The organism is Calothrix sp. NIES-2098 (genome assembly GCF_963875125.1).
In the GTDB taxonomy this organism is placed as follows: Bacteria; Cyanobacteriota; Cyanobacteriia; order Cyanobacteriales; family Nostocaceae; genus Aulosira.
The window spans coordinates 7980628-8038298 of the sequence record NZ_CAWNKJ010000001.1 but is presented as its reverse complement, the minus strand read 5'-3'; the positions used below and the strand labels follow the sequence as shown (position 1 = coordinate 8038298).

Genomic DNA, 57671 nt, shown 5'->3' with positions numbered 1-57671 from the left:
AACTTCAGCAGTTTCTCGGGTGCTAAAATTATCCATAACTATTAATTCAAATTCTTTATATGTCTGACTAATTACGCTCTGAATCGTATATTTCAGTGTATCGTGTCTTTGCCGAGTAGGGATTATGATCGAAAACAGATTATCTGACATTGTTTAATTATCCTGATTAACTATATTTTCGTAAGTCAGCAAGTATTTACATAGAAAAATACTTTATGATTAGCATATACTTGCTATTATATTTAGAAATAAAAATACTAATTCCTAGTAATTTTACAGTATTGAAATTTTTGTAAGAATTTATATGCTTTTACATAATTTATATTCATCAGCTTAATATTTAGTACAAAACTATTAAATCATTATCAAGTTTAAGTATTTCTCTAATTTGAATTTTTATACTCTCTTGAAACACACGAGATGAGATGAGGATGGGTTCGTGTTGATTTTTTATATCATAAGGAGAAATGATAGGAATATTAAATAATTTTTTGGCTTGATAACGATGATTAGAATCAATAAAAGCTGAAATTTTTGCCTGAGATAATCTACTAGTCTCCATCAATCTCAATGTATGAGTGCCAGTTCCCCAAACAAGAATAGGAGAGTTTTTATCAACAAGATCATTAATAATTTTATGAATAGAATACTCAATTTGTTGGGATTGTTTAATATAAGTACTTAAGTCAATTTCCGTAACTTGATCTCTAAGCAAAAAAACCGGATATGAATTTTCTATTTTCTTATAAATACCCATTACTGATGTTGAGGTTGTATTGTCACTTTGAGGATAAGTTTCTTGCAAAGAAAGTAGCTCAACAAAATTAAAATTTCTCATCAAACGAGATAAAGAAACAGGAGAAAAAAAGTTAATATGTTCCATGCTAAATTGCTGGAATGGAGCATCAGTATACACAGAAAATCGGCTAGCATCGGGAACATCTATGAAAAGTATTCCCTCAACAGCTAACATATTACTTAGTCTAGATAATGCCTTATCTAAATCTCGAATATGTTCAAGTACACCGCTTAATATAATGCAATCAAAAGGCTTTTCGGGAATTTCAATATCCCAAAGATTACCTATTTGCACAAAAATTCCATACAACTTTGCTGCTACTTCAGAACATACAGGAGAAGGATCTAATCCTTGGACATTTTCATATCCACTTTCTTTAAGCAAGGATAGGAGACGACCAGTGGCACAACCTACGTCAAGTATTGAAGATTTTGTTGAGTTAAGATATGGTTTAATAGTCTTTACATACATCTCAAAACGTATCAGATCGAATTGTGATTCTTTCCCTCCACTATTTTGATATTCATACTTTGACATTTCCTGATAATAAATATCAAATTGAGTTTGTTCGGGAATATTATCAGCATAACCAAATCCACAATTTTCACAGACAACGACATCATAGCTTGTTAACAAGCTACCATTAGATAAGGCAGAGAATTTTTGTCCAAACAATAAATTTTTAGCTTTGCTATTACAGATGGGACAGTTGCGTTTTGTGTTTTGAAGCATATTAATGTATATAAATTAGTTAAAACTATAGTTTTAAACGACTCATAGGAACGGCATAAAAAACTAAGTCCCAACATTCTTCACCATGAGGGCTTAAAAAGAAGCGATATTGATTAGAAAGGGACTGGATTAATAAAGGAATTTGCCATAAATGATTTTGGCAATGATAAACAGAAATCGCTAGAATAGGAGAATATTTTTGAATTAATATTTTAGCTCCTAAAATAGCATCTATTTCTGCGCCTTCAATATCCATTTTGATAATGGAAGGAATACAATTACTTAATAATTCATCCAAAGTAACACAATCTACCTCGATGGTACCAAGTTCTGTGATTACTGATGAAGCTGTACCTGTAGCAGCAAAGCGTAATCTTTCTTTTTGCTTACCTACTGCTAGAGGAAATAACGTTATTTTTTCTCTGATAATACTAGTTAAGCTGTAAACATATTCTTCCAGCTTAGTAAAATTTTTTTGATCGGGTTCTAACGCAATAATTTTTCCAGTAAATGAGTTTTGATATTTTAAGAATTGTTTAATAGTATCTCCATCATAAGATCCACAATCCACAAATACATCATCTGGAGACAAGTTAAAAATATCTTGCCGAAAATATTGTTCTTGAGGGATAGGGGAAGGCAAATTGTCAAAATCTAGCAATATTCGCCATCGTAGTTGTGCTAAATATTCGGATTGCGATCGCTCATCAGCTAAAAGATAAAAGGCTTTTTTAATATTTTCAGTTTCTAAAAAAACTTTATGAGGTAAATCTAAGCAGTAATGGGGTAAAAATATTTGAGAATATTTCCAAAATAAAAATGCACAAGAAACTACTTTTTGACAATTTAGCCGTTGCAACTGTTCTCTTGTGTGAGCTAATCTATGTGTACTACAAGCTCTCCAAATTGTAACTATAAACACGGCTTTATCACCAAATTTGTCAGCAGCTTCTTCTGGAGAAAGTACAATTAAATTATCAATATATTGATGCCATAGATTAGAGTTATTATCAGCAAATGCTAAGGGTTCTATTCCTAATGTTCTTAATCCCGCTAGAGTTTTTCTTCCTAATTGTCCAGAACCAAATAAAACAATGGATTTTTCAAACGGTTCTGCTAATCGATCAAAAGACTCTTTTTCACGTTTGATGACAGAATCAAATTCTTCACTAAGTAAAATTTCCAGTTCTTTATTTAATGCAATTTTAATGTTTTCTTTTTTAGGATAAAAAATCATTTCATATTCCTATTTTTAGGATGTTTAATTAGTAATAAAAATAAGCATTTTGGTATTTTCTAAACAATGGCAAACTTTATATTGAGCAAGATTATACAAATTATTCCTCAATAGGAGTAACAATCATATTAGCCAAAAACTCTTCTCTCTCTAAAAAAGGCCACATATCTTCAAGCGGTTTAGAAACCATAGTACCATCTGGTTTGCTTGTGGAAGTAATACGAGGAGCGGTAAATTGATTAGGTGATATTAGAACTTCACAAATACAGGCTGAAGGTGAATTTAATACCTCTCTCACCTTTTCTCTAATTTCTCGATGATTAGCTATTTGGCTATAATGAATATCAAAAGCTGCACTAATTTTACTAAGCTCAGGTAAAGTTAGACCGCTAATATGATTACTAGCGACATATCTGCCTTGAAAATAATTTCTTTGTGTATTTTGAATAGAAACATAACCGTCGTTGTTTAGAATAAAAAATTTAATAGGTAGTTTTAATCTCTTAACAGTTTCTAGTTCTTGAACATTCATAATAAACCCGCCATCTCCATCAATACAGATGGTATGCTCTCCTCCACTTGCTAAACAGCCGCCAATAGCAGATGCAATACCAAAACCCATAGCTCCAAGCCCTTCGGTATTAAAAATCCGCATTCCAGGCTTAACTTTAAACCCTTGCATGGTAATTTCACTACAAGCTCCTGAACTACCAGGAATTAATAAATCATCTTCAGACATTTCTTCAGATAAAACATCAATAAGAACGTAGTTATTAACTCTATCTGACTCGTGCCAATATTCAGAGAGGATTACAGGATATTTAGCTTGCCAATCTTTGCAACGATTGAGCCAACTACTACGGTTTTGAGAGATAATTTTGTCTTTTTGCAGCAAAAAATATTCGATAAAATTACCTGCATCGGCATAGACAGGGACATCAATAGGCATCATCATTTTGCTAATTTCATTATGGTCGATATCAACAATAATTTTTTTAGCTCCACGCGCAAAATTTTGATGATTGTATCCAGTTTGTCCGAAATCTAGCCTAGCTCCAATACTTATTAATAAGTCAGAGTTTTGTTGAGTAAAGTTAGCTCCTCGCTGTCCGATCGCTCCAGGTCTACCGGCAAATAACCAGTGAGATTCCGGCAAAAAGTCAATAGCTTTCCATGTGGTGAGAACTGGAATTTGGAGGATTTCGATTAACTGTAAGAAATCTTCTATCGCTCCGGCTAGTCTAACTCCGTTACCAACTAAGATACAGGGTCTTTCTGACTGGTTTAATAGCCTAATAGTTTCATCGATCTGTTGTTGTAGTAAATTTGTATCAATTGGTTTTTCTAATTCCTGTTTATCAAAGCCAACTAACTCAGATTCTTCTATTTGAGCAGCTTGAATATCCAAGGGAATATCAATCCACACTGGCCCAGGTCTACCATTTTTGGCTAGGTAAACAGCTTTTTCGAGGTGATAACGGATGGTTTTGGGGTCTGTCACTACTACGGCATATTTAGTAATTGGTTTCACCATCTCTACAATATTTATTTCCTGAAACCCCATCTGTCTTACACCGCGCCTACCTACCAAATCAGCAGTTTTAACTTGACCTGAGATAAATAAACAAGGTGTAGAATCTAACCAAGCTCCAGCAACTCCAGTAAGAGTATTTGTTCCCCCTGGCCCTGTGGTGACTAAAGCTACTCCTAAGTTGTTGGTGTATTGTCCATACGCTTCAGCTGCGATCGCGCAAGCTTGTTCGTGAAGATTGCAAATATATTTTAATTGCTGACATCTACCCACAGAGTCTAGTAGATGCATACAGCCTCCTCCTGGAAGTAAAAAAATATGTTCTACTCCCAAATTGGCAATGAACTGAATTACATAATCAGAGAGTTTGATCATATTTAGTAACCTCTACCTAATTTTGTTAATGAATCTAATATCTCTGTTCGTGTCATGGTAGAGTTATTCCAAGGTTGAGGCATTAAAAATGTCTTCATTCCTAATTTTTGGGCTGCTTGAATATGATTAGGATTGTCATCAATCATAATTTGCCCCTGTTTCCACCAAGCTAAAAATGATTCTTTATCGCGATCGTAATCAGGAATAAATTTGCCTAATCGGTAAGAGGGAACGAAGGCAAAACACCGAATCCATTCACCAAAATGTTTAATTACCCAATCCGCCATCACAGGTGCTGCTTTTATTGGTGTTGCTGTTAAAGCAATATGACGAAAATAACTGCCCCATCTTTGAAACCACTCTAATACTTCTGGTTCTGGTTCTAAGCGAGATATACCTCCCGACAATCGATAATTATCAAGGCTATTTAAGTACTCTTCTTTCTCAAGCCCTAGTATTAAGTGAGGAGGATTTTCATTAAATTCTGTATATTTAATATTGCAATTAGGATGAGAAACTAACCAAGATTTCCACCACATAAGCATTAAATCATTTAATACATCATCCACATCCCAAACTATTGTTAACATTATTAATATTTCCTTTGATCGGCTAATTAATCCAGTAAGTTAGTTGGGTTTTTCTATCTTTTTTATCTGCAATATTTGGATCTGTATAGTAGGAATCTTCTTGGTAATGAGTTGAAGAAATTTCTTCTAATACTGTTCCATTTTCGCTACTGAAAGTATGTTTAGCACCTCTCTCTATAGTTACAATATCGCCTGCTTTACATCTCCTTTCTTCGCCATTAATAGTTATTTTGACATCACCATACTGCACAATAAATGTTTCTTCTTTGATTTTGTGATATTGTTCTGGGTGGCTTTGTCCAGGTAAAACCACAATTAATTTTTTACAGTATTCACGATTTATATAATTAATAAGAGTACAACCAAATTGATGAAATTTTTCAATTCCATAATGGTGAGATATTTCAAATTCTAATTGTTGAGGTACAACTACTCTGCTTTTTTTGAGCAATTTTTTAACTTTTTGAATAATTTCATATATTTGCTCTCTAATCTCTACTCTCTTGGTATTTACTGATAGAATAGCTTGATTTATCGGCAAATCTTCTTCAGCATAAAAATATGTATATTTAGACATATCATTAGCTGTAATTTGATTCTCTGTAGTAGGAATTGCCAAAAAAGTATTGCTTAAATCAACCTTTTCACCTTTTTTAATAGGATATTTGGCAAACACTCCTCTCCTCAAAGAGAACAAACTATTCTTTTCGATTTCACTAAAGTTTTGCCTTTGTCCTATTACTCCACACATATTTAAGGCTACTTGTGCTGATTCTAACCACTTTTTGACTTGGGTAGCGTTGGCTGAATAATTATTTAAAGATAAGGTCTGTGTTACTATACCAACATGCTTTTCAAAAATAGTAGCTCCTTTAGCTACAGCGATTTTAACAGCTTCAGTATTATCAGGATTTTCATGAGTAGAATACCCTATTCTAATTTGTGGATACCGTTGTTTTAGTAATTCAATTTGATTCAATTGTAGATTTTCTTCTCTTGTGGGATATTCACCTACACAATGCATCAAAGATATATTTTTTTCTCGATGTAAAAAGAAACTTACAACCTTATCAATTTCTTCTAGTTCTACTCCGGCTGTGGAAGCAATAATAGGTTTATTAGTTTGAGCTATTCTCTCCAATAAAGGCCAGTCTGTTAAAGAACAACTAGCTATTTTAATTATGTCAAAATTATGAGCTTCTATTTTTTTAACAGAATTTTCATCAAAGGGAGTACAAATTTTGATAAATCCTAATTTTTCTATTTCTTCTACTAACAATATAAATTCTGCTTCTGTTAGTCTTGTTTCAGAAAAACGCTTAATATATTTTAAATCAAATCTGTTTTGAAAATTTGGATGAATAAATGTATCTAAATCTCGGTATTGAAGTTTAAATCCAAATTGGAATCTGTCGGTAAAATTTTCTTTGATTTTGGCAAATTGGCGGATAATTTCTAAGCCATGCTCTAAAGAACCACTATGATTATTAGCCATTTCTAATATAAATAGCAGTCTATTATCGATATCACTCATAATTTATCTCCGGACGTGAATTAACAAATTTTGCTATCGACATTTTCAAGTCAATTTTCTGCTGTAGTTCAAGGTCTACATAAGCTCTTTTAACACAAGGTATATATCTTTCAGGAATTTGACCTTCTAACGGAGATTTATTTATATGAATCTCTGTTACTGGCGAGCATATTTCCGCTACTGTTTTAGCTAATTCTTTAATAGATATTGCCCGATCTGAACCAACATTATAAGGAAAACAACTTTTTCCTTTAAATAAAATCGTCCATAACCAAATCATCAAATCTGAAGCATATAAATACGATCTTAAAGGTGTTCCATCTCCTTTAATTTCGATAGTTTTTCCTTCTATAGCATCTCGAACAAAATTGCCAATAGCAAAATGAAGATTAAGAGGTAAATATGACCCAACAAATGCAAAACATCGGGCGATTTTAGTTTCTAGACCATATTGTTGACGATACAATGCGCAAAGTAATTCAGAAGCTCTTTTTCCTTCTCCATAACTAGATGATATACTACAAGTATCGGGAGCACCTTGATAAGTTTCAGGGATATGAGACATTGTCTGAGGTTGTTTACCATAGACTGCTCCAGAACTAGTAAATAAATATTTTTTTACTCCTGATATTTTCGCAAATTCTAATGTTCTTATTGTCCCTGCTATCATATCATTGAACATTCCTAACTGATTATCGTGATATAAACTAGCGTTATTGGAAGTTCCTGCATGAATTAAGTGAGAAAATTCTCCTTTTGGGAAGGTAAAGTTGCAAATATGACCCTGATGAAATTTTAAAGCTGGGTGATTAAACAAATGAGGACATTTTTGTTTAAATTTATCGGGATTCCGTGTTAAAACTACTGCTTGAGCAGACAATTTTAATTGCTCAACTATATAAGTAAAACTCTCTAGTAACCAACATCCAAAAAAACCTGTCCCTCCTGTAATAAATATCCTCTTCTCATTTATTTCCTCCCATAATGATTCTGTATGGATAAGAATATGTTGTAAGTCCTCTACTAATATTTTTGCCATATTCTTTATCGACTACAGAATTTATATAAATGTTTTATCATATATAATAATATGTTTTCATTTAAAGCAGGATAAACTCCAAGCCAAAAACTGTTATTCATTACATAATCAGTATTTGTTAAATCTTCAGCTACTCGATATCTTAAACCTTTATAGGCAGGTTGCCTAATTAAACTACCTCCAAACAATAATCTAGTTGCTATTTTCTGTTGTTCTAAATATTTCACTAACTCATAGCGATTAAAAGCAGCATTTTCTTTAACTGAAATCAAAAAACCAAACCAACTTGGTTCAGATTCATCGGTTGGCTTTGGCAAAATTAATACATCTTGTAAATCAACTAATTTTTGATATATAAAATCAAAATTATTTCTTCTTGCTTGTACAAATTGTGGTAATTTTTCCAACTGTGCCAAGCCCACTGCTGCTTGCATATCGGTCATTTTTAAGTTATAGCCAATATGAGAATAAGTATATTTATGATCGTATCCAAAAGGTAATTCCCCTAATTGCCAAGCAAATCTTTTATTACAAGTATTATCTACTCCAGGAGAACACCAACAACTCCTTCCCCAATCCCTAAAAGATTCTATGATTTTTTTTAATTTAGAATCATTTGTTAATACTGCTCCACCCTCTCCCATCGTAATATGATGAGCAGGATAAAAACTTACTGTAGCTATATGTCCAAATGTCCCTGTCTTTTGCCCTTTATATAGGCTACCTAAGGCATCACAATTATCTTCTATCAACCATAAGTTGTGTTTGTTAGTAAATTCAATTACTGCGTTTATGTTAAATGGATTACCTAATGCATGAGCAATCATTATCCCACGAGTGCGCTCTGACAATGCTGCTTCTAATTGGGTAATATCTATGTTATAAGAAGGAATTTCTATATCTAAAAATACTGGGACTAATTGATTTTGAAAAATTGGATTCACTGTAGTAGGGAATCCAGCCGCTACTGTTATTATTTCATCTCCAGGTTTTAATCTTTTCTCTCCTAATTCTGGGGAAGTTAGCGCAGTTAATGCTAATAAGTTAGCAGATGAGCCTGAATTTACTAATAGACAATGTTTAATCCCTAACCATTGGGCAAATTTCTCCTCAAATTCCGCAGCGAAACGTCCGGTTGTTAACCAAAAATCTAGAGATGAATCTACTAAATACTGTAGTTCTTGTTGATCGAATACTTTCCCGGAAACTGCTACAGGCGTTTCTCCTGGTATAAATTCTCTTTGTGGAAATGCTTCGGAGTAGTATTCAGCTACTAATTGGAGAATTTGCGATCGCAATAGTTGTTTTTTCTCATTCATTATTACTTTAAAATCTCCTGATACCAATTAATAGTTTTTTCTAATCCTGTATCTAGATCGAATAATGGATACCAACTTAATACTTTTCTCGATTTTTGGCTGGATAAGTATTGATCTTTAATTTCATTGCTTGCTTGATTTAAAATTTCAGGTTTCAAATCTGAATGCATTAATGCTAATATTTTTTCTACTAAATCTAAAACTGTTAATTTTACTTCTAGAGAAAAGTTAAATGCTTCGCCTTTCAATTCAGGATGCTGTGATAACTTTTCAGCTAATAACATATAAGCTGTTGCACCATCTTCTACATATAAATAATCTCTGATAAATGAACCATTAGATCTAATGAGTGGTGGTTTTCCTTTTAAGATAGATTTAATTGTTCCTGGCACAATTCGACTCCAGTTTAAATCTCCTCCACCATAGAAGTTGCCACATCGGGCGATCGCTACTGGTAAATTATAAGTATGGGCGTAAGTTTGAGTAATTAAATCAGCACAAGATTTACTTACATCATAGGGATGTGTACCTTTTAAAGGAGCATTTTCATCATAAGGTAACTGTATCTGTTCCCCATAAGCTTTATCTGAAGATGCTACAATAATTTGTTTGACTGTAGAACTATAACGGCAAGCTTCAAGTAAACGCCAAGTACCAGCAATATTAGTTTCAAAAGTGGAAATCGGGTTACGATTAGCAACTCCTACAACAGTTTGTGCTGCTAAATGAATAACAGTATTAATTTCATATTCTACTAAAATTCTTTCTAATAGAGCTTGATCGATAATATCGCCTCTAACAACTTTAACTTTTTCCAAGGCTCCACTTTGTATCAAAAAACTTTGAGGAATCCAGTCTCTAACTAAACAAACAATATCCGCACCAACGGTCAATAAATGTTTAACTAACCAACTACCAACTAATCCCGTTGCACCTGTAATAAAAATTGGTCTATCTTGCCAGAAATTAGAGCTATTTATCATAGTTAATTCCATACTTTCCAAGGAGGTTTACCACTATCCCATAAATCTTTTAATCTGTACTTATCTCTCAAAGTATCCATACACTGCCAGAAATCATAATGACGATAGGCAGCTAATTGCCCTTCACTAGCAAGTTTTTCTAATAATGCAACTTCTAAAACATCATCATCTCCATTTAAATATTTAAAAATTTCAGGTTGAAAAATTAAAAATCCTCCATTAATCCAACCTGCTCCCGCTTGAGGCTTTTCCATAAATTCATCTACCAAATCACCATGAAAAGTTAAACTACCAAAACGAGCTGGAGGACGTACTGCGGTTACGGTTGCTAAACATTTATGAGATTTGTGAAATTCTAATAATTCCTTAATATTTAAATTAGCAACTCCATCACCATAGGTAACCATAAATGTTTCATTCTCTAACCAAGGCTGTAATCTTTTAACTCTACCTGCTGTCATGGTGTCTAACCCTGTGTCCATGAGATGCAGAATCCAATCCTCGGCGGCGTTATTATGAATATCTACATGACCATCTTTTAAATTAATAGTCATACTAGAATTTAGATTGTAATACTCTAAAAAATAGCGTTTAATATAATCGCCTTTATAGCCCAAAGCAATATAAAAATCTTTAAACCCATAATGGGCATAGATTTTCATAATGTGCCAAAGCATAGGGCGACCACCAATTTCTACCATTGGTTTTGGTATGATTTCTGTTTCTTCTGCCAGACGAGTTCCTAATCCTCCAGCTAAAATTACAACTTTCATTCTGTTTTCTCTTTAGCTAATGGACTTCATAGTATCTATGCAAATAACAATTGACATCAGTATAAATATTGAGACACAAAAACTATAAGATAGGAGCAAAAAGGAATAGACACTCGAAAATGCCAGCACCATTAAGAATTCGGTTGACTTGAGAAAAAAACAAAGTATTGCAGGAGTTAAACTTTGCAAATAATGTACTTCAAAGCATTTGTGAAAGCTTAAGGGTACTGAGCATTTGTCAATCAGTAATCGTACTTAAATATTGGCGAAAATTAAATTAGGGTCGGAAACAGAATTTTTAGCTAAGGCGATCGCTTAGTTCATGTTTTCAAACCCCAAAAGTCGGTGAAAGTCGGCTCAAAATATTGATTTTTACGTCACTATAGTGAAACTTCTTTGTTGTACGCCATGCGTGGGTAGCGGCTAGTTTGAAAACACACCCTAAGCTTGACAGATACTATGTTAAGAAATTTCAGTGTAGGCTGTGTTGTTGCACTAGGCAACAACGCAGCATCAAAAATTTAAGGTGCGTTAGCCTACGGCGTAACACACCTTACTGAATATTTACTTTTTTAAACTTTAACTAAGATAATTTTGGACTCTGACCGATGCCAGCATACCTGCCTCAGTGGAGTCGGCTTTCTCAAGCTCTTACTACAAGCTGATTAAATATCAAGATACCTCTGCCACATCTGTTCATAAGCCTTTTCCATTTCCCGGGTAAATTTTTCTGCATCCCATAAAGGTGCATTTTTTCTTCCCTGTCTTAATTTCCAAGAAACCTCTTGTCTGAGTTTTTCATCCTTACCTAAACGCACTCCCCATTCTACATATTCCTCATCAGTCCAAGCTATGCCCTCTGTAATTCCTGCATTAATCATCATGGTATAACTATTGCGAGCAGCAAATTGTTGCCCTACCCTTGTTACTAAGGGAATACCAAGCCATAAGGTCTCTAAAGTAGTAGTTGCACCATTATAAGGATAGGTATCTAAAACTATATCCGCGATCGCTAAATTGGCTCTATGAATTGCCTCAGTTAGATCTTGAGAGATAAAGCGCAAATATTTAGGATCTAATCCTTCTTCTAGCGCTAAGTTTTCATAAAATCTTTGGCAAGCTTCCAAGTCACTAAAACCTTTTATTAATAAGTAACTATTAGGAACTTGCTTAATGATTCTCAATTGTAATCTAGTATTATCTAAATGACGCTTATAGTCTTTTTGTCCAACAAAATATACAACTGCATCTTTGGGAATATTAATTTGTTCCCTTCTTAATGTGGAAGTGTCTACTTCAAAACCCCCAACAGCAACATAAGTTTCTGGTAAGCGCCAAATTTTTTCACTGTAATAACTTTGACTTTCTTCTGGTAATACATAAGGATCTGCAATAAAGTAATCAATAGTAGGTAAACCAGATGCATCCCATCCTAACCAAGTGACTTGAATGGGAGCAGGTTTGACTGCAAGAACTTCTGCAACTAAATCAATTGTCATACTATCTAAATCTACTAAAATATCAATTTCATCTTGCCGTATTTGTTCGGCAAGTTCTAATACACTATCTGTTGTTTCGATACTATGAACTTGATGAGAAGCTTCAATAAAAAACTGCTGTAGATTGTCGTTTATACGAGGATTTATTATGTATGAATAAATTTTAAAATTATCAGCGTTATGGTATTTAAACAACCAGCGAGCAATCCAACCTACAGAATGCTGTCCTAAATAATGAGATAAATAGCCTATTTTTAAAATTTTCTTGTTTGTTTTTGAGGAAGTTGGTAGATAACGATATTGGTTAATTTTGTCTCCCAGATTAAGTTCAAAGTTCTTTAAACATAAATCCATTAATTGATTTTGTATCGGTCTAACGACTTCAGGAGTGTCTACTATATAAGGGAAAAAGTACATAGATGTGTATAGCCGCAAAATTCTAGCATTTTCTGTCATTCTTAAGGATTGTTGAATTAGCGATAATGCGAAAACTTTTTGTTGTTCTATTGCTAAACAAGCTTCTTCCCAAGCTCCTGCTGATACTAATAATCCTCTAATTAGCAAATGATTATAAAAAATTTTGTCAATTAAATTTGGAGAAATAGATAAGAGTTTTTTAGCCGTGTTAATTCCTTTAACATGCTGACCTGTTATTTGATAACAAAAAGCTAAACGAATTAGAACTTCTCGATCGTCAGGATCTAAGGCTATATAAGTTTCTAATAACTGAGCAGCGAATGCAGAATTTCTTAAGGCTGATTCTAATTTAACAGATGCAGACGCTATTATATAGTTATATTCATAAACGTTGTTTGCAGCTTTTAATACATGTTGTACTAATTCTAAAGTTAATCTGTGGAAGGCATGATATTCTACAAGTTGATAAAGAACTTTGGCAAACAAGTCTTGATCTAAAGAAATATTTGGCTCTTGCAGTACGTTAGCAATACTAATTTGCTCAAAATATTCATCATCTAATATTTCTAATTGCGTAGCTAAATATATGTTAAATAGTAAGTTATTAACATGATAAGAATCGATTTCTCTTAAATGTTGACTGGTAATCCAGGCTAATTTATAGTTTTCTAATTTTGCCTGCTGTTGAATTTCTTGATACAAAAGCTCGGTTAACTCATGTGTCCATAACTGAATCTCTTCTTCAGTTCCCTCTGTAATAGCCATTAACCAAGTTAATTGTGCTTCTTGCTCTTTACCTTGTAATAATAAATATAATCCCAAATGCCAGTAATGGGATTTGATCTCAGGTTCTACTTCAATAGCATTTTCGTAATATTGAATAGCCTGAGGATAATCTATAGTCTGTGAATTTTTTTTCATGTTTCAGTAATAAAAGTTAATAGTTAGTAAAAAATATTGTAGAGACGCTCAATAGAACGTCTCTACTTTTAGGTAGGAATGAAAATTGTGTATATCTACCTCTTCTAAAGTTGCTTTGACTTAATAGCTTTGATTCTCGTCATTCAACTTTTGAATTTTTTATGCGATCGTCATTCCTTAATTAGTTACTTACCTACTGCGGTAGAACCACTAGCGCAAGTTTGTCCATCGGTTGGTTCTACCGCTGTTGCTGCAACAGCAGTAGTTTCACAAAGAATGGCAATACTGGTTGCATCACTGCTTGTTCCTTCTACAATTAGGGATACTTTACCGCTATAGTTTCTAATTACGTTACTAGTTCCTGTTAAAGAAGAAACAGACAATGCAGTCGCGGCTGTACCGGACCCAGATTGAGCAACACTCGCATATTTATAGTTAACAGTTTGTGATTTAATACCAACTCCTAAATCAGCAAGGGCACCGAAAGAGCCTTTTTCTGTGAAGTATGCTTGTTGACCTTTATTTAGAGAACCTACGTAGGTCTTAGCTTCGGATTGTTTAGCTTTGTTGGCTTGGTTCAAGAAAGAGGGCAGTGCGATCGCAGACAAAATACCGATAATGATGATAACAACCAACAGTTCAATCAGTGTGAAACCTTCGTTTTCTTGTTTTTTGCCGAGGATGTGTTGGATAAATTTAGCTTTCAGTTCGGTTTTCATAAGTGTTTTCCCTGGCGTGGGGTGGGTTGTTTGTTCTAAAAAGAACTTACCCACTTCAGATCGGTTTCATATCACCCCTAGTAAAAATTTTTTTACGAAATTTCTGCTCATCTCTTTATATATATGATGACTGCCAGTGTCAGCGTAGCATCTTAAACCTCGATCCAATTACTGTTTTGTTGTTTTATCTGGCTTGAAAGAGCTATTTGTCATTTCCCTCTAACCTGCGGGAATCCTCTTCGGAGATGCTATCGCGTAGCTTGTTTCCCCGAAGGAGTAAGAAGGAATGGGTTTTACTTTGCAGTACAGCAAACGAGAACGACTACTCTGCAAGAAGGATGCTCTTTGTTGCCAGCATTCCAAAAGAGGATAGAGCGATCGCATGGTTAAACATCTCTATTTATTGCTGGTTTCGAGATGCTTCATTTCATTTCGCTCAGGATAACGCGGAACCGAAGAGTATTAAAGCAGTATCAAGATTGACGTTCCAACATTAGATAATCAAAACTTTCTAGGTTTAACAGTATCTGTTTTACTAAGTTAAAAGCCTCAGCTTGATCTATGGGATGTAATGTAACTGGATCTACAGGTCTACATTGTTGCCATCGTTCTACTATGGAAATGATAGACTGAGACCGATCTAACAAAGGTAGCAAGCAAATGGCCATTGAGCTATCTATGATAACAGATTGTTCAACTTGGGATAAATATTGACTGATAGGAAATACTTTTCCTTGTTTAATACAACTTATTAGGCGTTCTTTAAATTTGTCAGTTTTTAACTGTGGATGCAGATAGGCTTTTGCCCCTTTCCAGTCATAATCAGTCCATTCAGAAAATGGTAAAAATGTCTGTGGTTGGTTGGGATGACCACACCAAAAATCAAGTAATCTATGAATAGGCTGGAAGAGTTCATATAAATGTAAACGCTCTTCTATGGAAATCTCTGGTAAGCTCATCCCTAGAAAAGCTGGTAAGTTATCTGGTTCTTTAAACAAATCTCTGATATCCCACTGTCGCCAGTTAACCATACAGATAAATTCTAGAGCGGCTGCTTTTAAAGCTGCAAACATATCAGCCACAGTGTAGCCTTTATCTCCTTGGAATAAGTAATTCATTAAAATTGGTTCTTTACCATTATTACTCTCATAATTGGAATTCCAAGCTCTAGCTTTTAGGTCTACATTTTCCTTTAAAGATTTCATAGTGTCTAACACAATTTCTATTTCTAAATCATCTGGATTTTCATCCATCAATCCCATCATCGTAAAAATTTTCTGAGCGCGAAAATAAGGAAATCTTTGTAGTGAGCTATGCAGATTGCTACGAATTATTCCATCAGGCTTTAACACTGCTTTCATTGCTCGCAAGGCTACAGCAGAATCAGAGAAGAGATATAGTAGTTCATCGCAATTAATATAGTCAAATTGGTAATCAAGCTTTGATAATTCCTGAATTGGCAATACATAAAATTCGGCATTTTCAAATCCGTGGAATTCTAAGCGTTGCCGAGCTAATTTAACCGATTCTGCTGATATATCAATGCCCACGATTTTGGCTCCTGGATTGGCTTCTGCCAAAACTAGAGATTTGTAACCAGTGCCACAGCCAGCATCTAAAATAACTTTTCCTGTAGTATCTGTGACTTTTTGGTTTCTTAAATAATAAGCTGTTACTAAGTTATGAATATAGAGCAAATTAGGATTATCTTTAGGAGATTGCTCTAGAGGAATTCTGGGATAAGGACAACTGTCAAATTGTTGACGAATTTTCTCTAATAAATCAGATGCTACACTTACCATTGCAATCTCTCCTAGTACTAATTTGGTTTTGGTCTGTTCTTTCGCAACTTTTCCTCTGCTGCGCAAGCCTGTGGCATATTCAACCTTGAGTATTCCCAACTTCTGGGGCTTTCTCTCACAACCTATCTGTTGTGTTATGCTATATTAAGCGTAGTCGTTATGAGTTTGTATAACTGTTATGACCAACCCGACAGTAGAAAACTTGGTAATCATCGGTTCTGGGCCAGCAGGATACACGGCGGCCATATATGCAGGGCGAGCTAACTTGAAGCCTGTTGTATTTGAAGGCTTCCAAGCAGGAGGTTTGCCTGGTGGACAACTAATGACCACGACGGAAGTAGAAAACTTTCCTGGGTTTCCTCAAGGCATTACCGGGCCGGAATTGATGGATAGAATGAAGGCACAAGCAGAGCGCTGGGGGGCTGAGTTATATACAGAAGATGTGATATCAGTTGATTTGAGCCAGCGTCCTTTTACTGTACGCTCAGAAGAAAGAGAAGTTAAAGCTAACAGTATTATTATTGCCACTGGTGCGACAGCAAAGCGTTTAGGTTTACCCAGCGAGCATGAATTTTGGAGTCGGGGAATTTCTGCCTGTGCAATTTGCGATGGTGCAACACCAATTTTCCACGGTGCAGAACTGGCTGTAATTGGTGCTGGGGACTCGGCGGCGGAAGAATCTATTTACTTAACTAAGTACGGTTCTAAAGTAAATTTGCTGGTGCGCTCTGATAAAATGCGGGCTTCTAAAGCCATGCAAGACAGGGTTTTGAGCAATCCCAAAATCCAGGTACATTGGAATACCGAAGCTGTAGATATCTTTGGTAACGGCCACATGGATGGGGTGAAAATCCGCAATACCAAAACTGGCGAAGAAAGCGTAATACACGCGAAAGGTTTATTCTACGCCATTGGTCATACTCCTAATACCTTTCTATTTAAAGGACAACTAGAACTGGATGAGGTGGGTTACGTTGCTACCAAACACGGTTCTGTAGAAACCAGCGTTGAAGGAGTTTTTGCGGCTGGCGACGTCCAAGACCATGAGTTTCGTCAGGCAATTACGGCTGCGGGTACTGGCTGTATGGCGGCGATGTTGGCAGAACGCTGGTTATCTTCTAGTGGTTTGATTCAGGAATTCCATCAACAGCCAGAAACACCAGTTAATGAATTAGAACATCAGCCAGCAGCGAAGAAAACTGAAGCCGAGCAAGAAGCGGAATTTAACTTAAATGCTACGCGCCATGAGGGTGGTTATGCTTTGCGGAAACTCTTCCATGAAAGCGATCGCTTACTTTTGGTAAAATATGTTGCTCCTGGCTGTGGCCCTTGCCATACTCTCAAGCCAATACTCAATAAAGTCGTCGATGAATTTGATGGCAAAATTCACTTTGTAGAAGTTGACATCGACAAAGACCGAGAGATTGCCGAAAATGCTGGTGTCACAGGAACGCCGACAATTCAGTTGTTCAAAGACAAGGAACTTTTGAAGGAAGTCAAAGGCGTGAAGCAAAAGAGCGAGTACCGCCAATTGATTGAAAGTAATCTGTGAGAGACTTAAGGGTTCTACTTGCCTGATTTTTAATTCCCTACCCTTGAAAGCTCCCCTACGTACCCGTCGCTGGCTCCTCCGTAGGCAACTAGCGTTCCCGTAGGGGTTCTCCCAAAGTACCCGAAGAGAAGTGTAGGGAGAAATAACCAATGACTATTGACCCTTTGGCTCTATTAATTGTTTAATGCGATCGCATTTACAGAATCCATCAATATTGCCGCCGCTATAAGTCAAAATTTTTATAGAGAATAACTTAGGTACAGGCAAAATGGATATCAAAAATGGCTTCGTTGGCACCATTGGCAATACACCTCTAATTCGCTTAAACAGCTTTAGTGAAGAAACGGGGTGTGAAATTCTCGGTAAAGCAGAATTTCTCAATCCCGGTGGTTCCGTCAAAGACCGCGCTGCACTTTATATTATTGAAGATGCAGAAAAAAAAGGCTTACTTAAACCAGGTGGTACAGTAGTTGAAGGCACAGCAGGTAATACTGGCATTGGATTGGCGCATATTTGTAATGCCAAAGGCTACAAATGCTTAATTATCATTCCTGATACTCAATCACAAGAAAAAATAGACGCACTCACAACATTAGGCGCAGAAGTTCGTCCTGTTCCGGCTGTACCTTACAAAGACCCTAATAACTATGTCAAGTTATCTGGCAGAATTGCTGCTGAATTAGATAATGCTATTTGGGCGAATCAGTTTGATAATTTAGCCAACCGCCAAGCTCATTATGAAACTACAGGGCCAGAAATCTGGACGCAAACAGATGGTAAAGTCGATGGTTGGGTAGCTGCAACTGGAACTGGTGGTACATTTGCTGGTGTAGCCCTCTACTTGAAAGAAAAAAATCCAGCTGTTAAATGTGTTGTTGCTGACCCCCTAGGTAGTGGACTTTACAGCTATATCAAAACTGGTGAAATCAAGATAGAAGGGAATTCCATCACTGAAGGTATTGGTAATAGTCGCATTACAGCGAATATGGAAGGCGTACCAGCTGATGATGCTATCCAAATAGATGACAAGGAAGCTTTGCGGGTAGTTTACCAAATGCTGAGAAAAGACGGATTATTAATGGGCGGTTCCACAGGTATTAATGTGGGTGCAGCTGTTGCTTTAGCAAAGCAGTTAGGCCCGGGACATACTATTGTTACCATTTTGTGTGATAGTGGTTCCCGGTATCAATCGCGGATATTTAACCGCGAATGGTTAGCTTCCAAAGGATTATCAATAGATTAGTCAATAGTCCTTTGTCCTTTGTTAAAGGGCAAGGGTCAATAGTCAATAGTTATTCTGCTCCCCTTTTATCTGCGTCTTCAGCGCCTCTGTGGTAAGAAAATAAAATGTCAAATACTGCTCAACCATCACATTCGCCAAGTACAGACTCAGCTTCTTTACCAAGATGCGTGCGGGTCTGTCAAAACCGTACTTGTAAAAAACAAGGTGCAGCAGATGTTTTAGCAGCTTTTGCAGCTTTACTCGTTCCTGATGTGATGGTGACAGCTAGTGGCTGTTTGGGACAATGTGGTAACGGGCCGATGGTATTGGTATTACCAGAGATGGTTTGGTATAGTGGCGTTCAACCAAACGAAGTACCTCTACTGGTAGAACAACACTTATTAGGTGCGCAAAGAGTCAAGCAGATGCTTTATTATCGGTTTCATCCCCAGGGATAAAGCTGTTTCAAATTATATAAACTCTGCACTCTTTGTTGACTGAAGTGAGGCATCCGATGAATATTCAGCAGCTACGTCAATCATTAAAACTGAAGTGGCTGAGTTACTACGAACAAAATCGCCCCTGGCTAGTAAAAATGCGCATCTGGGGTACTTATGATGGTCTGCGGCGTCCTTCATCTGGTTTTATTTTGGCTACTCTGTCTGTTTTAGAACCGCAGTTCGATCAAATACTTTCTTTTCTAATCGAATTAAATAATAATCCCGATCGCATAGTTGCCGCATTGGGTCTTAACTTCAATCCTGACAAAGAGTTAAGTACATTTACCAAAGAGCATTTTATAGCTAATAATCATTTTCCAAGCTCATCTTTAGAAGAGATTCAAGATACAGAACAACCTGTATTATTAGATACTATTCATCCAGAAGTTACTTCTGAATCTCCTACTCATATCCTACATTTTGAAACACCCGATATGGGGATTGAGTATCCAAAAATACCTGTGCCATCTGTTATTGCAACTAATGGAGTAGTTCGCGATCGCCAAAGCGAATCTTCAGTTGCAGTAGCTACCCAGGTTAATCGGGAATCTTCAACTACGATGCTACTTAGCGAAAAACCCACTGCCGAATTTATACCTAAACAGCAAATTGGGCGATCGCTGGGAATAGGTAGCGAAGTTTCCAGCACAGACACAATACCACCTTCGCAAATATCTGCTGAAACTCCTAGTCAAGCCAAAACTCTTCTATCTCCAGCAACGGCTACAGCGATTTCTGGCGATGAGACAAATTTAAAATCACTTGCTGTCACGATCAAGGTTCCCAGCAATAATCAACCACTAAAGATGCGATCGCCTGATATTCCTCATAAGGCAAAGCTTTCAAGGCAAACTAATGCTCGTAGTCTAGCTTCTTGGGTCGATGAGTTTTGTCAAGGTGCTGATTGGAACCCGGAGGAATCTATTTTTATCCATTTTTGAAGCTATTAAAACAGTAGTTTAGCGTTGCTTTCTCGCCCTGCAATAAATTGGGGGCTAATAGCTTTTGAACTTTAAATTTCCTGAAGGGGTTGAGTGCGAAAAAAGTGCAGCAAGCCGCAGGTGCTATCAGCTAGGCTAATTCCCTGCGGCTTGGAGTATCTTAATTACTGGCTTTACATCTTGCCGTGCTGCAATACTTGTTGAAGATGGCGGCGGATTTCTTGAGCTTGCTCCATATCAGACTGCCGCAATTTTTGGAATAATTCTACACAGGGCTGGGAGTTAGCTTCCTGTGCATCTTTGATGTAAGTGTCGTAAGCCTTAACTGCTTCAGCTTTGTTATGCAACACAGTCACAAAATCGTACTCCAGGTTGCTAATCGCTTGTTGAGTTTGTCCGTTACCTGTAGTAACCATAAATTTATCCTCATTTAGGTTTCTAATTAATTTCTACTCACCGTAAACGAGGTCTTCATCTTCCCAAAAGCGTAGAAAAAATTACCAAGGTTACATCGGCAGTCTGAGGCGATACAGGAGGCAGGGGATGAGGAAGTGTGGGGAGTGTGGGGAGTGTGGGGAGATGAGAATAAATCATTAATGACTATTGCCCAATGTTTAATGCCCCATGCCCAATTATGACAGAGGTTGATTTTCATCGCAGCGACGTGAATATTGGAATTCTAAGTGGTTTTGCTTGTCTATACTTCCTGGATAAGCAATTGGGCAAAATTTAGTATTAGCGCTAATGCAATCCATATGTGGCGTTTTGGCGCATACTATCAGCAGCCCACCGAGAATTAACAATAAGCCACACATTGCAGCTGTCTGTAGGGAAGAAATTTCTAATGCACCATGAACAACTATTTCTCTCAAGACGGAGACAATTGTAACTTCGACTGCCACTCCAACAGAAATACTATGTTCTTGCAGATAAACCATGAGCAAGCGAAATAACTCTACCAAAATTAAGACAAATAGTATTTTTGCTGTCACTACTTTGTAATCTAGGGGCTTGGTAATGGCAATAAATATGCCCCACAATTGAATTAACATGACAGCAAATAAACCTAAACACAAGACTATGACAATTAAGTCTTGAAATGCCTCCATGTTGCGAACGATCGCATGACGATCGAACCAGCGATCGCAAAATAAAAACCGACTTTTGACGCGCTTTTGCATGTACAATACCGTTCAGATGGGGATGAGTTCAGACCACACCAGCGAGTCCACCCAATAACCCTATTGTTGCGCACTGTTAAGGATTCGCGCCTCAGCGAGGTTGGTAATTTAAATTTTGTGCTTGTTGTAACAATTGCTCGGCATTCCTTGCCCATTGCGGATTATTCTGAGTTTTATATAAATCTCTCGCATATTGAAATACTTGCGCTGCTTCGGCATACTTTTTTAATTGCATAAAAACTAACCCTGCGCCGTAATAAGCGTTGGGATAATTTGAGTTAGCTGCGGCTGATTTTCTAAAGGATTCTAAGGCTTCTGGTAATTTACCTTGTTGAAACCAAATTGAACCTAGATTGTAATGAACTTCTGGATATTTGGGATTAATTTGTAGCGCTTTGCTAAAAGCATCTTTTGCTTGATTGATTTTACCTTGTAGTAGATAAATTCTGCCTAAATGATAAGCTGGCTCAGGTGCATTCGGGCTATATTGCATTGCTTTTTTAAAAGATGCGATCGCTTTATCCAAATCTCGTTGCTGTTCTCTGAGCAATCCTAAGTTATAGTGAGCAAAACCGAGTTTAGAATCTAATTCTAGTGCCCGTTGTAAGTAATCATTTGCTAACTGTAAATTATTACCTTCTAATAACGAGCCGCCTAAATTCGCAAAAGCGGGAGCAAACTTCGGATCTGCTTGGGTTGCTCGATAAAATGCATCTGCCGCAGGTTGTAATTCTCCAGCTTGTCGCAATGCTAGCCCTAAATTATAGTGGGCTGCTGCCAATCTCGGATCTATTTGGGTGGCTTTTCTAAATAAAGCGATCGCATCTCGAACTCTACCCGCTTGAATTGCTTGTAAGCCTTGATTCAATAAGTCTATGGCAGGTTGAGCAGCAGTTTGTGCCAGTAAGTCTGGTGGAGAGATAGAAAAACTGGGAGAGGGGTAGATTAGGCTTTCACCAAGCAGAATCAAACTTATCAGTACAGCATAGCGGAAATAATTATTAAGTTGCAAAATCTTGTGAATTAGGCTTAATTCTCTCCTATCTTCTGCCTCCTGCCTTCTAGCTTCTTGTACCTTCCTAGCTATATGATATTGATTGAATAATTTCATTAATTTTGTGACTGGCAACGCTTGCAGTTTATTTTTCTTCACAAACTGTTTTGGGAAATAGAGTCTTTTAACAAAAATACAAAATTCTGTATTAAAGTTTGGGTTTATTAACTTTTCTTTAGCTAAATCTTACAACAAACTACGATTTTTCATTACGCTGATTAAAGGGAGGATAATAACAGATTAAAGAGGAGATGATTCTCCTTGCAGAGAACCATTTTCTATCCTTGCATACACAGGATAATGCGGTTAGTGGTGACTTACCGCAAGGGAGGTTTTATGAACGAAAAAGTAAAATCGGGTTCGCGGAATGTTGCAATTGTTGGCCCTTATTTGAGTGGAAAAACAACTTTACTAGAAAGTTTGTTGTTTGTTACAGGAGCAATTTCCCGTAAAGGCAGTGTCAAGGATGGTAACACAGTAGGAGATAGTGCGAATGAATCGCGCGATCGCCACATGACTGTAGAAGTAAGCGCCGCTAGCACCGAATATAACGACTTGCGCTTTAACTTTATTGACTGTCCCGGCAGTGTAGAATTTGCCCAAGAAACATACAACGCCTTAATGGGAGTTGATGCAGCAATTGTAGTTTGCGAACCCATCCGCGATCGCGTCCTCACCCTTGCTCCTCTATTTAAATTCTTAGACGATTGGGAAATTCCCCACATCGTCTTTGTTAATAAAATGGATCGGGCAAATATTCATGTTCTTGAAACATTACACGCCCTCAAAGCCGTTTCCAGCCGTCCCCTAGTAGCCCATCAATATCCCATCATGCAGGGGGAAGAGCTAACAGGCTTTATTGATATGGTGACAGAGCAAGCATATCAATATCATGCAGGCGCACCAGCCGATCTTATTCCCTTCCCGGAAAACTTAAAAGAAGAAGAACATATTGCGCGGGCAGAAATGCTCGAAGCTTTAGCAAATTTTGATGACCACTTATTGGAAGAACTTTTAGAAGATATCGAACCACCCCAAGAAGAAATCCTCAAAGATTTAAAAATGGAATTAGGGGCAGATTTAGTAGTGCCCGTTTTCTTTGGTGTGGCTGAACAAGATTATGGTGTCAGACCTTTATTAGAAGCTTTGGTACGGGAAGCACCAGAACCCGAAAGTACAGCAGAACGTCGTTTAAGCAAAGCAGGCAATACTCCCATTGCCCAAGTATTGAAGACTTACTATACTCCCCAAGGTGGCAAACTCTCCCTAGTCCGTGTTTGGCAAGGTAAATTAACTGATGGCATTGTCCTTAATGGCATTCGTGCAGGTGGTATTTATCGCCTCATGGGACAACAACAGCAGTCAGTAAATGAAGTTTTAGCTGGTGAAATTGTCGCTATTAGCCGTTTAGAAGGCGTAAAAACCGGAGATATTCTCTCCACAGATGCACAATTAAAAGTGGACTTACCCAAAGCCGAACAGTTGGAACCTGTTTACGCTCTCGCCATCACTCCCGAAAAGCGCAACGATGAAGTAAAACTCAGCAGCGCTATTACCAAACTGTTGGAAGAAGATCCTTCTCTGGCTTGGGAACAACACGGCGATACCCACGAAGTAATTCTTTGGGGACAAGGCGAAATTCATCTGCAAGTTGCTTTAGATAGACTGCGGCGGAAATATAATCTGCCGATGACAACCCACCTCCCACAAGTTCCTTACAAAGAAACCATCCGCAAACCTGTAGCAGCAGTTCATGGACGCTACAAGCACCAAAGCGGCGGACACGGGCAATTTGGTGATGTGTTCCTCGATATTCAACCCCTACCCCGTGGCGAAGGCTTTAACTTCCGAGAAACCATTGTTGGCGGCGTAGTTCCCAGACAGTATATTCCTGGCGTAGAAATGGGCGTGCGGGAATTTCTCGCACACGGGCCTTTGGGCTTCCCAGTTGTGGATGTGGCGGTAACTTTAACTAATGGTTCATACCACAACGTTGATAGTTCCGAACAAGCCTTTAAACAAGCTGCTAGGTTGGCAATGCAAACAGGAGTACCCCAAGCCCAACCCACACTCCTCGAACCGATTCTCAAAGTGCAAGTAACCACACCTAGCGAATTTACGTCCAAAGCGTTGCAACTTCTCAGCGGTAAACGGGGGCAAATTTTAGGCTATGAAGGCAGACATGATTGGCAAGGTTGGGATAATATCTCAGCTTACTTGCCCCAAGCAGAGATGCACGACTTTATTGTAGAGCTGCGATCGCTCACTCTCGGCGTTGGTTCTTTCCACTGGGAATATGACCATCTGCAAGAAGTACCGGACAAACTTGCTGAACGTGTACTTCAAGGCAATGGTAACGGTAATGGCAATGGTAACGGTAACAGCAAGTAATCTTGTTGGTATTTGGAATTCAGCAAATACCTATAAATAAATTATTCAACAAGTAGGGGCACAGCAATGCTGTGCCCTTGCGATTGCTGTATTTGATGCAAGTGAAAACCTTTAATTTAGAAAGGTAAAAATACAATCCTATTAATCCATTCCTGTGCATCTGAAGCAGCCCAAATCAGGATTAAACTATTAATTGCTTCTTGTATTGGTAAATCTTGAGAAATAATCAAGACACCTGCACTTGTTTGAGTGGCAATGTATTCAGCAAAGTGAAAAGGCATTGTTCTGCGATCGTGAGAAACTAAAATTCGCCCTTCTTTGGCAGCAATGTCTAAAACTTCTATATCTTGCAAACCTTCCAAATCAGTTACTAAGGCGGTTTGAAAATCTATCTTTGGTTCACGCCGCAAAACACCTGACACGATATTTTGATTGAAGTCCGCATCAGCTTGAAACCGAATTGTCATTGACGATCGCCTTTAGCAGCAAGCAACTTATTATACAATGCTGCATTCTGTTCCTTTGAGGCTTGACGCAGTTTCTCAAACTCAGCTTCACCAGCTTTCAAATAAGCATCAATTGCTTGTTGATTTGCTAGGTAAAATGCAATAGCACCGTAAACTTGCTCAAGCTTTAATACCGGAAAACTTTGAACAATACCCTCTGGTGATGTGCCATTCAAGAAAGCATAAACAACAGAATCTAGAGAAACACGGCTTTCCTTAATCCAGTAACCGTTTTCTCTCCACTCAACATACTGCTTGTGAATGACTGGTGTTGCTGTCATAGATTGCAATCAGGGCTGAATAACTGTTTTTAGTATAGATTAGTTTGTTGAATATCTAGAAATAAATCGCGCTTAATTTAACTTGACTCAGGAGCGATCGCTTTTTTAAAAGTATGGAGAAGGTACTATTCAGCCTAAGATTTAATCACAGCAGAGTTATTTTAATTTATTGATGTCGAATAAACTTATTTGTTTGGGTCTCTTATCTTTTATGATTAAGTCACCAGGTTCTATACGTTTAGCTGTTGTGATTTTGCCATTTCTCATTACTACTAATTCCTTTTGACTACGTTGCTCATCAATGTATTTAGCATAATGTTCTACTGTTGCTGGGTTAGTCTGCATAGTACGATTATGCAGTTCAGCAAAAGTTATACCATCAGGATTACTATAAATTATAGGCATTAAATCAGTATCTAAGTTTTCTATACATTTATTACTATTTTCTTCTAAAAGATTAATAACACTCTGGTTTTGTTCGTAATAATCAGGAGTCCTAAAACCTAAACCATAAATTCCATACTCAAATTGATATACTAAATCTATAGTATTGTGATCCCAAAGAGTATTTTTAATTTCTCGCTGTGCTGGTGGTTTAGTTGCTAAATGAATTAAGTAATATTTAGGATGTGTTTTATTGGGTAAAAGTGCAAAGCTATAGACACACGGAACACTACCTCTCTCACGGAATAATCTTAGAGTCTCATCACGAATATACTTTTGCTTTATACGACGATCGTCAGGTAAACATTTTATAAACTCATAATATCCATTTGCTTCTAATACCTTGTGATATGCATTTTCAGCTTGCCTATCTTTTTCACTCAAAAAACGAATAATATCATCAATCATATATGTATATAGTATTTCTGACTTACCAAGCGATATAATTCTCCTTATAGATTCCATAGAAACATGAGACCAACCAAATGGATCTAGCAAAAATAATGAAGATCCTCTACGCCTATTGACTTCTATCAGGCATTTGTCAATACAATTTTCAAATTCACCTATAATAAATTCACATTTTTCAGGGTTAGATAAATATCTATCTAACCCTGATTCTTTCATTTGTACTTTTAAACAATCTAAGTGATCAGGCTCACTATCGATGAAAATAAACTTAACATCTAGTTCATAATCTGGCTTAGATTTATCACGCTTAACGATATCTAAAGCATTTGCAACTATTTCTATCATTCTTATGGGAGAACCTGACCATAAAGCGTTATTATTGTCAGGGTCGAGATACATTCCACCACCACAAAATCCATCTATGAACGTGACTGTTTTTCTTTTACCTCTATTATTTCCGCAAAGAGTAACAATATATCTTTGAATATAATCTTCATATATTTTGTGTTTTGCTTTTGTATGCGGCTGAATCTCAGGTAAATAGCTCCCATCAGCGCTCCAGTGGGTTTTATTCCTAGCCATTGTATTTTGATCCCTCCTAAAAATTAAAATTTATCACACACAGATATATTGGCACTCTTAACTTATTTAATATCTTTCACCAATTTTTAGATAAATGATTACTCTATATACTATGCCTATGTGTTAATAAAGATAGTAATAATGATTTTATATTTTTGGGTATTTCTTAGTGTCACATAAATTGATTGTAGTGGAGTATGCGTACTATGTCTCTTATTAGAGGTACAGAAAAAATTGCTAGTCCGCTCCAGGAAAGTGCACTCAACAAGAAGGGACTATGTGATTATGTAATCAATGTAGCATCCGGTTGTTTACATGGTTGTACTTTTTGTTACGTCCCATCAACCCCAGCTATTAGAACAAAGCAGGGGCAACTAAGAGAAAAAGGTGTAAGTGATCCTCAAATGGACTGGGGGCAGTATCTTTTCATCCGCGAGGAAATCCCTGATTTGCTTGACCGGACTCTTAGTAGAAAGAGGACTTGGCACAATACAAAATCAGGTAAAGGTGTAGTCTTGTTGTGTTCTGGAACTGATCCTTATCAAAACAAGCAAGCAGCAGAAATAACTCGTAAGACTGTTGAAATTCTTTTGAAGCATAATAAGAGAGTTAGAATTTTGACTCGCGGGTTGTTATGGGTGAATGATTTGGATATTCTAGTTCATCCAAATGTAACGGTTGGTGTCAGCCTTCCACACTTAAATGATGACCTTAGCCGTCAGATTGAACCTAGAGCACCTTTACCTACAGAACGCTATAAAACTCTACAAAAAGCTTATAAAGCTAAATGCAGGCTTTACGTTGCAATGGCTCCCACGCCCCCAAATATGAGGCTAGATGATTTCAAGGAGTATCTAGAAAAGATAAAACTTGTTGAACCAGAGGTTATTTTTTGGGAGCCAATTAATGCTCGTGGAACCAATGGCAAGCGCATGGTAGCAGCAGGTTTGGATTTTGCTCAGTCTGTTATGAGTAAAAGTTCTTGGGCACAATCCTTTGTAAGGCAATGGAAGGAAATAGAAGCTGCTGCAAAATATGTAAATTGTATGGAGTCTATTCACATTTGGCCTGATCCAGAACTTAAAGGATATGTTGATATAGCTGATTTAGAGTATTGGTGGCACAGACCTACAGTAGAAGATTGGCATGATACAAATAGTTGACCAAATTCATTGATTTCATATATGGCTACTTAAATTTAAAGTTATTTATTGTATGACCCAGATTGAACACAAACATTTTTGCTTCTTTTAATTCTTGCCAACGTTCGCTTAACCAGTTCAACAAACTAGCTAGCGAAGTTGTATCTTTTAATGATTCTAGTAAGTGGCGAGTACAAGCTAAAAGAATATCAGTATATTGGGCATCTTCTGGATCGATATCTTGTTCATCGGCGGGAAAATAAACTACAAAGCAACCTTGCTCATCTAAATGTTTCTGAAGCCGCAGTAATTCTGTAGATTTCCCAGCACCGCGATGACCTGCATAAAGTTGAGAGGTCATTCTGTCTGAATATAAAATCTCTCTACCTACTTCTACTAATATGTCGCCATCTCCACGCACTTCTGTACAATCCACATAAGCGGGGTCTCCTGCGGGTAAGGGGCGAAATGGGTCAAAAGCATTGTATATCCGCTTTAAGAAGGCAAAATCTGGGTCATAAATCTCAATTTCTCAGGTTAGCGCCATATTATCGCAAACTTACGGAGATAGGTAGAAACTTAAATTATCCGGTGTTTTATTGCTGAGATTACGACATTGTTCGCATTTTATGGTGTTGTACTCTCAGGAATAACACACTCTACTTCCAGAATGAAGCTCAGAGCCTCATTAACGGAGAAAATAACCTCATTAATGAAGCTCCGAACCTCATTAACGGAGAAAATAACCTCATTAATGGAGAAAATAACCTCATTAATGAAGCTCAAAGCCTCATTAATAGAGAAAATAACCTCATTAATGAAGCTCCGAACCTCATTAACGGAGAAAATAGCCTCATTAAAGAAGCTCCGAACCTCATTAATGGAGAAAATAGCCTCATTAAAGAACCTCTGAGCCTCATTTGAGATTTTATAATCTTTGTTGACGAAGCTAGGGCACAACATTTTTGTGCCTCTACCACAGGGTATACAACACTGAAAATTAGTGTAAAGTTTTTCGCCAACGCTTCACTGCTGCTTGCAATTCTCGCGACAACCAATTATCAAACTGGGGATAAACAGGTAAACGCGGTACTAATTCCCAGCCCGCAGGCTGTAAAATTTCTCTCAATTCCTGCTTTTGAATATGGGGATAATCGGGATTCACTTCGTCTTTTGGCCCAATTCCGCCTAAATCTCTCGCGCCTGCTGCTAAACAAGCGAGTAACCATTGGTCATCTTTGACTAAATTCGGCGGAATTTGAATTGTAATATCTGGTGGTAAAATCTGGCGTGCTTTAGCAATTACTTCTGGTAGTTGATGGGGGTCAAAAGGTGGTGCATCAAAGCTTTGCTGATGTCCTGGGCTGTGGGGTTGTAAGATAACTTCTTGAATGTGATGATAACGCTGATGAATTTGAGATATGGCTGTTAAAGTTTCCCAACAATCATCGAATGTTTCCCCAATTCCTAACAGTAGTCCTGTGGTAAAGGGAATCTGTAATTCTCCAGCCCATTCTAATTGCTGTAACCGCACTTGGGGTATTTTACTCGGTGCGTGTCGATGGACTGTATTTAATAATTTTGGCGTTAATTGCTCTAACATCAACCCCATTGAAACGTTAACATTCTTCAGCTTTTGCATCTCCGCAAAGCTGAGTGGCCCGGCGTTAGTGTGGGGGAGAAATCCCATTGATAATGCTAAGTTGCATAAATCATATATCCGTTGAAACCACTCATCGCGCTTGGAGGAATTAGGATGTACTTCTCCACTGAGAATGAGAATTTCACAAACATTTTGGTTTTGAAGTTGTTTTAAAATACTTTCTGCGGTTGATAGAGTTAGCCAGAGACTTTTACCTGGGTCGGTGCGAAAGTTACAGTAAGTACAGCGATTAAAGCATTCATAGGTGGGGACGATTGTATAGGCTGGGCTATAAGTGACAAGCCGAGAATTATCGGTTGGCATAAGGTAAGAGAATATCAAAAATTGAATTATCTAATTTTTTAGAGAGTTAATGAAGTCTAGATTGGAGATTCCCGACTTCTTAAATAAGTCGGGAATCTGGAGTGACAGATGATTTCAGAGTCTTTATTTATGCTAATTTATATTCATTTATATTGTTTTTTTGCTGCTGTTTGGCATGAATATTCTTTAGATGCTTTTTTACTGTATTAATAGTAATATAAAGTTGTTTTGCAATTTCTTTATAAGTCATGTTAGCGCGTCGTAGCTGCCATACTTCTATTTCTCTTTCTGTTAAATTGTATTTTTTAGCATCTGAGATCGCAATACTTTGGCTATACTGATGCCAATCCTCTACAGTAACTAATAAAAAGTTGTGTTTACTAGCACATAGCTCTAACCATCTAGCCCTTAGCCGTAATTTAACTGTAGGTTTTGGTGAAATTTCAGATTCGATAATTATTTTCTCGTCTGGAAATAACTCGCGACTCTCAATTAAAGATTGACAAACGCGCCAAATCTCCTCTGGTATTTGATAATTAGCGGTCTCTTCTAACATTAACTGGCGAGATATAGAACGAGCAAACTCATTAGTATAAATTAATTTACCTTCAGTTGTTAGTATAAATATACCGTCAACAAAACTTTCAATAATAGCTTTTAGTAACTCAACTTTTGGTATAGGCTGCAACTCATCGTCTTTGGTAGTTTTTTTGCTAGATTTATCTTTTGGGGTAGCTACACAATTGCAATTTTTTTCGTCATTTGGAAATAACATTGTCAATTTCCTCCAAAACTCAGCTTTCAAGTCAAACAGGGATACCTGCAATTTCGATTGGGTATATAGCTGAATTTTGAATTTTCAGTTTCTGTCTATGCAATGAGTAAGCTGTAAGTACAGTAATACTGTTGAGGTTTGCGGAATTAACCTGAAGCGGGGTGAAGTTTTTCTCAAGTTGATGGGTGCAGGTAACTAACAGCGCAATATTTGGTTGAAGCTGCTGATGCCGCACAAGCTGGGAAAAGTCAGGAGTTTTGCCATATGATAAATCCACAAAGTATTGACCAATGGTTTCCTGTTGAGGAACAGCGTAAATATGTTTCCCAATTACAGGGGCGAGTTGGGATAACGCGCCGCAGGGCAGAATATTTTGTGAAGTTGTGGGTTTATTTACTAGTCAAACAACGCCAAGAATTAGGTCAGCGTTTAAAGCAGCCTTTAACAGAACTAGAGTTACCCGATGGGTTTGTTCCTTGTACCCATCGCGAAGCACAAGAAGTCTTTTATGGTGAAGACGATCGCGGGAGCGATCGCTCGGCGGGTATGATGATTGATAAGCTCGTAGCTTTGGGGCTGATTGAAAAAGACTTTGATGGCAATACTACCTGCATTCGCATTCGGTCTGTATTAACCAATTCCCAAGACTCTACCCCAGCTAAAGCAGCGATAAAGCTTTTCCCCGATGACTTTAATCCCCGCACTGACGCCATCCTCGTTGCGAGTTTTTTAGCGCGTAACTACAACTGGATGAACAAAAAAGCGACAGCCCTACCCCACAGAATTGTCAGAATCCTACGTGGCTGGGCTGAACAATATCCTACCGGGATGCGGGTTTTGCGTCGTAGCGATACCCAAGATGCTGTAGGTTTTTATATTTTGTACCCAGTAGCAACAGAATCGGAAGCAAATTTCTTTCTCCCACCGCGTAATAGCCTGCATCTAAGTGCAACTTGGGACGATGACCCATTTCAAATTGCGCAGAAAGGCGATCGCAATTGTACTTCGATTTTTGTTCGTAGCTGGCAAATCGATTTACCTTACAAGCAGTTAATTAATGTCTGTGAATTCTTAAAGGATGCCCAAAATACATTAGTTAAAATGCAAGCAGATTTTCCTAATCTTTGCGATATGTATAGCCTAGTCATCCATCCCACTGATGAACAATTAGTCACAGCATTGGGGTTTCATCAGACTAACCAAAACCCACAGCTATCTCTAAATTGGATGTATTTGCCATTAGATAAATATTTAAGCTTGAATATTGACCAAGCAGTTTCAGATTTGAAATTTGATTGAAGAAAAATTCAAAATATATAGGGCACAAACATTGTTGTGCCCTATATATTTTATCGCAACCAAAAATGCGATGTCTGGCGACAAGCCCCTTTGCGTCTAGGCTATCTGTCTACAGAACCCATAATTACGTCGATACTGCCGAGAATTACCACAATATCTGCCACTTTCACTCCTCGTAATAAATGAGGAAGAATTTGCAAGTTGTTGAAATCGGCGGGGCGAATCTTCCAACGTGCGGGGAAGACGTTATCATCACCCACTAAATAAATACCTAATTCACCTTTACCGCTTTCAACACGGGCGTAAATTTCTCCTTTAGGAATCTTAAAAGAAGGAGAAACTTTTTTACCAATATATTGATAATCAAAAGCATCCCATTCTGATTTTTTCCCAGCAGCTAAACGCTTGGCTTCCAGGTTTTCATAAGGGCCGCCAGGAAGTCCTTTGATTGCTTGGCGAATAATCTTCACAGATTCGCGCATTTCCCGCATCCGCACCAAGTAACGGGCAAAGCAATCGCCAGCAGTTTCCCACTGTACGTCCCAATCGAAATCGTCATAGCATTCGTAGTGGTCAACTTTCCGCAAGTCCCACTTCACCCCAGAAGCGCGTAACATAGGGCCAGAAAGTCCCCAGTTAATTGCTTCGTCGCGGGTAATTGTGCCAATACCTTCAACCCGACGGCGGAAGATGGGGTTATTGGTAACTAACTTTTCGTACTCGTCGATTTTAGGTAGCAAGTAATCGCAAAATTCAGAACACTTATCTACCCAACCGTAAGGCAAATCAACCGCCACGCCACCAACGCGGAAGTAATTGTTATTTACCATCCGATAACCAGTAGCCGCTTCCCACAGATCGTAAATCATCTCCCGTTCGCGGAACTGGTAGAAGAAGGGAGTTTGCGCGCCCACGTCAGCTAGAAACGGCCCAAACCACAGCAGGTGGTTAGCGATGCGGTTCAATTCCAGCATAATGACGCGGATGTAGCTGGCGCGTTTGGGTACAGCGACACCCGCCAGTTTTTCAGGGGCGTTGACTGTGACGGCTTCGTTGAACATCCCGGCTGCGTAGTCCCACCGACTCACATAAGGGACGTACATAATCGTGGTGCGGTTTTCCGCAATTTTTTCCATTCCCCGGTGCAGGTAGCCAATTACCGGTTCACAATCAATGACATCCTCGCCATCCAGGGTAACAATTAGCCGCAGAACCCCGTGCATTGAGGGATGGTGCGGCCCCATATTGAGCACCATAGGTTCAGTGCGGGTTTCTATTCTTGCCATAGATTATAGTGTTCTCCCGTTCATGAAAATTTAGACTTGGATCGCGTAGATGCCAACCAGACCCCATTTACCGTTTCTGCCACAATAAAGCTCTTCAGGGCTATGGGTTAGGTTGGAGAGAAGATGGCAGCCGAGGGATTTTGGTTGATGTTTAATTTTGTTGCACTTCTTCAATTATTATATGGAAGCTGGATATGCAAAAAATTGAAGTGGCAGAATTTTTTCATCTGGCAATCTCAAGTTCGGGGAGAGTTAAAAAAATTTCTCCTTGGTTAAAAATTTGACTGCTTGCCTGAGAGCGAATGTCCTAAAAGGTACAGTAGAGATGGCAAGACGCAGATAATTTTATACACAAGTGAAAATTTAGCAATGAGGCGATCGCGCTTTAATAAGTTGCAGTTATATTGAAACTAATTTAATTATATTCAGATTAGGGCATGGAGCATTTCTTCCCTACTGTGAAACTCTTACACAAGGTGTCTCACTGCTAGAAGGAGTATCAGGAAAAACTGCTAAAGTATGATACTCCGGGTTGCCATTTCCATAGATGATGCGGAAAGTATATAACTTGGTTTTTTCTTGACCTTCGGTAATTACTGTTAAAAGTGTATTTTTAGTATCGGGTAATCCCGGAATTGCCAGTTTTTTAATTCGTCTAAGTTGAATTACATTGGCTGAAGAGTTTTGGCAATCTCCTGTATTACCGCCTTGACCGAACTGCATACACATCGGCCCGTCAAAATCGATAGTTACCTGCGACGGGTCATTTAACCAAACTTTTTTAATTTTTTCTCCAGAGGGAAGAAAGCTTAAGTTTGTACCTTGTTGATACCAGATTTTAATAGTAGGTACTACTCCGCTTAAACCTTGAGCTTGGCAGGAAAAAATCGAGCGCAGCACAGCGTTCTGTGCTACAGCGCGTCCAGCCAGCAGAATTGCAGCCACAACACCAACAGAAGCCAGCGGTAATAAATAAGAATTTTGTCGGAGATTTGCGCGGAAGTTGAAGTTTCTTTTCATGGCTGCAACTGTGTACTGGAGGGGAGATGAGGGAGTGTGGGAAGTGTGGGGAGACAAGACAAATGACTAATGACTAATGACCATTCATCACTGATAGTTACAATTCCATCGGTTGATTGACATAGATTTCGACTTCTGTGCCAGCTGGTAAAAACCAGATGTTGGTTCGCTGCATCATATCAGACATAGCCTGTTGATTGCGTTGGGAAATTTGCGGCACTATGGTGTTCATTCCACCTTCTAAGACTCCTGCCCAGATGTTGCGTTGCGGGTTAGTATTGCTAACGACAGTACCGCCAGCATTGGTAGTTACAACTTGAGCGTCACTACGATTAAATAACTCTGCGGCTTTACCCAAACCTCCCAAAACAAACAGTCCCATATCCATGCTGGCAATAGATGAGCCGCGGTTGGGATATTGTCGTGCTATCAAAGGCTTACCTTGGGAACCGCGAATCATGAATCCATTTGGCGGTAAGCTAGTTTCAGTAATTCCGTTTTGCTCTTTTGCGATCGCTTTCACCACATCTAACTGTAGTAAACCTTGTTCGGAAAGAGAACGAATTTCTGTCAATAATTCAGTACCCGCAGGTATAGCAACGTTTCCATCCACACCTTTTAAAGGTTCTTTTAACTGAACTACAAAGGTATTTTTCTGTCCATCGCTGCCATTACTAGAGCCAGAACTAGCAGTTTCTCCAAACACAGCTGTTGCCAACACGGCTTTAACACTAGTTCCTACGGCGATAGATTTTGCACTCTGTTTTGCTTGTTTATTTGCCATTAAATCTGGCTTGTCTGTTTTATTTGCAACCAGAGTTTCTGGCGTTGGGTTTTCTGGTGTTGGTGTTGGGTTTTCTGGGGTTGGTATGGAGTTCGGCTGAGGATTGCTTGCCTGTTGCTCTAAATTAGGATTAGTTGGATTGGGATTGCTGGCTGTTTCAGAAGTATTAACATTTCCTGAAGGTTGGCCGTTACCAGTCACCTGACCGTAGCTACCTAACTTAGCTAAAGTTGACCACATCTGATATGGATCTAGTTTAGGTTTCGGAGTGGCATTAATTGCTGGTGGAATCTCCGGTTTAACAGCTACCATTTGAGGCTGTGGTATGGGTTGAGAGTAGGCTGTTGTTTGTGGAGGATGGGGTACATCAAGCATACGCTCAACTGTAACTATTCGAGGCGCGTTACTTTTTGATGCAGGTTTTGAAGCTGTTGAAACTTCTTTAATTTGTGTATTTCTTAGCTGTTGTTGTGCTAATTTTACAGCTTCTGCTTGTTCGGTTAAAGCTAATTTGGTTTTGAGAGTTTGTATTTCTAACTCTTGTGGGGGAGATTCATCTACTACTGGCGATTTAATTTCTGGGGAAATATTCTTCTTTTTTGGCTTTTGATTGCTGCTACTCATAATCTGAGTCAAAAACCCACCAGCAAACAAAGCCACTGCCAAAGTTGCAGAACCAACTACACCTAACTTAGCAAAGGGGTTTGATGAGAAAGATTGCTCAGTTTTAACTTCTGATGGTTGAGAAAGCGACGGTTCCGGATTCGCTGATTCTTCTATTATTTCTATTTCGTCACTTGCAGAAGATACGTCTTCATTTTCTAAGCCAACTAATTTGGCCATTCTTAATTCCCAATCTAGAGAATCTAGTTCTAGTTGGTAATCATTATCTACAGAACTTTTTGCTGAACTTGAATAGGTAGTCATACGTACATCTTAGGGTGAACTTTCAGAACAACTTTTATCCTTAATGTCACAAATTTTGTAGATTTTAAGTCTAGCTTCACCAATGCGATAAGCTGCCAATTGTAATGGCACTGGTGCATTAGGTAAAGAAGCTACTGCTTCATCTGTGGCTTGGACAAAAATTTGTTTATTAACTGGAATTGACTCACCAAGTCGATCGGAGCCATTAAAAATTAATTGATTAGCAACCATATCCACTTTCCATTTACCCTCAGCTAATTGTGTGGGTTGGGAAATTCGCTGGATAACTAATATTTGCTCAGACGATTTACTAAAATTATTTAATTGCTTACCTGAAGTTAAATTATTAATTTCTGTTTGTAATTTTGGTTGAAAATCATCAGTTACTAATTCCGAAGCAACATCCCAAACTGTGGTGGAAGGCTGTTGAGGAGACGAAGTAAGCATCAAAGTTATAGTCTCACCCACAAAACGGCGAATCGCTTCCGGATAACGCACTAAATTATCTTGTGGGTCAACAGTAATTGCCCGACCATCAATCAGTTGAACTAAACTTTGCAGAGTCGTTTGACGATTTAACCGCTGCAAAATCGACCAATGAAACATCAATAGCAGCAAAGTCAATACATGTAACGCCAAAGTTCCGGCTGCAAACAAGGGTAAAATATTAGTCTTTTTATTTTCTGATTTTAGTAGTTGCATGATTTATCTAATAAAATTACCCGATTTTTCTTCAGATGTACATTGATTTGACTTCGCACCATTTAAATTATCATAAGCATCTAACAAACATAAATTCCGCATTTCATAAATTTCTAATTTATCAGCACGCACGCTATAAATTGCTTTTTGTAATATTGTGGCATTTTCAGCTTGGGGATAATCAAAATAATCTACTGCGCGTACTAACACATCTTTATTAAAAGGTACAATCAATCTTTTGCCATCAGCTTGTTTATTTTGAATCAAATCAGCCACCATCCCCACTTCCCACTTTCCTGGCGCAATTTGTTTGGGTGGATAGATGCGTTTAATAATTAATTTTCCGGAGATAACTTGTTGGGGATTATTAGCAAAAACTTCTGGTGGTGTCATCTCTGCAATTTGGCTTAAAAACCCTTTGCGGAAATCTTCAGCCAAAGCAAAACTAGATACCCAACTAGTAGTAGTAACTTTTTGACTTCCGCCATTCGTGGTTTTAATTAATATTCCCAAGTCTGGTTTTGGTCTACTGACTTCTTCAATATTTTGTGGCGGTAGTGTCCCCGTCCAGTTGAATATTGATGTCATTGTTTTACTAATAAATTGGCGAATCACCTCCGGATCTCTGGCTAAATCATCAATTGAATTGACAGGTTTACCATCGATATTTTGCACAAAATTCGGTTGTTTTCGCAAACTCAACTGGCGAATATTTAAACCTTGAGCTATTAAAAACAGTAAGACTAATAGATGCAATCCAAAAGTAGCGATCGCAAAAATTGTTAAAATACTAACTGTAGGCTTTTTCTGTTCTAATAACCGTACCATTTACACCCTCTCTTTTACCCAATTAGCTGCGTTACCAATCGCCTGAAATACTGCAAATCCTCCCGCCGCAGCGACTAATAAAGATAAAATTGGTGCCAAAATTCCTAAAAATATCGTAAACCACATTAAATCGGGGTCAGCATTTGCATCTTGTGCTGGGCCATTGACAATTACTGCGGCAGTTAACACAGCAATAATATTAAATGAAATTTTGGCAATTCCTACAGATATAAACCCGGTAAGCCATGCAAAAATCGGTTTACCTGCTACAGGTAGTAAAGACCCACCTACCGCTAGCGGCCCTAAAGCTGCTATTAGCAACATTGTCGCCTCCATCAAATTTTGGAAAGCATATTGTAAGGATACTAAAAAGTTTTTAATACTCGTTTGCACCGTTGAACCTAACAAAGCGTTAAATGAATTTTCGGAAATGCTTCCGGTTCCATAGCTAATTTGATTTACTTTATTTTCTAACCGTTCAATCCAGACTTTATTGCCGTATAAATTTTTATATTCTTGCCAGAGATTGCTAATTTTGATGCTAGCTTTAGCAAAGCATTGAGATTGTTGTTCTCCATTTAAGGATTGACAAGGACGCAGTAAGGAACCCGCTACTTCTTCTGCCACACTCATATTAAGTGCTTGCTGATAATAGGAATTACTATCGGCTTTACTCACTACTTGTTGATTCACAGAATTGATAAAGTTGCGTACTCCTAAGGTTAAGCTAGACAGAATACTGCCATCCCCGGAATTATTCAACAGTATCACCACCACAAACGGCCAAATCATTGATGATATCGGACGAGAATATTCGCTTTCTAAAACATCCTTCAACCATTGCATCAAGAAGAATAATAAAGTTCCGACTGCAAAAAATATGCCTAAATTTGTTAAAGCACCATAAATATTTTCACTGGGATTTTTTTGTAATAAGTCTATCCATTGATTTTCCCAACTTTCGGCAATACTTTTGGCTGTTGTCGCGCCATTGCCGATAATATCGTTGATGCCTGTGTCTGCGGGAAGTTGGAGAATATACTGCATTTGTTTTTTTACGAACCGCCAAGGACGCCAAGAACGCCAAGATAAAGATAGAGAAGTTTATTTTTCTTTTCTGCCAAACAAATCCATTTGGGAAGTTGTGCGTAAAAGCCGTGCTGCTTCTGCGGAAGCATCAACTCTCCTAGCGCGATTATTCTCTTCCATCTGTTGAGAAATATTGGCTAAATTCAAGTTAGAGTATTGCAAAAAGTGATTGGTTTGCATTGTCTGCGCCAGCGTTTCTCCGACAATTTTTGATTGCTGACTTTGAATTTTAATATTTTGCAGTTGTAAATCGGATTGACCAGAATTTAATAATGCACCTAAACCTGGCATACTCAAATTACTTAATTGACCTATTTGTTGTTGAAAGCCTTTGAGAAAATTTTGATGACTATTGTCTGCTTCTTGCGCTATTTGGTCAATATTGTCTAGCGTATCTTTCGTAGCTTGTAATTTAATTTTTGTTCTAATTTGTCCATTTTTACCCAACATACCAGCTACTGAACTGCGGGTAATTAAGCGATTAATCTCATTATTTGCTGTTGCTGATTTGACTACTGCATTATTATCAAATTTATCTGAGATGGAATTAAGTACAATTACATCACTCAACCTCTCACCTGCTGCTACTGGGTTGGGTACGTTCAATTCTCCTGTTGCCTGATTTAAGGCATTTTGAGATTGCATTTCTATCGGCTTTAATGTGGGACTTAAATTGTTTTTGAGATAGTTTTGTAATTCTGCGGAATAGGATTGAAAATCTGCTAAAACATTGCCTAATTCTGCCATTGCAGGTAGAGTTCCTACTAAGGCTAACCCTAGAGTAAGAATCAAAGTTTTTCGCATGGTTTTTCCTTCTGCCTTTTTCATAACTAATCCCCACGTAATGAAGCTACTAATTGACGTGCAAATACAGAGATTGCTTCATATTTATCTCGATATTGTTGCATTGCTTGTTGACGTGCCGTTTGTTCGTGGGGATTATTAGCAACTACAGCCAATTGTTCGTAACCAGGATAGTAACGACAGAATGTATAAATTCCGTTATCATCTAACAACCATTGGCTATAAATCCCCTCTTTACGTGGGAAGAAACTTTCAGAAGCATTCCGCGCAATAATTTCTCGCGGATATTTCAAGATGTCTACAAAACTATCGACTGCTACTGGTTGAATACGTCCAATTAATCTGGTGCTGAGGTTTTGTAAAATCTTTGATGCAGCTTTAGATTTAGCTATAGTATCGGGGTCTTGTGCAGATAAGATGACGCGAATTCCGGCTTTTGCACCGTTAGCACAAATCCTCCCGACTAAGTTGGCTATTTGCTCAAATTCAAATAAAATTGGTGCCTCGTCAATAAAGAATATGGAGGCGGGACTGCTAAGGGCGCGACGTAAGGCGGCGGAGTATGCGCTTAAGGAGAGAACGGCGGCGTCTTCACTATCAGAGAGGTTTCGCAGTGCAAATACTAAGAGTTTGGCATCTGTGCGGAAGCTGGATGGTGCGGAAATTGCTTGTCCGACGCGGCTGGAAAGCCAAAACCGCAGGCGTAGCTGAATTTGGCTGAGTGCATCTTCAACTCTGCTGCTGAGAGAATCGAGTTGTAGATGTTCTAGGGAACAGAAACTTAGGAAATCTTTGAGGGTAGGGGTTTTTTGCCATGCTGGGGAACCAAAACCTCCTGACATTGCATCTTGATAGCGCTGTTGGATACCGCGATCGCTAAAAAATGCGCTTAATGCTAAGTTAATTAAGGAGCGTACAGTTTGCGCTAGTAGTGGGTTTTCTGTGGATGAGCCTAAGACCATTGTCATTAAAGCTGATTCTAAGAAGGCAGTATAATCCAGCATCCGATCGCGTTGTTCTTCTACACTCAACAAACGCAAGTCTGGCTGCTCAAATAAGTTATTTGATTGTTTAGAGATATCAAAATAGGCTCCATTCTCCTCCATAAATTCTGTGTAATCTGTGAAGGTAGATGTGCCATCTGGTTTAGGAAAGTCTAAGGCAACTACAGGAATATTATGCGCTAAGGCCTGAGTTAAAATTCCAGAAACTAATACTGATTTCCCGGCTCTGGTTGTAGCAAATAGTGCTAGATTTTTGTGTTGGGTAAATAGATCTAAATGTATTGGTGTCCCGCCTTCTGCGGCAATTAATTCAAAGCCTTGAGTATCACCTTTTCTAGTGAGTACTAATGGCATTAATCCGGGAACTTCGCTGGTTAAATATAATTGCCGTCTATTAAAAGGTTTTACTAATAATCCTTCCCAAACAATTGGTAATGATTGCAACCAAATCTTCCAAGCATATTCTGTTTCTCTAATAACTTTCGCTGGACGTTGAAAACAGTTTTCAATATATCTGGTGGCTGCATCTAATTGTTCGATACTGCGACGATGCACAAAGATAGCTATCCCTGTATATATGGGAACGGCTCCTTCAAATAATTGTTCTTGTGCTGCTACGGATTTCTTTAATTTTAATTGAGCGTTGACATCAATTGTTTTGCTTTTTTCTTGAGCCATGATTGCTGTCATATTTGACTGCTTCAAGACTCGTTGCAGGGTAGTTTTTACTAATGCAGGATTAGCAGCTGTTAGCTGACAGAAAATTTCTGTATCTACTACTGTTTCTCTAGAGAGAAGTTCCCATAAATACCTCAGTTGGGAAGTTTTATTTGCCCAACCGCCAGGTTTATCAAGAAAGGTGAGTGCGCCAATATAGCGATCGTTAACATGAACCCAACGTCTATCAGCACAAGGAACTCCGGATTCCATTAATAAGGTAGTGCTGTGAATATTTTCGACTAAAAGTTTAGTGCTGGATAGGTCGGAATAAACTTGTTCCTTTAGCCCATTTTCATCAATTGTAAGTAGTTGGGGAATATCTATAGCTGGTGTATCGTTAAATCTTCTCCAGACTTCTCCCCAAAGTTGTGTAGCTGTTAATGGCTTAATATCTAAGCCCATTTTGTTGGATAAAAGTTGTTCCCAGCGACTAAAACCTTGTTTATAGGCGTTAGTAATCATGGCTTCTAAACGCTGGTTTTGAACTTCGGAAATATCACCTTTAAATTTTAACCACCATGCTTCGGTTCTAGCTAATAGTTTCTCAATAAAATCATCAGCATTGGCGGCATTTGGCTCGATGGTGTAGGTGACATAAATTTTTAAGAATTTGGGTTTGCGAATGCCAGATTTTGTGAGTTCTTTAGCTCTGGCTCGCTCTGCCATTAACAGGTATTTAATATCTTTTGATGGGCTATTTTTTGCTAACGTTGCTAGTTCTTGCTGGCGTGCTTTGTCATCGATAAATGACCCTAAATGAAGTGTCATTTTTTCGCCGCTAGGGATGTCTTTTAATCCAGCTTCGATGTTGTCGAAGATGGTATCTATTTGTTCGCTGCGTAGAGTGCTATGTATGCCACGACAATCAAAGCCAAACACAAAGCAAAATCTGTCTTTTTGTGTGCCTTTGGTGAGAATATATGCACCAATATCTCGTTTATTGAAGCCTATACGCAGCATTGTTGCTAAGTGTAAGGCGTCTTCAAATGGTGTTAGCCTTGTGTTGGCGGCGGCGATATTGACGCTTTGTTTTCCGATTTTTTGCTTCATGATTTACGTGTAGCAAGCTTTGATAACGTGCAAAGCCTCTTGTCCAGGTAGGTACTCCGATAAATTTACTTAAGAAACTCCAACTTCTGCCCCCAGTTAATATCCACCAGGTTGCCATTCCCCATCCAGCTATTAGCAATGTCCATAGCCATTTTTGAAATTCGTCTGTGAATAGTCCGCCAAATATGCCGTTGATGATGAAGTAGGCTGCTAGGGCGATGACTGTCCACGGCAAGATTTGATCTGCTGGTAATGGCCCTAATGATGGTTGGCTACCTAATATTTGATTGACTGGACGAAAGTCTTTGTCTTGTGGGTTGGTCATTGGTCATTGGTCATTGGTCATTGGTCATTGGTCATTGGTCATTGGTCATTGGTCATTGGTCAATAGTTATTAATTATTTCTCCCCACACTCCCTTGTCTTTCTTCCCCTGTTGGCTATTTATTCCCACTGCCAATAACAAAGCCTGTGAGGACATCAGCAATTGTGACTGCAACTACTACTAATAAGGGCGTTCTGGCGATGTTTTGCCAATCTTCGTCTTTGCGCACGGCGTTGACTACTCCAATCAAGGCGACAGCTATATATAGTAGGTAGAGTGCCCGCAAAACGTTGAATACTAGTCCTACGGCTAGCTGGGTGTTACCGCCGTTGCTGGAACCTTGGGTAAGGGTGTTTTGAAAGAAATCTTCGGCTTTTTTGAAGAATTGTGCTTGTGCTGGGGCAGCGAAGTAGTCAAGCCAAAATACGCTTAATAGGGCGATCGCTGCTAATATTTGCAGTAAGATTATTTTTCGTTTTGGTAAGTTGAATTGTTGCCCTATTTGCTGTGTAATTATTGCTATGAGACTTCCTACTAACAAACAAAACAGTAGGATCGGGCTGTTGAGGCTGATAACACTCACTAATACTGCGCAGGCTGCTACAAATGGTAGCGTTTCAATTAGGAGCATACGCCAGTATCTAAGTATCCCTCGGAATGGATGGGCAGCTTTCATCATGCTGCTAGCTGTATTTGCAAAAAAGTTCCTCTGATGAGAACGTTGCTTAGACATTTGAGCAATTTCCCAATTGATAATTATCTTCAGATAGCTCTGTTATCCAGAACCTATTATTTCATCTATGCGCGATCGCTAGATTATTATTTGTTTAAGTACGATTTCCCATCGTCAGGTATTTTTGCCCCGATCCATATATCCATAAAGCTTTCCACCTCCAAATAACTGATGAATTTGGTATACACGTGAAAATACTTGTCGTGATGCTTGGCGACAAAATTAAGTCACGTAAATTTTACCAAAAGCAATTTGACTTACAATCCTAAGTGATTTTACGGTGGTAAATGCAAAATCTCAGGGGAAGTACTTAATAAAATTTAAACTAAACTATCTTCCCGTACCCTGGAGCCTTTTATTCAAGCTTAGTTTAATACCTGATCCCAGTAATTCAAATGAGCAATTATACTCATTGACATATGTAAATTTATTGTAAATTGCTACTAACAAGCGGCAGAAAAAATCCGCAAATCCCGTCAGTGACAAGATATTCTCTCTCCCGACAACTAAATGAAAACTTTGAAAAAACTTTATCAAATCCTAAAAATTGGTTTTTGTTAAGTTTTTCTTTACAAAAAGGATTCAAAAAAATCGTTACATGCCCCACCTTTTGTAAATGCAGTTGGCACATCAGGGATAAGACTTGCCGCAATTTCATAATCTCGCTGTCATATCACCCGCTGGGTACTCTGCAACAACCCTGACGGGGAACGATGTTAGTTTGTCACTAACTGGACTTACACCAAGTTCCAATCAAAGATAGTATTTGTCATTGCGGCCGTAGGGAAGCAATCTCATTAATTCTGATGAACTACAACAGACTGCAACTTAGTATCACCATAAAAGCCTGATTTCAGCACCTAATTGTATTAGCTGTTAGGTCGAAAATCCTTTGTACTCCAGGCTAAAAGACTGCTCGATCCATTGCTTAATTTCCTTACGAGATGCACTAACTCCTGGCTGTAATGCATCAAGTGATAACATCTCTCTCAACTGTGCCATTTTTGAAGAACGGTCGTGTTCTTCTATAAGCTGCCCATTATCAAAGATTAATTCATAAACATTCCTGAACTTGTATGCGGGGTGAAAGCCCATGTGAACATACATCTCACGGATGAAGTCGTCTCCAATCAACAAACCACCAGTGAATGGGATTAACTCTCGTAAATTATCTATCTTAAAGTCCGATGACTCCCACTGCGTCTCGGTTTTATTGCTTATCAAATGAATAAGGTGTCCATACTCTGTATATCGAGTAGGGGTTTTGCCAAACAATTTTAGCCCATCTTCTTGTTCTGCTTTTGACTGATCCGCTTCACTTAGCCCAATATTTAGTTGTGTAAGAAACAAAAATGTATCAGCGACCTCATAAGTGCAGTAATAACCTCGCCAGCAAGCAGTAGAAATCATTACTGGCTTAATACCATACTCTACTGGATCGAACAAACCAGAACCATTGATACCAGCAATGGCAAAAGACTTCTTACTATATAAGACTGTATCGCTGATTTGGGCAGTTATTGCTGTAATGTTTTATCGTAGTTTTAGCTTAAATACTAGTGTGAAAAATAGCTTTAATACAACCGTATATTTATTTAGATAATGATTTGAATTTTTGTTGAATTACTATTAAAAAATCTATTTTGTAAGTTTTAAGTTCGTGAAATTAGAGAAAATTGATATGATTAAACTTTCCCAACCTAATTCCATCAGGTTGGCTTTTTCTTTAAGTATATTTAGTTAAAATATCAACTTCAATTAGTGTTTCGGTGCTGCAAAAACCAGTCGTATAGTGTGGGATTGCTGTAAGTCTGCGTCCAAGAATCGTGTTCTGCTTCTGGGTAAACGGTGAATTTAATATTGCCACCAATTGCCTCTAGCGCCCTCACCATTTCTTCAGACTCACTAATTGCAACCACGCGATCGCGCGCTCCATGAAAAGCCCAAATAGGCAAGTTCTTTATTCTATCAGCTTGTTTGGGATCTCCACCACCACAAACCGGAGCGATCGCCGCAAATCGCTGAGGCTGGCTAATTGCCAAACGCCAAGTACCGTAACCTCCCATACTTAAACCAGTTAGGTAAATGCGCTGCAAATCCACTCGATAGTTGTGGATAACTTCATCAAGTAAGAGATTCAAGCGAAATTCATCCCAATATTCTCGCTGTGGACATTGAGGGGACACGACAATAAACGGAAAATCCGATTGTTCTTCTACAATCCTTGCTATACCATGTCGTTTTACCCAGTTCAAATTATCACCTCTCTCGCCAGCACCATGTAGAAACAAAATCATCGGATGACTTTGCTGCGATTCATAATTTTGAGGTAGAAATAGCAGGTAATTGTAACTATTGGTGTGTGTAATCTCTTGTTGAGTAGAGTGCATATTTGTAAATTAATTTAATGCAATAACAAATTTATCGAATTAAAGAGGGTTAAACTGATAGCAATTAAAGCAAAAGAAAGGGCACGATCTAAAACTTTTTGGTTGATTTTGCTAATTAGGTGTTACATCTCCCTAGCTCGAATTTTATCAATATAGAATCATTCAACAAGTTGCCATAGCTTATTTGAATATAACAAGACAAATTTCTCGGCTGAATGACTTCATTTCTATTTAGCTAATTTTGCTATTCCTGACAAATCATTCTCTAGGTAGAGCAAGACACACAGCTTGATGCACAATTAGCAAGATGGAAGCTATGCGATAAGTTTTTATACTGATTTTTAGATTACGTATTATTTTTGTCTCAAGATCTGGCGCTCTTAAAATTTTGAACAAAGAGCTAGAAATATGCAAGAAGCAACGATAAGCAACTTGGTTGATGCGGTGCGTAGATCTGCATATCAGCTGACAGGAGCAACCGCAGACTACGACCCATTGATGAATTTAATCGGGAATGCCCGCTTTGTCCTGATTGGCGAAGCTTCCCACGGTACTCATGAGTTCTACGAACAAAGGATTGAGATTACCAAACGGCTGATTCAAGAGAAAGGCTTTACAGCCGTTGCTGTAGAGGCAGACTGGCCTGATGCTTACCGTGTTAATCGTTATGTGCGTGGAGTTAGCGAAGATCCTACCCCTGCGGAGGCACTTTCTGGCTTTCAACGCTTTCCCGCCTGGATGTGGCGCAATACCGATGTATTAAAATTTATTAGCTGGTTAAGAGAATATAATGATGCTCTACCAGAAAACGCTATTAAAGTAGGCTTCTATGGGCTAGACCTTTATAGTATGTATGCCTCAATGGCAGAAGTTCTTAACTATCTCGATCGAGTTGATGTAGACGCCGCCCAACACGCTCGTTATCGTTACTCATGCTTTGAGCATTTTGGTGAAGATAGCCAGCATTATGGTTATGCTGCTAGTTTTGGGTTGAGCGAAACCTGTGAACAAGAGGTAGTCAATCAACTGCGGGAATTACAACGCCTTGCTGCTGAATCTCAAAATCATAATCCTATCGCAGCAGACGAGTTGTTCTACATCGAGCAAAACGCCCGATTGGTGAAGAATGCTGAGGCTTACTATCGCTCTATGTTTCAGGAACGGGTGTCGTCTTGGAATATTCGCGATCGCCACATGGCAGAAACTCTAGATCGGCTGACAACTCATCTAGATAAACAAGGACAACCAGCCAAAGTTGTAGTTTGGGAACACAACTCCCACTTAGGCGATGCTAGAGCAACGGCTATGGGTAGAGGTGGCGAGATCAATCTCGGTCAATTGGTGCGCGAAAAGTATGGTCGTGACTCAGTACTGATCGGCTTTAGCACATATACAGGTACAGTTATCGCTGCTTCTAGTTGGGGAGGGACAGCAGAATTGAAGCTAGTTCGCCCCGCTTTAACAAATAGCTACGAAGCTCTTTTCCATGAGACAGGAATGCCTCAGTTTTGGTTACAACTACGAGATAATTCAACAATTTCAGGATTGGAAAAACGGCGATTAGAAAGAGCGATCGGCGTGATTTACCAACCAGAAACCGAACGCATCAGTCACTACTTTTATGCCTGTCTCCCCGAACAATTTGATGCCATCATCCACATAGACGACACTAAGGGAGTACAACCTTTAGATCGTAATATCCAAGAGAATATAGGCGATCCTCCAGAAACCTTTCCTTTTGCTGTTTGAGTTGATGAGTCAAAGCATCACTAATGACAGATGAGGTGTCTGCAAATTTACCTTAAGCTTAGGCATCTTCAGAGCTGATGGAGAATGACTGATGGACGATAAAACCAGGGCGGCGCAAGCAGCAGTTCCTAACCAAGCAGCCGCCGAAGCTCAACAAACTAACTACGAACAAAAAAGCGCCAGTGGTGGTAATGCCATGCTTGATGCTCAAAGACAAGCGGGTGAAATGATTGGCGAGCCAGTTGTCGAGCATCCTAGCGCCACCAATATTGCAGGCGAGACAGAAACTAACGACCCTACAGACGCTAAATTATTTACAACTACAGGAGATTATCCCGTAGACGCCAACCAACTACAAAAAGACTATACCCCACCTCCAATTACCTCCGAGCAAGACTCGCCAAATCCCGATATGGGTGGGACTGAGCGACCGATGTAGTGAACAGTTGGGAATAGGTGAAGGCGATCGCCAGATTGTAATATGGCAAAGGTGACAGACTTTAAAGATTACTACACCATTCTGGGAGTAGATAAAAAAGCTACACCAGACGAAATTAAACGAGCATACCGCAAACTTGCCCGTAAATATCATCCTGACTTGAATCCGGGAGATCGAAAAGCCGAGGAACGTTTTAAAGAAATTAATGAAGCGAATGAAGTGCTATCTGACCCAGAGAAGCGGCAGAAGTACGACCAATTTGGGCAGTACTGGAATCAGGTAAATCAGTCTCAGGCTGGAACACCTCCACCAAAAAGTGCAGGTGTAGGCGTTCAAGGTTTTGATTTTGACCAATACAGCGATTTTGACTCATTCATCAACGATCTGCTAGGGCGCTATAGTACTCCAGGTAGCAACGGACGTAAAACCTATAGCTATCGTACTGCTACAGGGCAACCTAGTGGATTTACTAGTCAACCTCCTACAGATGCGGAAGCTGCGATCGCTCTTACCTTTGCAGAGGCGTTTCATGGTACGCAAAAGCGTCTGCAAGTAAATAATGAAACAATTAACGTGCGGATTCCACCAGGAGCTACACCAGGAAGCCGAGTAAGGATTCAAGGGAAAGGTCATTCTAGTCCTTTTTCCCAAGAACGGGGAGACTTGTATCTGACAATTGAGGTTTTGCCTCATGCTTTTTTTAAATTTGAGGGCGATAACATTACCTGTGAAGTTCCCATTCGCCCAGATGAAGCAGTTTTAGGTGCAGAAATCGATGTACCAACTCCCGATGGTAGTATTAATGTGAAGGTGCCGCCTGGAGTGCGTTCTGGTCAATCCCTCAGAATAAAAGGTAAAGGCTGGAAGTTACCTAAAGGTAAACAAAGTGACCTAATAATTAAACTCCAGATTGTGCCGCCAAAAGATATCAGTTCTATTGAACGAGAAGCTTACGAAACAATTCAGGCACACAGCAACTTTAATCCCCGCGCTCAGTTGCAGGAGGTAAAATTATGACCGAGTTCAGCCTTTCTTCAACAGTAGTTTCCCAAGATGGAGAACCGCTTTATTCCTATGAATATGCAGCTAGGGTGACAGAGACATCCACTGTATTGGTAGAACGCTTTGCTGAGTTGGGATTGATTGAACCGATAGGGGTAATGCTGCACCAGCGCGATATTACTCGGATTGTCCAAATTCTACGCTTGCGTCGGGATTTAGGATTAAATTTAGTGGGTGCAGCAATGGTGCTAGATATGGCCCAGGAAATTGCTCAGTTACGTGCCCAGGTTCAGGCATATCAATCAATGAAGTAAAATTTGAGATTTTCGCTAACCTAATTTTGACTATCAGAAGCAACGCGATCGCAATAAAAGCTCAAGGGATTTTTTGCAGATGGATGACCCGCCTGCGCGAAGACACGCCCCAAGTTATCCTTAACTTTCGCGAGAATCGTACCTTGACCGCTAATTTGCACGAGATAATCTCCTCCATTCACACCGTGGTTAAGTCCAGGGCGTGGCGTTTTCTGCTTTGTCGCCTTGAAACTAACTTTGCCTGTTAAGGGAGCATACTCGTTAGCTTCAGCTGTGAACGATTCAGATAGCTGTATGACAGAATTATTTAGCACTGTACCTGAACCTGCCTCAAGCTGAAGTATGCGGGAGGTAGACTCGTGTTCCCAACGGCTGAACTTTTCTGACTGGATAAAATCCAGCGCAAAAGAAGTTTTTTGTTGATTGTTCTGACCTGGAGTGTTTATTTGTAAAAGTTCAATATTAGACCACTTGGTGACTGCACATTCCAATACTGGCGTTACTTGTTGAGTCACCCCAAATTTTGGCACAGGTAAAGCAGTTACTTGGGAAACTGCGCTAACAATACAGCCACCCAACACACTACCAATAACCATGATGCTCAAACGCAATAATTGAGGACGGGCAGATAAGTTCACGATTGGAAAATTGCCTAATTGTTAGTATAAAAATTCCAGTAAAATGAACTATATCGCTCGTTTAGTGCGTGGTCAATAGTCATACCAACTTGGAATCAAAGATAGTATCTGTCATTGCGATCGTAGGGAAGCAATCTCATTAATTCTGGTTTAAAACAACAGACTGCAACTTAGTATCAGCAGTCAAGCTGCAAGTTTTTAAAGCCTCATATCTTTTCTCTCAAGTATCAGAACTAAAGAAATTACTTTCGCAACCCAGAGATTTTATTTTTTTACTAAAATGTACGCTGTAGCATATTCAGGTAATGTGCTGGCATACCGTCCAAAATCTTGTTGATTCTGAAAAATACCTGCTAAAAAATCGAGTTGATGCAGATTAGGTAAAAAAGCTCCGCCAGTATCGGCAATCACACCCATTTGTAGCTGTTTTCGCCCACCGCTATTATGCTCAAGCACAATTACCTTACCCAAACCAATATTGAGGACATCACCCGCGAAAGTCACTCCTGGTTTAATGGATATTTTGGCATCTATCTTGTAGCCATAACCTTTAATATCATCAACTTTTCTAAAATACCAGTAACGCTTTTGGGCTGTTGCTTTTAAGCCTCTGACATAAGGCATTTCATTACTTCTATCTACATTAAAATATCCCTGCGTTCCATCTGTGAATTTAATTAATATTGTGCCCTCCATCAATGCTTCTTCAAATCCATTGCGAGTTAAATATGCGAGGGGTTCTACTTTACCAAATTCTTTACCACCAGGCTCATAAATACCAGATAGTACATCTTGCTTTGTATATCTCGTGTAGAATTTATCAGTAGTAATATTATCTTTTAAACTATAAAGTGGAATGTTATAAGTAGAGGTCTTTTTTCGGGAACCAGGATGAATAAATACAGCATATTTGGTGAGCCTTAGCTGTTTTTGATTTCTGCTCTTTGGATTATGAGCAGTCCATTTTATTACGCGAAAATTGTTATTAATAAAATTAGGATTTTGTAACCGAGTAGTTCTATTATTGGCAATGTCTTCGCGAAGAACCGCAATCATGAAATCTAAGGTTTTGAGAACATCTTCTACATTCACTCCCTGAGTATCAAGCAGCCCTTTACGTAAAATATCAGGGTCTTCAGTAGAGTAATTTTGGTAATACTTTCTGGTATTTGTGAGAACGCTCAGTAAATCTGCTTGTTTAAAATTTAACTTCGCCGTTGGTAATTTTCCAGCCGCAAAAACTTGATTACCATTAACACTAAACTTATATTTTTTTAACTCATCAATAACTGCATAGGTTGTGGAAGCTGATATTAAATTTTTCTTGGATGCATGAATATTTTCCTGGCTGACAGTATTCTCAAATTCTTGCTGCTGAGTAAAAAGATTGACCAAACTTGTAGCGACTATCTGAGCAGACTGAATAAAGGGAAGGGAAATAGCTGCTTGATTTAATGGCTTTTCCTGCTCAGTAAAAGAGACATTCTGTACAGTCTGATGTTGTTGACTTAACTGTCTAGTTTTTGACTGAGTATATATGTGGTTACTACCTAAAGCGATCGTTAATAAAGTAGCAAAACCTGCAAAGCCTAATTTTTTATTGGATAGTATACTCATGGTATTAAAAAAATTCTCTTGCTAAATCATAGTTGTGCTTGGCCAATATCTGAACCACTGGCCATAAAAAAGTTCCCCACTAGTGGACTTTGGGGATGAGGGAGTGTGGGAAGACAAGGGAGACAAGAGACAAATTGACAAATGACTACCTTAACCGTTCTTCTTGGATGAGGGTACGCTGGTAAATTTGATGATTTTTAAACCAATGCCAAGTACGCGCACGATAGTTATTGTCAGGGCTAATTTGAATCATTTCATACAAAGACATTTCTGGTGCTGTCTTATAAGAAAACGATAATATGACTGTAGAATCGTCTACTTCCCAGGCTTTTCCTAGAATACGCTCGGTATCAAAAAATAGAGTTTTATCTCGATAAATACCAGGAAATTCATATTCTTCTTTTTTACCATCCGACCATTTGTAGCGATTAATTTGGTAGTAAGGATAGGGACTATTTTCGGGAAATTGGCAGCTTAGGTGAGATTCATATCTATCAAGGATGTTTCCGGCTGTATCGACTACTGTATACGTACCTACCCAATCTCCTTCATGGCGAACAAGCACGGGCATTCCTTCTCTAATCGTAGACATAGAAAACTCCTTGAAATTGGTTGCTATCAATCAATTGTCAGGTTAAAATTTTTTCTTACTTAATTATCAAACCACCAAGGGTCATTTGCAGAATTAGTTTTGATCAAAAAAGCTTTTTTTCTCATGAATCTTTTCAATGCTGCTGCACCCATGCGCGACCCACCCAAACCAGAGAATTTGAAGGAATTTTTTTCTCCTTCGTGCATGACAGCGGTCAGAGCAGCATCATTAATACTGATTGCTCCTGCTTCGATTTGCTGGCCGACTTCTAATGCTAATTCTTCTGAGCCTGCAAACACAGCCGCACTCAGTCCATAAATCGAGTCATTGGCTAGTTGAATTGCTTCCTCAACTTTAGAAAATGACATGATTGGCATAATCGGGCCAAAGGTTTCTTCGGTCATCACTTTCATAGAATGGTTGACCTGAGTCAAAACTGTAGGACGACACCACCAACCGCCTCCTAATTCTTCAACTTTGCCGCCACAGTGCATTACTGCTCCCTTATCTAAGGCATCTAGAAGATGGTCGCTAATAATTGCTGCTTGTTTTTCGGCAATAATGGGGCCGAGTTCTCCAGTTTCTAATGTGGGGTGAGCTAATTTGAGTTTTTGGGCTTTAGTTACTAGCTGGGCAACAAATTTCTCAAATATAGATTCCGCAACGTAAATTCGCTCAATTGAAAGACATGATTGCCCGCTGTTGACAACTGCACCCCATAAAATTGCTGAGGTTGCTAAGTCTAAATTAGCTGATTCTAAAACGATCGCCGGATCTTTGCCTCCTAATTCTAAAAATACGGGAATAAACTTTTTCGCTGCTAGTTCACCAACTTTTCGCCCTGTGGCTACGCTACCTGTAAAGCAGACTAAATCTACATATTCAATCAGAGCAGCTCCGGTTTCGCCTGCTCCTTCAATAAAAGTAAATACATCGCGTAATTTAGGTACAGCATTAAGTGCTGTCATTAGTGGTGCGACAAAGCGGGGAGCAATTTCACTAGGTTTCACAATAACTGCACAACCAGCAAGCAATGCGGGAATTGCATCAATCGTAGACAGCAATAAGGGAAAATTCCACGGACTAATTACCCCAACTAAGGAGTAAGGAACGGCGGTTTGTTGCAGGGCGATAAAGGGAATTGCTGTATTTTTTGCTGATTCTTGCAGCAATTCTGGTGCTAACTTACACCAGCGGTCAATACCAGAGATAAAGGAGTCAATTTCCATTTCCGAGATGGATAGTCTTCCCGTATCATTAACCAAAGCCTCAGTTAAGCGATCGCGTCCTGCTAATATTGCCTGCTTCCATTCCTGTAATGCTGCAATTCTGGCTTCTACACTCAACTGCTGCCAACGCACTTGTGCCCTCCGCAACCGATTACATAGCTGCGCCAGTAGCTTTGGCGGCGGCGGTATAATCACATAGTCAAATTTTCCCGTCCGAGGATTACGAACATCTATTGATTTTGTCATTGGTCATTTGTCATTGGTCATTTGTCATTGGTCATTTGTCCCCCCACACTCCCCACACTTCCCACACTCCCCCATCTCTCTCTCAAATCACCCCTAAATTAGCTAGGCGTTCAATGGTTGCTTGCTGTGTTTGCAAGAAGTGTTTGCGGTCTACTTCTGTTTCCAGCATAGTGTTTGGTGGATAAAATTTTGACTGGAGGTAACTTTGGGCATATAGCTCAAATCGCTGCCGGGAAAGTAAATTATTTAACCCAGGTCGGCGGCGATCGCGTCTGAGTGCGGCTAAATCAATCTCTGCAAAAGCTGCCATGCTTTCGCCTGTAGTTGTCTCTGCTAGGATGATGCCGCGATGGTCAATAATTTTAGAACCGCCATCAGCAGAAGCGATCGGTATAGGGATATTAGCGATACCAGCTGTATTTGCAGACACAACATATGCTGTGTTCTCCACGGCACGGGTAATTTTGGCTGCGTCTTTGGGTGTTAAAGCTTTGCTATACACTTCTGATGTGGAGTGGAGAAAAATTTCTGCACCGCGCATTGCTAAACAGCGTGCGACTTCTGGATACAAAATTTCTTCTGATGCTAAAGCTGCTAAATTCCCGATCGCAGTTTTCGCAACCGGAAAAACTCCCTCTAATCCATAACAGTCAAGATATTTATCCCAAACATCATGGGGTGTGGGGGCAAACATAGAATTTAGCCGTCGATACCGCAAAACAACATTTCCCGATGGGTCAATCGCAAAGCAGGTTTGGAAGTACAAGCCAGGAAAGTTAGGGTCAACTTCGTAGGCGTTCCCAGCTAAAAAGATACGATGTTTTTGCGCGATTTGACCAAGAGCTTCATACTCAGCACCATTGATTTCCAAACAGGCTTTTTCTGCCCACACCGCTAGAGATTCACCCAGAGGAAAACCTGTGAGGAAATATTCTGGTAGCACAATTAAACGACAGTCAAAGCCGATAAAAGCAATACTGGCAGCGATTTGCTGTGCCAAGCGGTTGATAGTATTTTGGATTAAAGAACGAGCTTCAGCGCGATCGCGTGCTTGATTGACTGCATGACAGGTAACTTGGAGTGCCAAGGCTCGATAGGAATCTAAATTATCGGTGTGGGCTGTCATAGATGCTGGGTGAAAATTTTAACTGCCACTCTTAAGAATACGATCGCCTCCCCACAGCGATCGCACTAGTTTATTGGTGAATTCTTCCCCGAATAGCCGTTCAGCAAATTTATTAGCAGGATCGCGTTCGGCAACTTGACGACGTACATTTAAGTCGCGTTCAGTTAAAGCAGCACGTTCATCTGCTGGTACAGGTTCGGCTCGATCTATCCAAGTTAACCAGCGGTCTATGAACTCATGAGCCACCGTGTGAACAGTAGCAAGTGTTTCTTCTGTAACTGGGCTGTTGTAACACAAACTGGTATGAGATTGTGCCTGACGCATATAAAGCGTTTTACTGATGAACTGTTGGAAACGGGAATCATTGAGAAAGTTTAGATATGTCTGATTCATTGGTTCGTAGTAACGATCCAATGATTCTAGATCGGTAAATAAATCGGTGCGGGGGACATAATCAATGAACCAGAATAGTTGCGGCATTGTACCAAATGCAATAGCCAAATGAGGCACACGGATATGAGAACCGAGCCAAACAGTTAAATGCATATTGCTAAAGCCTGATTGCGGATCGCGTAGCCATGAATGCACTAACCAGTCAATTTCCGGGCCAGAGAAAGTATTAAGCGAGCCATGAGCTTGGCCTGTTAAAGCTGAGTAGCTTTGTAAATCCTTGCTAGATGGATCTGGATGAATAGAAAAACGAGCTTCGAGCTTGTCGCGAAGTTCATTTGTCCATCCCCACAACTGCTGAAATACAGCTTGACTGTCTAGATTAGATTGCTGCTCAATCATGATTAGCTTCTCCTAGCTTTAGATAAACTTAATTTAAACGCAGAACTCCAGGTAAAACTATGTCACCTCAGAGCGATCGCATAGAGTCCAACATCGATAAAGTCTTGCTCATCGGCGTTACTGGTGGAACTGGTGGGAATGTTGTTAAAGGATTTCTCGAACAGGGCGTTACTAATCTGCGTGCCATCACCAGGAAAATAGACTTGAATCGGCCTTCTCTATCAAAGTTGAATGATGCTGGAGTCGAGTTAGTTGAAGCTGATTTAGATAATGCAGACTCCCTGAGTACAGCTTTTACAGGAGTTAGATCTGTTTACTGTCACGCCACCTCTGGAGATTTAAGTAAGGCCGATCGCTTAGAAGTCGAGAGAGCAAAGCAAGTTGCACAAGCTGCAAAACAAGCTAATATTCAGCACTTAGTTTACAATTCCGCAGGTGGAGCTGATAGAAATTCTGGCATTCCTCATATCGAGCAAAAATATGAAGTTGAGCAAATTTTCAAAGCTGCTGGCTTACCAACAACCATGTTGCGTGCTTGCTTGTTCATGGAGGAGTTTTGGAAAAAGTATACACGACCTTCTATCCTCAAAGGTGTTTTCCCATTTTCTATTCAACCAAACAAGCCCTTACATTTGATTACAACTAAAGATATGGGACGTGTAGCTGCTTATGTGATTCAACATCCATCTCAGTACATTGGACGCGAAATTGAGTTGGCTGGCGATGTATTGACTCCTAAGCAAATGGCAGAGGCATTTTCGCAAGCGCAGGGAGTAAAAGTTACCCACAAAGAAACACCAGCTTGGATTTTTTTACTGCTTTGGCAAAAGGAATTATTCGATTTGATTCAATGGTATCGCCACAAAGGTTATCAGGCTGATGTTGAGAATTTGCGAGCAGAATTTCCGGAGTTATTAACTACATTTAGTGAATTTCTGGAACAAACCAACTGGGCAAATCCAGAACTGACTTATGAAAATATTTAATTAAATAATTTATGGTGTGCCAGAGGGCGAGGTTTACCCACCCCTACAGATACATATGTCGCATTCTGTTGACAAATTATACCAATTAAATAATGTTCGCGACAGATAAATTCTTTGTATGGGCACGGCACCCACAATCTTTCGGTATATCAAATTATCTTACTGACGCCGTGCCCCTACTTTGTCGCATTCTTTTTTCAAAATGGTATTAGTATTAATTCATTCGTAATTCATAAATTTTTAATTACGAATTACGAATTACGAATTATATTGTTAACTTCTCAAACTAACACCGAATTTTTCTACCAAAGCTTCGCGAACTTTGTTGTGTACTGGTTCAACTTCGGCATCGGTGAGAGTGCGATCGCTGGCACGATAAATTAAGCGAAATGCCAAACTGCGTTGTCCGGCGGGCACGTTTTCACCGCGATATTCATCAAACAATTCCACTGATTCTAGTAAATCTTTACCAGCTTTGTTAATTGCTTTTTCAATTTCTGCAACTGTCACCTTCACAGGTGCAAAGAAGGCGATATCGCGATCGCTTGCTGGATAGGTGGAATAAGGATGAAATACTGGTATCAAGGTATCATCTTGATCCAGCGCATCTAAGAGGACATCTGCATCTAACTGGAATGCGTACACAGAATCCGGTAGCCCTTTTTCTCGCCGCAATTGGGGATGAATTTGTCCAAAAATGCCAAGTCTGTTACCCCGAATCCACAAAGAAGCGGTGCGTCCGGGATGCAAACGTTCGTCGCGA

General features: G+C 39.0%; 52 protein-coding genes and 1 pseudogene (2 of these 53 only partly in view). 12 read left to right on the top strand and 41 right to left on the bottom strand.

The genetic code is table 11. From position 1 onward, the window contains the following. From AACU33_RS33810 to AACU33_RS33750, 13 genes are all read right to left on the bottom strand, one after another. Window positions 1–150, bottom strand: the start of a protein-coding gene (locus tag AACU33_RS33810; protein ID WP_096594625.1) for a glycosyltransferase. 2568 nt of this gene lie to the left of the window's left edge; 150 of the gene's 2718 nt are visible here — the first part of the coding sequence; its start codon is at window positions 148–150; the stop codon falls past the left edge of the window. 190 nt (window positions 151–340) lie between these two features. Continuing rightward, on the bottom strand, window positions 341–1531 hold the full coding sequence (locus tag AACU33_RS33805; protein ID WP_096594624.1) for a class I SAM-dependent methyltransferase: 1191 nt from the start codon (window positions 1529–1531) through the stop codon (window positions 341–343). Between the two features lie 25 nt (window positions 1532–1556). Next, on the bottom strand, window positions 1557–2768 hold the full coding sequence (locus AACU33_RS33800) for an FkbM family methyltransferase (RefSeq protein ID WP_096594623.1): 1212 nt from the start codon (window positions 2766–2768) through the stop codon (window positions 1557–1559). A gap of 100 nt (window positions 2769–2868) precedes the next feature. Next, the gene (locus tag AACU33_RS33795) at window positions 2869–4674 is read right to left on the bottom strand and encodes a thiamine pyrophosphate-binding protein (protein ID WP_096594622.1); all 1806 of its coding nucleotides are present in this window, start codon (window positions 4672–4674) and stop codon (window positions 2869–2871) included. A gap of 2 nt (window positions 4675–4676) precedes the next feature. Beyond that, complete coding sequence (locus tag AACU33_RS33790; RefSeq protein WP_096594621.1) at window positions 4677–5264, bottom strand: hypothetical protein; 588 nt, start codon at window positions 5262–5264, stop codon at window positions 4677–4679. 22 nt (window positions 5265–5286) lie between these two features. Beyond that, window positions 5287–6798 carry an N-acetylneuraminate synthase family protein gene (locus AACU33_RS33785; RefSeq protein WP_096594620.1) on the bottom strand — a complete coding sequence of 504 codons (1512 nt, stop codon included), beginning with the start codon at window positions 6796–6798 and terminating at the stop codon, window positions 5287–5289. Then, window positions 6791–7837 (bottom strand): NAD-dependent epimerase/dehydratase family protein, encoded by a 1047-nt coding sequence (locus AACU33_RS33780; RefSeq protein ID WP_096594619.1) that lies wholly within the window; start codon window positions 7835–7837, stop codon window positions 6791–6793. The genes AACU33_RS33785 and AACU33_RS33780 overlap by 8 nt, the downstream gene beginning before the upstream one ends. Window positions 7838–7842: 5 nt before the next feature. Then, window positions 7843–9156: a lipopolysaccharide biosynthesis protein RfbH gene (rfbH, locus tag AACU33_RS33775; protein WP_096594618.1), complete on the bottom strand. Its 1314-nt coding sequence runs from the start codon at window positions 9154–9156 to the stop codon at window positions 7843–7845. Between the two features lie 2 nt (window positions 9157–9158). Continuing rightward, the gene (locus tag AACU33_RS33770; RefSeq protein ID WP_096594617.1) at window positions 9159–10151 is read right to left on the bottom strand and encodes an NAD-dependent epimerase/dehydratase family protein; all 993 of its coding nucleotides are present in this window, start codon (window positions 10149–10151) and stop codon (window positions 9159–9161) included. After that, the gene (rfbF, locus tag AACU33_RS33765) at window positions 10142–10912 is read right to left on the bottom strand and encodes a glucose-1-phosphate cytidylyltransferase (protein WP_096594616.1); all 771 of its coding nucleotides are present in this window, start codon (window positions 10910–10912) and stop codon (window positions 10142–10144) included. The genes AACU33_RS33770 and rfbF overlap by 10 nt, the downstream gene beginning before the upstream one ends. Before the next feature lie 665 nt (window positions 10913–11577). Then, on the bottom strand, window positions 11578–13749 hold the full coding sequence (locus AACU33_RS33760) for an O-linked N-acetylglucosamine transferase, SPINDLY family protein (RefSeq protein WP_096594615.1): 2172 nt from the start codon (window positions 13747–13749) through the stop codon (window positions 11578–11580). A 185-nt stretch (window positions 13750–13934) separates the two neighbouring features. Further along, entirely contained in the window at window positions 13935–14468 is a 534-nt protein-coding gene (locus tag AACU33_RS33755) for a type IV pilin-like G/H family protein (RefSeq protein WP_096594614.1), read from the bottom strand. A gap of 473 nt (window positions 14469–14941) precedes the next feature. After that, window positions 14942–16270: a class I SAM-dependent methyltransferase gene (locus tag AACU33_RS33750; protein ID WP_096595481.1), complete on the bottom strand. Its 1329-nt coding sequence runs from the start codon at window positions 16268–16270 to the stop codon at window positions 14942–14944. 178 nt (window positions 16271–16448) lie between these two features. On the opposite strand from AACU33_RS33750, the gene trxB reads away from it, so the two are divergent. The 4 genes from trxB (at window position 16449) to AACU33_RS33730 (ending at window position 20485) form a co-directional block, all read left to right on the top strand. After that, the gene (trxB, locus tag AACU33_RS33745) at window positions 16449–17822 is read left to right on the top strand and encodes a thioredoxin-disulfide reductase (RefSeq protein ID WP_096594613.1); all 1374 of its coding nucleotides are present in this window, start codon (window positions 16449–16451) and stop codon (window positions 17820–17822) included. A gap of 268 nt (window positions 17823–18090) precedes the next feature. Beyond that, entirely contained in the window at window positions 18091–19065 is a 975-nt protein-coding gene (locus tag AACU33_RS33740) for a cysteine synthase A (protein WP_096594612.1), read from the top strand. Between the two features lie 104 nt (window positions 19066–19169). Next, entirely contained in the window at window positions 19170–19502 is a 333-nt protein-coding gene (locus tag AACU33_RS33735) for a (2Fe-2S) ferredoxin domain-containing protein (RefSeq protein WP_096594611.1), read from the top strand. Between the two features lie 56 nt (window positions 19503–19558). Continuing rightward, window positions 19559–20485, top strand: coding sequence for a DUF5331 domain-containing protein (locus tag AACU33_RS33730; protein WP_096594610.1), 927 nt, complete (start codon window positions 19559–19561; stop codon window positions 20483–20485). A 173-nt stretch (window positions 20486–20658) separates the two neighbouring features. Here the strand turns inward: AACU33_RS33730 and AACU33_RS33725 are convergent, their stop codons facing one another. From AACU33_RS33725 to AACU33_RS33715, 3 genes are all read right to left on the bottom strand, one after another. Beyond that, window positions 20659–20901 carry a hypothetical protein gene (locus AACU33_RS33725; RefSeq protein ID WP_096594609.1) on the bottom strand — a complete coding sequence of 81 codons (243 nt, stop codon included), beginning with the start codon at window positions 20899–20901 and terminating at the stop codon, window positions 20659–20661. 216 nt (window positions 20902–21117) lie between these two features. Then, on the bottom strand, window positions 21118–21666 hold the full coding sequence (locus AACU33_RS33720) for a phosphate-starvation-inducible PsiE family protein (RefSeq protein WP_096594608.1): 549 nt from the start codon (window positions 21664–21666) through the stop codon (window positions 21118–21120). Window positions 21667–21757: 91 nt separating this feature from the next. Continuing rightward, window positions 21758–22678 (bottom strand): tetratricopeptide repeat protein, encoded by a 921-nt coding sequence (locus tag AACU33_RS33715; RefSeq protein ID WP_339376533.1) that lies wholly within the window; start codon window positions 22676–22678, stop codon window positions 21758–21760. Window positions 22679–23056: 378 nt separating this feature from the next. Here AACU33_RS33715 and AACU33_RS33710 point away from each other — a divergent pair, with 378 nt between their 5' ends. Next, entirely contained in the window at window positions 23057–25111 is a 2055-nt protein-coding gene (locus tag AACU33_RS33710; RefSeq protein ID WP_096595479.1) for an elongation factor G, read from the top strand. Window positions 25112–25227: 116 nt separating this feature from the next. Here AACU33_RS33710 and AACU33_RS33705 read toward each other — a convergent pair whose 3' ends face one another. From AACU33_RS33705 to tcmP, 3 genes are all read right to left on the bottom strand, one after another. After that, entirely contained in the window at window positions 25228–25578 is a 351-nt protein-coding gene (locus AACU33_RS33705) for a DUF5615 family PIN-like protein (RefSeq protein ID WP_096594607.1), read from the bottom strand. Then, window positions 25575–25898: a DUF433 domain-containing protein gene (locus AACU33_RS33700; protein WP_096594606.1), complete on the bottom strand. Its 324-nt coding sequence runs from the start codon at window positions 25896–25898 to the stop codon at window positions 25575–25577. Before AACU33_RS33700 ends, AACU33_RS33705 begins: the two co-directional genes overlap by 4 nt. 156 nt (window positions 25899–26054) lie before the next feature. Continuing rightward, window positions 26055–27335 carry a three-Cys-motif partner protein TcmP gene (gene tcmP, locus AACU33_RS33695; protein ID WP_096594605.1) on the bottom strand — a complete coding sequence of 427 codons (1281 nt, stop codon included), beginning with the start codon at window positions 27333–27335 and terminating at the stop codon, window positions 26055–26057. A gap of 206 nt (window positions 27336–27541) precedes the next feature. On the opposite strand from tcmP, the gene AACU33_RS33690 reads away from it, so the two are divergent. After that, window positions 27542–28498 carry an SPL family radical SAM protein gene (locus tag AACU33_RS33690; protein WP_096594604.1) on the top strand — a complete coding sequence of 319 codons (957 nt, stop codon included), beginning with the start codon at window positions 27542–27544 and terminating at the stop codon, window positions 28496–28498. Window positions 28499–28580: 82 nt separating this feature from the next. Here AACU33_RS33690 and AACU33_RS33685 read toward each other — a convergent pair. From AACU33_RS33685 to AACU33_RS33675, 3 genes and pseudogenes are all read right to left on the bottom strand, one after another. Continuing rightward, a pseudogene (locus AACU33_RS33685) lies at window positions 28581–29000 on the bottom strand (ATP-binding protein); the annotation flags it as partial. A gap of 477 nt (window positions 29001–29477) precedes the next feature. Next, complete coding sequence (gene cofG / locus AACU33_RS33680) at window positions 29478–30443, bottom strand: 7,8-didemethyl-8-hydroxy-5-deazariboflavin synthase subunit CofG (protein ID WP_096594602.1); 966 nt, start codon at window positions 30441–30443, stop codon at window positions 29478–29480. A 127-nt stretch (window positions 30444–30570) separates the two neighbouring features. Then, complete coding sequence (locus AACU33_RS33675; protein ID WP_096594601.1) at window positions 30571–31218, bottom strand: helix-turn-helix transcriptional regulator; 648 nt, start codon at window positions 31216–31218, stop codon at window positions 30571–30573. Between the two features lie 267 nt (window positions 31219–31485). Between AACU33_RS33675 and AACU33_RS33670 the strand changes: the two genes are divergently transcribed. After that, window positions 31486–32517 carry a hypothetical protein gene (locus AACU33_RS33670; protein WP_096595478.1) on the top strand — a complete coding sequence of 344 codons (1032 nt, stop codon included), beginning with the start codon at window positions 31486–31488 and terminating at the stop codon, window positions 32515–32517. Between the two features lie 101 nt (window positions 32518–32618). On the opposite strand, the gene AACU33_RS33665 is transcribed toward AACU33_RS33670, so the two are convergent. From AACU33_RS33665 to AACU33_RS33610, 12 genes are all read right to left on the bottom strand, one after another. Then, complete coding sequence (locus AACU33_RS33665) at window positions 32619–33803, bottom strand: NAD(P)H-quinone oxidoreductase subunit H (protein ID WP_096594600.1); 1185 nt, start codon at window positions 33801–33803, stop codon at window positions 32619–32621. Window positions 33804–34256: 453 nt separating this feature from the next. After that, window positions 34257–34823 carry a hypothetical protein gene (locus tag AACU33_RS33660; RefSeq protein WP_096594599.1) on the bottom strand — a complete coding sequence of 189 codons (567 nt, stop codon included), beginning with the start codon at window positions 34821–34823 and terminating at the stop codon, window positions 34257–34259. Between the two features lie 97 nt (window positions 34824–34920). Then, window positions 34921–36534, bottom strand: a complete 1614-nt coding sequence (locus AACU33_RS33655; RefSeq protein ID WP_096594598.1) for a TrbI/VirB10 family protein — start codon at window positions 36532–36534, stop codon at window positions 34921–34923. A 9-nt stretch (window positions 36535–36543) separates the two neighbouring features. Further along, complete coding sequence (locus AACU33_RS33650; protein ID WP_096594597.1) at window positions 36544–37236, bottom strand: hypothetical protein; 693 nt, start codon at window positions 37234–37236, stop codon at window positions 36544–36546. A 3-nt stretch (window positions 37237–37239) separates the two neighbouring features. Then, window positions 37240–38064, bottom strand: coding sequence for a hypothetical protein (locus AACU33_RS33645; protein WP_096594596.1), 825 nt, complete (start codon window positions 38062–38064; stop codon window positions 37240–37242). After that, entirely contained in the window at window positions 38065–39111 is a 1047-nt protein-coding gene (locus tag AACU33_RS33640; protein WP_096594595.1) for a hypothetical protein, read from the bottom strand. A 57-nt stretch (window positions 39112–39168) separates the two neighbouring features. Further along, window positions 39169–39957 (bottom strand): hypothetical protein, encoded by a 789-nt coding sequence (locus AACU33_RS33635; RefSeq protein WP_096595477.1) that lies wholly within the window; start codon window positions 39955–39957, stop codon window positions 39169–39171. Between the two features lie 26 nt (window positions 39958–39983). Further along, a complete protein-coding gene (locus AACU33_RS33630; RefSeq protein ID WP_096594594.1) occupies window positions 39984–42731 on the bottom strand; it encodes a hypothetical protein in 2748 nt (915 codons plus the stop codon). Further along, window positions 42664–43056, bottom strand: a complete 393-nt coding sequence (locus AACU33_RS33625; RefSeq protein ID WP_096594593.1) for a hypothetical protein — start codon at window positions 43054–43056, stop codon at window positions 42664–42666. Before AACU33_RS33625 ends, AACU33_RS33630 begins: the two co-directional genes overlap by 68 nt. A gap of 114 nt (window positions 43057–43170) precedes the next feature. After that, window positions 43171–43788, bottom strand: a complete 618-nt coding sequence (locus AACU33_RS33620; RefSeq protein WP_096594592.1) for a hypothetical protein — start codon at window positions 43786–43788, stop codon at window positions 43171–43173. Between the two features lie 876 nt (window positions 43789–44664). Continuing rightward, window positions 44665–45234, bottom strand: coding sequence for a hypothetical protein (locus tag AACU33_RS33615; protein ID WP_339376435.1), 570 nt, complete (start codon window positions 45232–45234; stop codon window positions 44665–44667). Between the two features lie 308 nt (window positions 45235–45542). Further along, entirely contained in the window at window positions 45543–46178 is a 636-nt protein-coding gene (locus AACU33_RS33610) for a carboxylesterase family protein (protein WP_096594589.1), read from the bottom strand. 408 nt (window positions 46179–46586) lie between these two features. On the opposite strand from AACU33_RS33610, the gene AACU33_RS33605 reads away from it, so the two are divergent. From AACU33_RS33605 to AACU33_RS33590, 4 genes are all read left to right on the top strand, one after another. After that, window positions 46587–47927, top strand: a complete 1341-nt coding sequence (locus tag AACU33_RS33605; protein WP_096594588.1) for an erythromycin esterase family protein — start codon at window positions 46587–46589, stop codon at window positions 47925–47927. A gap of 91 nt (window positions 47928–48018) precedes the next feature. After that, a complete protein-coding gene (locus tag AACU33_RS33600) occupies window positions 48019–48366 on the top strand; it encodes a hypothetical protein (protein ID WP_096594587.1) in 348 nt (115 codons plus the stop codon). A gap of 42 nt (window positions 48367–48408) precedes the next feature. Continuing rightward, window positions 48409–49383 carry a DnaJ C-terminal domain-containing protein gene (locus tag AACU33_RS33595; protein WP_096594586.1) on the top strand — a complete coding sequence of 325 codons (975 nt, stop codon included), beginning with the start codon at window positions 48409–48411 and terminating at the stop codon, window positions 49381–49383. Next, complete coding sequence (locus AACU33_RS33590; protein ID WP_096594585.1) at window positions 49380–49682, top strand: chaperone modulator CbpM; 303 nt, start codon at window positions 49380–49382, stop codon at window positions 49680–49682. Before AACU33_RS33595 ends, AACU33_RS33590 begins: the two co-directional genes overlap by 4 nt. A gap of 20 nt (window positions 49683–49702) precedes the next feature. Here AACU33_RS33590 and AACU33_RS33585 read toward each other — a convergent pair whose 3' ends face one another. From AACU33_RS33585 to AACU33_RS33560, 6 genes are all read right to left on the bottom strand, one after another. Continuing rightward, on the bottom strand, window positions 49703–50320 hold the full coding sequence (locus AACU33_RS33585; RefSeq protein ID WP_339376434.1) for a hypothetical protein: 618 nt from the start codon (window positions 50318–50320) through the stop codon (window positions 49703–49705). A 264-nt stretch (window positions 50321–50584) separates the two neighbouring features. Further along, complete coding sequence (locus AACU33_RS33580) at window positions 50585–51937, bottom strand: hypothetical protein (RefSeq protein ID WP_096594583.1); 1353 nt, start codon at window positions 51935–51937, stop codon at window positions 50585–50587. A 145-nt stretch (window positions 51938–52082) separates the two neighbouring features. Then, entirely contained in the window at window positions 52083–52529 is a 447-nt protein-coding gene (locus AACU33_RS33575; protein ID WP_096594582.1) for a DUF3598 family protein, read from the bottom strand. A 59-nt stretch (window positions 52530–52588) separates the two neighbouring features. Beyond that, the gene (locus tag AACU33_RS33570) at window positions 52589–54004 is read right to left on the bottom strand and encodes an aldehyde dehydrogenase family protein (RefSeq protein WP_096594581.1); all 1416 of its coding nucleotides are present in this window, start codon (window positions 54002–54004) and stop codon (window positions 52589–52591) included. Between the two features lie 82 nt (window positions 54005–54086). Next, window positions 54087–55130 (bottom strand): nitrilase-related carbon-nitrogen hydrolase, encoded by a 1044-nt coding sequence (locus tag AACU33_RS33565; RefSeq protein ID WP_096594580.1) that lies wholly within the window; start codon window positions 55128–55130, stop codon window positions 54087–54089. Between the two features lie 18 nt (window positions 55131–55148). Further along, window positions 55149–55922 (bottom strand): red chlorophyll catabolite reductase, encoded by a 774-nt coding sequence (locus AACU33_RS33560; RefSeq protein WP_096594579.1) that lies wholly within the window; start codon window positions 55920–55922, stop codon window positions 55149–55151. A 59-nt stretch (window positions 55923–55981) separates the two neighbouring features. On the opposite strand from AACU33_RS33560, the gene AACU33_RS33555 reads away from it, so the two are divergent. After that, the gene (locus tag AACU33_RS33555; RefSeq protein ID WP_096594578.1) at window positions 55982–56908 is read left to right on the top strand and encodes an NmrA/HSCARG family protein; all 927 of its coding nucleotides are present in this window, start codon (window positions 55982–55984) and stop codon (window positions 56906–56908) included. Between the two features lie 273 nt (window positions 56909–57181). Here AACU33_RS33555 and pheT read toward each other — a convergent pair whose 3' ends face one another. Further along, on the bottom strand, window positions 57182–57671 hold the 3' end of the coding sequence (pheT, locus tag AACU33_RS33550; protein ID WP_096594577.1) for a phenylalanine--tRNA ligase subunit beta. The gene runs 1946 nt beyond the window's last position; the window shows 490 of its 2436 coding nt (coding positions 1947–2436); its start codon lies off the right edge, out of view; it ends in the stop codon at window positions 57182–57184.

Excerpts from the sequence above, each read along its gene's own strand:
- AACU33_RS33785 (WP_096594620.1), bottom strand. The coding sequence starts at position 6,798 with ATGAGTGATATCGATAATAGACTGCTATTTATATTAGAAATGGCTAAT.
- cofG (WP_096594602.1), bottom strand. The coding sequence starts at position 30,443 with ATGCCAACCGATAATTCTCGGCTTGTCACTTATAGCCCAGCCTATACA.
- AACU33_RS33645 (WP_096594596.1), bottom strand. The coding sequence starts at position 38,064 with ATGGTACGGTTATTAGAACAGAAAAAGCCTACAGTTAGTATTTTAACA.
- AACU33_RS33795 (WP_096594622.1), bottom strand. The coding sequence starts at position 4,674 with ATGATCAAACTCTCTGATTATGTAATTCAGTTCATTGCCAATTTGGGA.
- AACU33_RS33555 (WP_096594578.1), top strand. The coding sequence starts at position 55,982 with ATGTCACCTCAGAGCGATCGCATAGAGTCCAACATCGATAAAGTCTTG.
- rfbH (WP_096594618.1), bottom strand. The coding sequence starts at position 9,156 with ATGAATGAGAAAAAACAACTATTGCGATCGCAAATTCTCCAATTAGTA.
- AACU33_RS33565 (WP_096594580.1), bottom strand. The coding sequence starts at position 55,130 with ATGACAGCCCACACCGATAATTTAGATTCCTATCGAGCCTTGGCACTC.
- AACU33_RS33790 (WP_096594621.1), bottom strand. The coding sequence starts at position 5,264 with ATGTTAACAATAGTTTGGGATGTGGATGATGTATTAAATGATTTAATG.
- AACU33_RS33580 (WP_096594583.1), bottom strand. The coding sequence starts at position 51,937 with ATGAGTATACTATCCAATAAAAAATTAGGCTTTGCAGGTTTTGCTACT.
- AACU33_RS33710 (WP_096595479.1), top strand. The coding sequence starts at position 23,057 with ATGAACGAAAAAGTAAAATCGGGTTCGCGGAATGTTGCAATTGTTGGC.
- AACU33_RS33770 (WP_096594617.1), bottom strand. The coding sequence starts at position 10,151 with ATGGAATTAACTATGATAAATAGCTCTAATTTCTGGCAAGATAGACCA.
- AACU33_RS33655 (WP_096594598.1), bottom strand. The coding sequence starts at position 36,534 with ATGACTACCTATTCAAGTTCAGCAAAAAGTTCTGTAGATAATGATTAC.
- AACU33_RS33650 (WP_096594597.1), bottom strand. The coding sequence starts at position 37,236 with ATGCAACTACTAAAATCAGAAAATAAAAAGACTAATATTTTACCCTTG.
- AACU33_RS33805 (WP_096594624.1), bottom strand. The coding sequence starts at position 1,531 with ATGCTTCAAAACACAAAACGCAACTGTCCCATCTGTAATAGCAAAGCT.
- AACU33_RS33705 (WP_096594607.1), bottom strand. The coding sequence starts at position 25,578 with ATGACAATTCGGTTTCAAGCTGATGCGGACTTCAATCAAAATATCGTG.
- tcmP (WP_096594605.1), bottom strand. The coding sequence starts at position 27,335 with ATGGCTAGGAATAAAACCCACTGGAGCGCTGATGGGAGCTATTTACCT.
- AACU33_RS33595 (WP_096594586.1), top strand. The coding sequence starts at position 48,409 with ATGGCAAAGGTGACAGACTTTAAAGATTACTACACCATTCTGGGAGTA.
- AACU33_RS33750 (WP_096595481.1), bottom strand. The coding sequence starts at position 16,270 with ATGGTAAGTGTAGCATCTGATTTATTAGAGAAAATTCGTCAACAATTT.
- AACU33_RS33720 (WP_096594608.1), bottom strand. The coding sequence starts at position 21,666 with ATGCAAAAGCGCGTCAAAAGTCGGTTTTTATTTTGCGATCGCTGGTTC.
- AACU33_RS33610 (WP_096594589.1), bottom strand. The coding sequence starts at position 46,178 with ATGCACTCTACTCAACAAGAGATTACACACACCAATAGTTACAATTAC.
- AACU33_RS33625 (WP_096594593.1), bottom strand. The coding sequence starts at position 43,056 with ATGACCAACCCACAAGACAAAGACTTTCGTCCAGTCAATCAAATATTA.
- AACU33_RS33665 (WP_096594600.1), bottom strand. The coding sequence starts at position 33,803 with ATGGCAAGAATAGAAACCCGCACTGAACCTATGGTGCTCAATATGGGG.
- AACU33_RS33755 (WP_096594614.1), bottom strand. The coding sequence starts at position 14,468 with ATGAAAACCGAACTGAAAGCTAAATTTATCCAACACATCCTCGGCAAA.
- AACU33_RS33575 (WP_096594582.1), bottom strand. The coding sequence starts at position 52,529 with ATGTCTACGATTAGAGAAGGAATGCCCGTGCTTGTTCGCCATGAAGGA.
- AACU33_RS33760 (WP_096594615.1), bottom strand. The coding sequence starts at position 13,749 with ATGAAAAAAAATTCACAGACTATAGATTATCCTCAGGCTATTCAATAT.
- AACU33_RS33640 (WP_096594595.1), bottom strand. The coding sequence starts at position 39,111 with ATGCAGTATATTCTCCAACTTCCCGCAGACACAGGCATCAACGATATT.
- AACU33_RS33600 (WP_096594587.1), top strand. The coding sequence starts at position 48,019 with ATGGACGATAAAACCAGGGCGGCGCAAGCAGCAGTTCCTAACCAAGCA.
- AACU33_RS33730 (WP_096594610.1), top strand. The coding sequence starts at position 19,559 with ATGAATATTCAGCAGCTACGTCAATCATTAAAACTGAAGTGGCTGAGT.
- AACU33_RS33780 (WP_096594619.1), bottom strand. The coding sequence starts at position 7,837 with ATGGCAAAAATATTAGTAGAGGACTTACAACATATTCTTATCCATACA.
- AACU33_RS33690 (WP_096594604.1), top strand. The coding sequence starts at position 27,542 with ATGTCTCTTATTAGAGGTACAGAAAAAATTGCTAGTCCGCTCCAGGAA.
- AACU33_RS33660 (WP_096594599.1), bottom strand. The coding sequence starts at position 34,823 with ATGAAAAGAAACTTCAACTTCCGCGCAAATCTCCGACAAAATTCTTAT.
- trxB (WP_096594613.1), top strand. The coding sequence starts at position 16,449 with ATGACCAACCCGACAGTAGAAAACTTGGTAATCATCGGTTCTGGGCCA.
- AACU33_RS33570 (WP_096594581.1), bottom strand. The coding sequence starts at position 54,004 with ATGACAAAATCAATAGATGTTCGTAATCCTCGGACGGGAAAATTTGAC.
- AACU33_RS33725 (WP_096594609.1), bottom strand. The coding sequence starts at position 20,901 with ATGGTTACTACAGGTAACGGACAAACTCAACAAGCGATTAGCAACCTG.
- AACU33_RS33735 (WP_096594611.1), top strand. The coding sequence starts at position 19,170 with ATGTCAAATACTGCTCAACCATCACATTCGCCAAGTACAGACTCAGCT.
- AACU33_RS33620 (WP_096594592.1), bottom strand. The coding sequence starts at position 43,788 with ATGTCTAAGCAACGTTCTCATCAGAGGAACTTTTTTGCAAATACAGCT.
- AACU33_RS33630 (WP_096594594.1), bottom strand. The coding sequence starts at position 42,731 with ATGAAGCAAAAAATCGGAAAACAAAGCGTCAATATCGCCGCCGCCAAC.
- AACU33_RS33560 (WP_096594579.1), bottom strand. The coding sequence starts at position 55,922 with ATGATTGAGCAGCAATCTAATCTAGACAGTCAAGCTGTATTTCAGCAG.
- AACU33_RS33700 (WP_096594606.1), bottom strand. The coding sequence starts at position 25,898 with ATGACAGCAACACCAGTCATTCACAAGCAGTATGTTGAGTGGAGAGAA.
- rfbF (WP_096594616.1), bottom strand. The coding sequence starts at position 10,912 with ATGAAAGTTGTAATTTTAGCTGGAGGATTAGGAACTCGTCTGGCAGAA.
- AACU33_RS33800 (WP_096594623.1), bottom strand. The coding sequence starts at position 2,768 with ATGATTTTTTATCCTAAAAAAGAAAACATTAAAATTGCATTAAATAAA.
- AACU33_RS33675 (WP_096594601.1), bottom strand. The coding sequence starts at position 31,218 with ATGTTATTTCCAAATGACGAAAAAAATTGCAATTGTGTAGCTACCCCA.
- AACU33_RS33605 (WP_096594588.1), top strand. The coding sequence starts at position 46,587 with ATGCAAGAAGCAACGATAAGCAACTTGGTTGATGCGGTGCGTAGATCT.
- AACU33_RS33740 (WP_096594612.1), top strand. The coding sequence starts at position 18,091 with ATGGATATCAAAAATGGCTTCGTTGGCACCATTGGCAATACACCTCTA.
- AACU33_RS33635 (WP_096595477.1), bottom strand. The coding sequence starts at position 39,957 with ATGCGAAAAACTTTGATTCTTACTCTAGGGTTAGCCTTAGTAGGAACT.
- AACU33_RS33590 (WP_096594585.1), top strand. The coding sequence starts at position 49,380 with ATGACCGAGTTCAGCCTTTCTTCAACAGTAGTTTCCCAAGATGGAGAA.